General features: G+C 68.8%; 33 protein-coding genes, 2 tRNA genes and 4 pseudogenes. 27 read left to right on the forward strand and 12 right to left on the reverse strand.

The genetic code is table 11. The features are described from left to right. Positions 1–396: 396 nt before the first annotated feature. Positions 397–1,050, forward strand: coding sequence for a DUF6461 domain-containing protein (locus ACFVZW_RS25260; RefSeq protein WP_384525349.1), 654 nt, complete (start codon positions 397–399; stop codon positions 1,048–1,050). Between the two features lie 63 nt (positions 1,051–1,113). Here the strand turns inward: ACFVZW_RS25260 and ACFVZW_RS25265 are convergent, their stop codons facing one another. After that, a complete protein-coding gene (locus ACFVZW_RS25265) occupies positions 1,114–1,575 on the reverse strand; it encodes a hypothetical protein (protein WP_384525352.1) in 462 nt (153 codons plus the stop codon). Between the two features lie 160 nt (positions 1,576–1,735). On the opposite strand from ACFVZW_RS25265, the gene ACFVZW_RS25270 reads away from it, so the two are divergent. From ACFVZW_RS25270 to ACFVZW_RS25290, 5 genes are all read left to right on the forward strand, one after another. Beyond that, positions 1,736–1,957 carry a hypothetical protein gene (locus ACFVZW_RS25270; RefSeq protein WP_384525355.1) on the forward strand — a complete coding sequence of 74 codons (222 nt, stop codon included), beginning with the start codon at positions 1,736–1,738 and terminating at the stop codon, positions 1,955–1,957. 194 nt (positions 1,958–2,151) lie between these two features. Further along, a complete protein-coding gene (locus ACFVZW_RS25275; RefSeq protein WP_384525357.1) occupies positions 2,152–2,451 on the forward strand; it encodes an FG-GAP repeat domain-containing protein in 300 nt (99 codons plus the stop codon). Positions 2,452–3,078: 627 nt separating this feature from the next. Next, on the forward strand, positions 3,079–3,507 hold the full coding sequence (locus ACFVZW_RS25280; protein ID WP_384525360.1) for a hypothetical protein: 429 nt from the start codon (positions 3,079–3,081) through the stop codon (positions 3,505–3,507). Positions 3,508–3,632: 125 nt separating this feature from the next. Beyond that, positions 3,633–4,088 carry a hypothetical protein gene (locus tag ACFVZW_RS25285; RefSeq protein ID WP_384525362.1) on the forward strand — a complete coding sequence of 152 codons (456 nt, stop codon included), beginning with the start codon at positions 3,633–3,635 and terminating at the stop codon, positions 4,086–4,088. Between the two features lie 327 nt (positions 4,089–4,415). Further along, on the forward strand, positions 4,416–4,658 hold the full coding sequence (locus ACFVZW_RS25290; protein ID WP_384525365.1) for a hypothetical protein: 243 nt from the start codon (positions 4,416–4,418) through the stop codon (positions 4,656–4,658). A gap of 188 nt (positions 4,659–4,846) precedes the next feature. Here ACFVZW_RS25290 and ACFVZW_RS25295 read toward each other — a convergent pair whose 3' ends face one another. The 4 genes from ACFVZW_RS25295 to ACFVZW_RS25310 all read right to left on the reverse strand — a co-directional run bounded on the left by ACFVZW_RS25295 (position 4,847) and on the right by ACFVZW_RS25310 (position 8,177). Further along, positions 4,847–6,277: a hypothetical protein gene (locus ACFVZW_RS25295; RefSeq protein WP_384525368.1), complete on the reverse strand. Its 1,431-nt coding sequence runs from the start codon at positions 6,275–6,277 to the stop codon at positions 4,847–4,849. Between the two features lie 526 nt (positions 6,278–6,803). Then, complete coding sequence (locus ACFVZW_RS25300) at positions 6,804–7,085, reverse strand: hypothetical protein (RefSeq protein ID WP_384525371.1); 282 nt, start codon at positions 7,083–7,085, stop codon at positions 6,804–6,806. Between the two features lie 112 nt (positions 7,086–7,197). Further along, a complete protein-coding gene (locus tag ACFVZW_RS25305) occupies positions 7,198–7,974 on the reverse strand; it encodes a DUF4253 domain-containing protein (RefSeq protein ID WP_384525374.1) in 777 nt (258 codons plus the stop codon). Positions 7,975–8,103: 129 nt separating this feature from the next. Next, positions 8,104–8,177, reverse strand: a tRNA-Met gene (locus tag ACFVZW_RS25310). A 437-nt stretch (positions 8,178–8,614) separates the two neighbouring features. Here ACFVZW_RS25310 and ACFVZW_RS25315 point away from each other — a divergent pair. After that, positions 8,615–9,244: an RNA polymerase sigma factor gene (locus ACFVZW_RS25315; RefSeq protein ID WP_384525376.1), complete on the forward strand. Its 630-nt coding sequence runs from the start codon at positions 8,615–8,617 to the stop codon at positions 9,242–9,244. Then, entirely contained in the window at positions 9,241–10,242 is a 1,002-nt protein-coding gene (locus ACFVZW_RS25320; RefSeq protein WP_384525379.1) for a CU044_5270 family protein, read from the forward strand. Before ACFVZW_RS25315 ends, ACFVZW_RS25320 begins: the two co-directional genes overlap by 4 nt. A 241-nt stretch (positions 10,243–10,483) precedes the next feature. Here ACFVZW_RS25320 and ACFVZW_RS25325 read toward each other — a convergent pair whose 3' ends face one another. Continuing rightward, positions 10,484–11,218, reverse strand: coding sequence for a translation initiation factor IF-2 (locus ACFVZW_RS25325; protein ID WP_384525382.1), 735 nt, complete (start codon positions 11,216–11,218; stop codon positions 10,484–10,486). A gap of 403 nt (positions 11,219–11,621) precedes the next feature. Beyond that, positions 11,622–12,389, reverse strand: coding sequence for a transposase (locus ACFVZW_RS25330; protein ID WP_384525385.1), 768 nt, complete (start codon positions 12,387–12,389; stop codon positions 11,622–11,624). A gap of 716 nt (positions 12,390–13,105) precedes the next feature. Here ACFVZW_RS25330 and ACFVZW_RS25335 point away from each other — a divergent pair. The 5 genes and pseudogenes from ACFVZW_RS25335 to ACFVZW_RS25355 all read left to right on the forward strand — a co-directional run bounded on the left by ACFVZW_RS25335 (position 13,106) and on the right by ACFVZW_RS25355 (position 15,612). Continuing rightward, a complete protein-coding gene (locus tag ACFVZW_RS25335) occupies positions 13,106–13,489 on the forward strand; it encodes a hypothetical protein (RefSeq protein WP_384525388.1) in 384 nt (127 codons plus the stop codon). Between the two features lie 178 nt (positions 13,490–13,667). Next, positions 13,668–13,754: pseudogene (locus ACFVZW_RS25340) on the forward strand (carbonic anhydrase); the annotation flags it as partial. A 14-nt stretch (positions 13,755–13,768) separates the two neighbouring features. Next, the gene (locus tag ACFVZW_RS25345; protein ID WP_384525391.1) at positions 13,769–15,274 is read left to right on the forward strand and encodes a SulP family inorganic anion transporter; all 1,506 of its coding nucleotides are present in this window, start codon (positions 13,769–13,771) and stop codon (positions 15,272–15,274) included. A 90-nt stretch (positions 15,275–15,364) separates the two neighbouring features. Further along, positions 15,365–15,451 (forward strand): annotated as a pseudogene (locus ACFVZW_RS25350) (phosphodiesterase); the annotation flags it as partial. An 86-nt stretch (positions 15,452–15,537) separates the two neighbouring features. Next, a tRNA-Trp gene (locus ACFVZW_RS25355) sits at positions 15,538–15,612 on the forward strand. Positions 15,613–15,691: 79 nt separating this feature from the next. On the opposite strand, the pseudogene ACFVZW_RS25360 reads toward ACFVZW_RS25355, so the two are convergent. Beyond that, positions 15,692–15,898 (reverse strand): annotated as a pseudogene (locus ACFVZW_RS25360) (transposase family protein); the annotation flags it as partial. A gap of 202 nt (positions 15,899–16,100) precedes the next feature. On the opposite strand from ACFVZW_RS25360, the gene ACFVZW_RS25365 reads away from it, so the two are divergent. The 6 genes from ACFVZW_RS25365 (at position 16,101) to ACFVZW_RS25390 (ending at position 28,821) form a co-directional block, all read left to right on the forward strand. Then, entirely contained in the window at positions 16,101–17,954 is a 1,854-nt protein-coding gene (locus ACFVZW_RS25365; RefSeq protein WP_384525394.1) for an N-acetylmuramoyl-L-alanine amidase, read from the forward strand. A gap of 1,169 nt (positions 17,955–19,123) precedes the next feature. After that, positions 19,124–19,321 carry a hypothetical protein gene (locus ACFVZW_RS25370; RefSeq protein WP_384525397.1) on the forward strand — a complete coding sequence of 66 codons (198 nt, stop codon included), beginning with the start codon at positions 19,124–19,126 and terminating at the stop codon, positions 19,319–19,321. 633 nt (positions 19,322–19,954) lie between these two features. Then, positions 19,955–23,137 (forward strand): BTAD domain-containing putative transcriptional regulator, encoded by a 3,183-nt coding sequence (locus tag ACFVZW_RS25375; protein ID WP_384525400.1) that lies wholly within the window; start codon positions 19,955–19,957, stop codon positions 23,135–23,137. 270 nt (positions 23,138–23,407) lie between these two features. Then, entirely contained in the window at positions 23,408–24,217 is an 810-nt protein-coding gene (locus tag ACFVZW_RS25380) for a DUF6585 family protein (RefSeq protein WP_384525403.1), read from the forward strand. 455 nt (positions 24,218–24,672) lie between these two features. Beyond that, a complete protein-coding gene (locus ACFVZW_RS25385) occupies positions 24,673–26,685 on the forward strand; it encodes a WD40 repeat domain-containing serine/threonine protein kinase (protein ID WP_384525406.1) in 2,013 nt (670 codons plus the stop codon). Positions 26,686–26,763: 78 nt separating this feature from the next. Continuing rightward, positions 26,764–28,821, forward strand: a complete 2,058-nt coding sequence (locus tag ACFVZW_RS25390; protein WP_384525408.1) for a protein kinase — start codon at positions 26,764–26,766, stop codon at positions 28,819–28,821. Between the two features lie 512 nt (positions 28,822–29,333). On the opposite strand, the gene ACFVZW_RS25395 is transcribed toward ACFVZW_RS25390, so the two are convergent. Then, positions 29,334–30,830 (reverse strand): PQQ-binding-like beta-propeller repeat protein, encoded by a 1,497-nt coding sequence (locus tag ACFVZW_RS25395; protein ID WP_384525411.1) that lies wholly within the window; start codon positions 30,828–30,830, stop codon positions 29,334–29,336. 84 nt (positions 30,831–30,914) lie between these two features. Then, on the reverse strand, positions 30,915–31,457 hold the full coding sequence (locus ACFVZW_RS25400) for a hypothetical protein (protein ID WP_384525413.1): 543 nt from the start codon (positions 31,455–31,457) through the stop codon (positions 30,915–30,917). A 371-nt stretch (positions 31,458–31,828) separates the two neighbouring features. On the opposite strand from ACFVZW_RS25400, the gene ACFVZW_RS25405 reads away from it, so the two are divergent. The 4 genes from ACFVZW_RS25405 (at position 31,829) to ACFVZW_RS25420 (ending at position 37,419) form a co-directional block, all read left to right on the forward strand. After that, positions 31,829–32,341, forward strand: a complete 513-nt coding sequence (locus ACFVZW_RS25405) for a Tn3 family transposase (RefSeq protein WP_384525416.1) — start codon at positions 31,829–31,831, stop codon at positions 32,339–32,341. Positions 32,342–32,472: 131 nt separating this feature from the next. Then, positions 32,473–34,467: a squalene--hopene cyclase gene (shc, locus tag ACFVZW_RS25410; protein WP_384525419.1), complete on the forward strand. Its 1,995-nt coding sequence runs from the start codon at positions 32,473–32,475 to the stop codon at positions 34,465–34,467. Between the two features lie 169 nt (positions 34,468–34,636). After that, on the forward strand, positions 34,637–36,019 hold the full coding sequence (locus ACFVZW_RS25415; protein WP_384525422.1) for a cytochrome P450: 1,383 nt from the start codon (positions 34,637–34,639) through the stop codon (positions 36,017–36,019). Between the two features lie 764 nt (positions 36,020–36,783). Continuing rightward, positions 36,784–37,419 carry an HAD family hydrolase gene (locus ACFVZW_RS25420; RefSeq protein WP_384525425.1) on the forward strand — a complete coding sequence of 212 codons (636 nt, stop codon included), beginning with the start codon at positions 36,784–36,786 and terminating at the stop codon, positions 37,417–37,419. Here the strand turns inward: ACFVZW_RS25420 and ACFVZW_RS25425 are convergent. Next, positions 37,403–38,269, reverse strand: a pseudogene (locus ACFVZW_RS25425) (IS5 family transposase). The gene ACFVZW_RS25420 and the pseudogene ACFVZW_RS25425 overlap by 17 nt on opposite strands. A 207-nt stretch (positions 38,270–38,476) precedes the next feature. On the opposite strand from ACFVZW_RS25425, the gene ACFVZW_RS25430 reads away from it, so the two are divergent. From ACFVZW_RS25430 to ACFVZW_RS25445, 4 genes are all read left to right on the forward strand, one after another. Then, positions 38,477–38,938 carry a DUF4279 domain-containing protein gene (locus tag ACFVZW_RS25430; RefSeq protein ID WP_384525429.1) on the forward strand — a complete coding sequence of 154 codons (462 nt, stop codon included), beginning with the start codon at positions 38,477–38,479 and terminating at the stop codon, positions 38,936–38,938. Positions 38,939–39,371: 433 nt separating this feature from the next. Beyond that, positions 39,372–39,725, forward strand: coding sequence for a PRC-barrel domain-containing protein (locus ACFVZW_RS25435; protein ID WP_384525432.1), 354 nt, complete (start codon positions 39,372–39,374; stop codon positions 39,723–39,725). A 339-nt stretch (positions 39,726–40,064) separates the two neighbouring features. After that, on the forward strand, positions 40,065–41,060 hold the full coding sequence (locus ACFVZW_RS25440; protein WP_384525435.1) for an Acg family FMN-binding oxidoreductase: 996 nt from the start codon (positions 40,065–40,067) through the stop codon (positions 41,058–41,060). A 102-nt stretch (positions 41,061–41,162) separates the two neighbouring features. Then, complete coding sequence (locus tag ACFVZW_RS25445; protein WP_384525438.1) at positions 41,163–42,398, forward strand: PP2C family protein-serine/threonine phosphatase; 1,236 nt, start codon at positions 41,163–41,165, stop codon at positions 42,396–42,398. Positions 42,399–42,422: 24 nt separating this feature from the next. On the opposite strand, the gene ACFVZW_RS25450 is transcribed toward ACFVZW_RS25445, so the two are convergent. Then, complete coding sequence (locus tag ACFVZW_RS25450; protein ID WP_384525441.1) at positions 42,423–42,617, reverse strand: hypothetical protein; 195 nt, start codon at positions 42,615–42,617, stop codon at positions 42,423–42,425. Between the last annotated feature and the right edge of the window lie 336 nt (positions 42,618–42,953).

A 42,953-nucleotide genomic window follows, 5' to 3' on the forward strand; every position in this document is an offset into this window, starting at 1 on the left:
CGGCCCCGCACCGCGGCAAGCTCCCCAGACCTCATACAGCCAGCGAACTACCACCCACCCACCACGACAAGACCACCTAACAAAGCACTACTAGGACTTGTCCGGCCGATCATGGCGTTGGACGGGCAGCATGCCCTCCCATGGTGAACACGTGGGCTGGTCCCTGGGGACCTGACTGCCCAGGGCAACGGTGTCAGCCCGCACAACTAAGGTTGCAGCCCACTGGCCTCAAGGGGCTACACCATGGGCATTCTTGCGCCTGGCCGGAGCAGAGGCGTATCTGGTCCGTGCTGCGCAGACGCTGCCTCCGGGCTCCCCGCAGCGCTTGGCGCATTGGGGAGACCGGAAGGCTCGACTGCGGCAGGCGATGCCCATCATCAATGACGGAGGCAAAACGTGGCAGCAGGCGTGGACGCACGTTCGGTCAACTGGGCGGCGGCCTGGATGTGCGTCACTTTCACCCGAGGTCTGGGCCCCGAGGAGGTATTCGCCCGGTACGGAGCCGATCCGGCCCAGGCGCGCCTGCTCGACTGGGACGCGGCCTCGGACTTGCCCTCGGGACACTCCGATTCGGGGATGGTCTCGTTGCTGCGGGCCGGGAGGGTTGGTGAATGGGCCTTCTGCGTCGAGGAGGAAGGCAGCATCGGCCTTGAGGAACGAGCGCTAGCGGAGTTGTCTCGGGGCACTGAGACGTACAGCGTGGCGACCACCGAAGGAATCGACGTCTTCCAGCACTGGCGCGACGGCGATTGCGTCGAGTACTTCGAGCCCGGCATGGAGCACAGCCGGTCCGAACCGCTCGGCCCCTGGTGGGATCGGGTGGAATCGGCGCTCGCCGCACACGAAGGCGAGGATGCCGGGATGGCACCTGTGGTGGCCCTCGTACTCCACCACCTCGGCATCACCCTGAACGACACAGCCCTCGCCGGGCCCTGGCCCAGTCTGACGCTCGCCGAGGACGACACGCCGTCCGCACCACTGGGCGACACCTACGCGGGCGAGGGACCAGTTCCCCCCGGGACTGTCCTGGATTTCGGCCCTTCAAGGTGAATGTTCTGAATCGCGGGATCGTCCCTCGCCGCTCTGGGAACGACCAGCGCCCGGTCCGTTTGTTCACGGTGCCTCTGACAAGGCGGCCTTGACCGCTGCCACATACCGACGGTGGAGCTCATGGGGAGCCGGTCCTGGCGTGCCATCGCGGGCTGCTGTGGCCAGCGCAAGGTAGTAGGCCGCTGCGGCCGCGGATACAGACGGCAGGCCCTCGAGCTCCACCATGGTCACCTTCCTTGTGAGTTCGGTCCAGTTCTCGGCCTCCCTGTTCTGCAGGAGGTCGACCCTGTGTGCGCATTCGAGGAAGTCCGCGTAGACCTGGCGGCGGCGGTCGAGGAGGCGCGCCCGGCGTTGTTCGTCGAGGGTGGCCTGGACGGTAGATATCAGCGCGTTCGCCTGTGCCTGACCCGCAGCCTCCGCTGCCGCAGCTTGGCGGTGGCCGGCCCTCCACGCGAAGAACCCTGTCGTGACACTGCCCAAGATGGCCGATCCGGCGGCGATCAGGGCGATCCCCCACTCACTCATGCCGAGGATCCTGCCACCCGGATGCCGGCGCCCGCTGACTCGGGCGCTGGTGTGTTTTCGCCCCGATCTCTGCTGTGCGACTTCGTGGAGTGCTCATGCCTCCTCCGGCTGGCGGGGCTCAGGCGCCTGGTTGCGGGTCACCGGTGCCCAGGGGGTCACGATGAACAGGGGACGCTTCGTCGTGTCCGCGGTGTGCCCCGAGTACATCGAGTTGCAGACGCGCATCGCCGGCTGCCTGTACCACGCGTGGCTCGGGGAGCCCGTGCGCCTGTGGACGCGCACCGGGATCTACGGCCAGAACGTGTCCTACTGGCCCGCCGCCGACGAACTCTGGACCGTCAACGAGGCCCCTGGCGACCGGAACGTCTTCCACATCGACTGACCCACCCCGCCCGTCCCCGTGCGGTCCCTCACCGGCCGGGGGGGAACCTGATCGGCGACGACCGACCCGACGTACTGGCCATCCGCCCCGACGCGTCGACCGGGAGCGGAGCAGGTGACGGCAATCTGGTCCTCTACCCCGGGGCCGCCGGCGGGGTCGGAGCGCGCCAGTCCATCGGAACGAACTGGAACTCGATGCGTCTGCTGGCGGGGGTCGGGGATCTGACGGCTGATGGGCGTCCGGACGTGCTGGCCGTGGACAAGGACGGGAAGTTGTGGCTGTACGAGGGGGATGGCGACGGTCTCGGTGACCGGCATCAGGTCTCGACCGGTTGGGGGATCGTGCAGACGATGACAGGTGTCGGTGACCTCACGGGCGACGGGCTGCCCGACCTGATGGCGGTCTGGAACGACGGAACCGCCCACCTGTACCCCGGCAAGGACCGTGGCCTCGGCGCGCGGAACGCAGTGAACCTGGGCTGGAGCCCGTCCTGACAAGGGCCACCGCCACCGCGACGGCCGTAGCCATCCGGCTCCGAATCCCTAGCCAGGCCCTGGACGCGGCACCGACCGAGGCGTAAAACCACCCCGAATCGTGCGGCGGCCCCCGATGTCGTGGGCCGCCGTACCCGAGATCACGAGGAGCACCCCCTGCCCCAGCCCGCACGGGCCTCAAGGCGCGGACCGCATGCGCGAATACATCGACGCTAGGGAGAACGTGCGCACGGTGATGCGGGCCGACTTGGGCATCAACGAGGACGCCTAGCGGCTTGCGGGCGGGCTGATCGACGTTTCGGGGCTATCGTCCTTCGAACAAGATTCACATACTCGGGGGAGATTGTGTTGGGACGACGGGTCCTCAGATGCGCGGCGGTCTTGCTGTTGGCGGCGTTGCCCGGGTGCACGTCCGGGGCGGAGCAGCCGCGGAAGCCTGCGAAGTCCTCAGCCGCGAAGCCTGCGACCACGAAACGGCAGGCGGCCTCGCAACGGCCGTACGACACGATGCCGGCGCGGCCGCTGGGCAAGGCAGCGGCCACCGGTCGCGACTCGGCCTTCCTGCGCGCGGCATTTGCCTCTGGAGTGCCGGCTGGATACGAGCTTCCGCAGGTCGACCAAGTGATCGTGATCCACCGACTGGGCGACGAGACTGGGGAGCTGGCCTGGATGCCCGACGGGCGTACCTTCTGCTACGGCATGATCCGGAAAGGCTACAGCTCGTTCAACTGCGGCCGGCTTCCCGAGGAGGCTCCGGCACCCGGGCTGCTCTTCACGGTCCCGTCAGACCCCGACCGGGTATCGAGCGAGGACAACCTCGACCAGCTCCGCCACGTGAGTTTCGTGATCGCCGAGGGCGGCTCCAAGAGCTTCAACCACGTCAAGCGTGGCCAGGGCGCGGGACCGGTACATCAGGCGGTCGCGCGGTTTCCTTCCGGACGGATGGTCACCTTCCTGACGTTCGACCGCCCCGATCAGGGGGTTCTCGACCCTGAGGCGGAGATCTGCAGCAGCGACCGTGCGGTCTGCTTCCCCTCCGAGCCCGTGCCGTACTAGGGCTGTCTCTTTGGTCCTTCTAGCGCGGACATGAAGGCAGACGGGCTCGACGGAGCACTTGTTGCCATCCGGAATAGCATGGCTGCTGCGAATCCGGCAGGGCGTCCGCGAGGAGGGCAGGGCGTGTGAACGAGTCCGATGTCCAGCAGCAGGAGCCGGTCTGGCTGGTGGCGGCAAACGTTGTGGCCTGGCGTCGATACGGAGTCGGCGGCCAGGAACTACGCCCGGGAACGAAGTACTTCAAAGGCGGAGCGAAGGTCTACATAGTCGACGTGTACTGGGGTCCGGGAGGTGATCGGGTCACGGTGGTCGGACGTGAACGGCACACCAGCCGGTGGATCGTCATCGACACGGCGACGCGCCACCTCCACGGCTTCCGACCGAAACTCGTCCACACCCCGCGCCTCTTGGAGCGGCTGCGCGAGGCAGGAATCGAGCATGGCCTTGACGCGGACTACGCAGCGGACGTCTCTACGACGCTGGAACGGTACGCGCGCCAGTACCGCGCCGAGACGGCACCGAACAGTCCGCACCCGGACCGATGCCTGTGTCACGACTGCCTCACCGGCGAGTCCGGGTAGACACGGTAGTGTTACTGAACGCTGGCGGAGGGCGTGACGACCATCCTCGTGCCCGGGTTCAGGGCGACGCCTGGTCGGACTGATCGGTTGGTTCCGGGCCATCCCTGCGAAGCGGCCCCGACCGCCGCCCACGGCTCAGCATGCCGGAACACCGGCCGGTCAACCTCCTACCGGCTGCACTGGTTCCCCTACGAGATCACCCGATGCCGGAAGCTGACCCGCAGCACGGTCAGCACACGCGCGTTGTTCGGCAACTACAAGTTGCGACCGCCGTTCCCGCGACTGCGGCCTTCCCAGGACTCCGTCACGGACCTCGACCCTGGAAACATGGATCCCCGGCGCCGGGGCGCCACCGCCATCCACAACTGCAGCGTCTGCGACCGCCCACTCGGACAGGCCGGACTCCACCAGATGTGGATCTCCCTGCGCGTGGCCACTGACGTACTACCCCTGCTCGTGAACGCCTGCTCGGTGGCGTGCGTCGCCGCGCTGCCCAGGGGCGCGGACGAGTACATCCCCACGCCGCACAAGGGCGGCCGAGTCGACCAGCCACCGTCCGACTGGGACTGATCAGCCGTTCAGCGCTTCCCAGCCGTTCGGTCAAAGAGGCGAGTAGAGCCACAAGCCAGAGCTCGAGCACCTGGGCGAGGATGGCGTTGCTGATGGGACCGCCCACCCCGCCTACGGGACCGTCTGTCGTTCGAACAAGCACGACGGGAGCGTCGGCTGTTTCGGCGCTCCGGTCGCGTCGTGCCGGGTCAGTCCGCAGCGGGCCGGAGGAAGTCGGCGCCGACGGACCGGGCTGTCTCCTCGACCGCGTCGCGGTTCTTGTCTGCAGCCGTGAACAGGACCATGCCCATGCTTCCCCTATCGGCCCACACGCACATCGCCCGCGGCGTGCCGGTGGCCACCTCGGTGTACCCGAGGCACCGCATCCAGGCGCCGTGTGGACCGGCTTCGGCCCGCCAGGTGTCGTGGACGTTGCCGACCCCCTCTGTCATGGGGAGGATCCCGTCGTCGTACACGTACGACTCCCGCATCTCGTGGAAGTCTCCCGTCGTGACGGCCACCAGGTACTCGGCGGCGGCGTCCGCAGCGGCGTCTTCGGCGACGTACACGCGGGCCGTCGATTCCTTCAGCTCACCGTCGGGCACGGCACCGAACGGATCGAACTCCTCTCGCAGGTCGAAGCCCTTCAAGCCCCGGAAGGTGTCGTGGGCGACGATGTCATAGCGGGGATAGGCGAGAGAGGAGGTGTACGCCGTGACGCCGACGGCCAGCAGGAGCGCGAGTCCGGCTCCGGCGAAAACGTACTCGCGAGGAGTGACGCGCGGCACGGGCGGCAGCTCCAGCGGCCCGAACCTGTCGCCCCCGACGCCCGCTTCGTCACCCGGTACGGCCTCGGTATCGGCTGCGGCCATCCGCTCGGCAGCCCGCTCACGGGCGGCCCGCAGCTGTTTGCGGAGAGCGAGGAACGGCAGGCCCAGCAGGAGCCCTACTCCCGTTGCCACGCCGTACGGCACCGCCGGCAGGACGGTGATGCGCAGGACGATCAGCCCAGCGAGTACCACACCTGCGGCAAAGCGGTACTCGAGGCCCCGGCACAGCAGCAGGCGCGCCCAGGTCCGGCCGGTGGCGGCGAGGGCGCCCGTCGTCTCGGCAAGCACGGCGAGCCGCAGATCGCGCGGGGCTGCGGCGGCCCACTGCGCGGCCTGGGCGGCGGCAGCCTGAGGCGTGGGCGCTTCGGCGAAGGCACGGGCCGCGTCGAACGACTGAACCCGGCGCACCGAGGCACTGTTCCTGGCGTTCGTGGAAACGGAGCTTCCCGCAGCCTCGGCCCGCAGCAACTCCGGCGAGTACGGCGCGAGTTCTCGCAGACGGGCGAGGAGCACAGGGCCCCGGGCATGTCGCCCCGGCCGGTCCAGCGCGTCGGTGCGAGCACAGAGTTCCGCGTACCCGGCGAGCAGGCCTACGTCCTCCGGGAAGGTGTCCAGGCCCTCGCGGAAGACCCGCTCGGCAGCATCGTCGTGGTCGTCGTCGTCCTCGGCCGTATGAGCGCGGGCCAGCGCGAGGAGGAGCCCGGCGTCGGGCCCGTCCGCGTCAAGCGCGGTCCGCGCGGTGGCCCGCGCCTCGGCCGGCCGGCCGGCGGCGACAAGCGCGTCGACCCGCCCTCGCGCTGCGTCACGCACGTTGTCTTTGTTGTCGTTCAAGAGTCCCCACCCCTGGTGCAGCAGGCCGGACGAACGCGGCCGCGAGCGCCACTATCACCCGTACCGGAATTCCGGTCAACCAGAGATGTGCCGCTCTGACCTCATCTTTTGCCACACAACAGCATGCAATCGGACGCACCTCGGGCACCCGTTCCACTTGATCTCCGTCACTGTGGACGGCATGCAGGACCGCAGCTGGTGTACGACCGTCGGTGGCCGATCGAGACGGGCAGGTAGTGCGAGCAAGCGGCGTACGGCGGGGTATCAGACCTGTGCGCGAACATGCGGCGTGCCGGGTTTCTCCTGTCCACAAGGTCGCCCTCAGCGGCTACGGGAGAGCGTGGCGTCGCCCTCCGGGGTGATGGCGCCGTACACACGGGAGCTCGACCACCAGGTTGAGACGGTCGCGTACGGCCTTCAGGCTGTCCCAGAGGCGTCGAGGGCCCGCCCTGATGCACGGTGGGTATCTGCCAGCGGGCCAGGCATGGACCGCACTGCCTGGGGATCAGATCCAGCGGTAGGCGGAATCGTCGAGCCCGGGGAGCAGTGCGGTGTCGGCGTGCTGGTCGACTTCAGGAGCTGCGAGGTCGGCGATGGACACCGGCGGGAAGAGGGCGATGTCTTTGGTGTCCTGGTAGCGAACCCAGACCAGTTCACCGGTGCCGGCGGTGTCGTCGTGTTCCACCTGGTGCAGGCTCGCGCGCACGCGGTCGTTGATGTGGATCCGGAAGATCATGTGCAGTTTGCGCGGTGGGGTGCTTCCCGGGCGGCTGACCATGGCGTCCATCAGCCACGTGAATCGGGGCGGGCTGTCGGCCTCGCCGACATCGAGGCCCAGAGGTTCGCCCTCGCCGGATCACCAGCGGGGCCGAATATGAGAGGGCTTGGGCGAACCTGTGTCAGTCCCAGCGAAACTGCCAGGTCTCGGAACGGGTCCAGCGGTTCGCCCAGGAGGTGGTGTCGTTGCCGTCCGGGCAGTACGCGTACTGCTCGATCGCCGTCTCAGCCACCGCCAGGGGCTCCTGCGGCGGCGAGGGCACGTCCAGGATCAGCGTCCGCTTGGACACATACAGCAACTCGGCCCCGAACCGGTCGTGCCAGGTATGCAAGAAGGCCGCATGGTCCGAGTCGAACATCGGCCGTCCCCCTGGCCCGTGCTCCCAGGAAGGCGCGAACGGATACCCAGGCAACAGCCCAGGCACGGACCAGCCGTTCCGACTCTCCACCAGGCACAGCCAGTCCGGCCGGAAGTCGGTGATCCGACCGACCTTCGCTTCGGGCGACATCTCCCCAGCAAGCCGCTCCGGGTCGAAATCGGCCCGCCACTCCTCTTCCTCCTCCGCGTCTCCCGCATAGTCCAAAGCAGCCGCGAGCGCGGACGACGTGACCTCGGCAACAATCTCGCCAGGCGCCGCCACGGCACGATCATCAAAGACGTCCGGATCGGCAAGCTCGCCCGCCACCAGGTCCCGGGGAGGCAGCATGGAGAGCAGCGGATGGAACCCCGTGCTCTCCCGGACGGCCAGCAGCCTCCGCCACAGAGACTCGGCCCCGTGCGCGGGGATCCGGCGGCCCAGCACGCGGGCACCGGAGCGGGCGCGGGCCTCTTCCACGCCAGGCCCCCGCACAGCGAAACCGGCCGTCCGAAGGATGGTGATGATTCGGTCGCTGTCCATGGGGCGGGGTCTTCCTCCGTGGCACGGCCGACAGGCTGAGGTCCGGCAAGGGGCGGCGTCTCATGCGTCGCCGTCGGGCAGAAGGCGGTCGGGCCCACCGCACCATGTGCGACGGGCCCGACTCCATCGTGGCCGAGGCGGGATTCGAACCCGCGACCTCTGGGTTATGAGCCCAGCGAGCTACCGACCTGCTCCACCCGGCGACGTCCACCGTAGAACACCAAGACACCCCCGAGCGAAGGGATTTCCCCCATCGCCCGCTCTCGTCTGCGCCTGGGGAGCGGGCACGCGATCACCACCCCACTGGCCCACGTCCTGGCCGGTGCGGACCGATTCCGTCTACCGCTGGAGGGCGTCGTGCATGACACGCCCGCGCCGTAACCCCGCGCCGCGTGAGCGGCCTTCCGCCTCCCGACCTGCCCACCCTGCGGGCGTAGCCGAAAGCAACCACCCCGACGGCACAGCCTGATTCGAGCGTCGTCATTCCGAACGGGGTTCTCACGACCACGCCCGTGAACGGAGTACTTGTCCCGCGAACTTGACGGCGTGGAAACGCGAGGTGCCCTCAGCCGAGCCCGGCTCCGGCGGAGGGAGTGGAACCGATCTGGTTGTGCGGACACTTGTTGGTGTGGAGTCCCCATTGAATGAACGGGTCCGGTCTGGTGATCGGGCGGCGTTCGCCGAGATCTTTGACGAGCATGCGCGCGTCGTCTACGCCCACGCCGTCCGAACGACGGGCGACTGGGCCGCCGCCGAGGACGTCATGTCACTCACCTTTCTGGAGGCCTGGCGGTTACGCGACAAGCTGCGCGAGGAAGTCAGAAGCGTCCGGGCGTGGCTGTTGGGCATCGCGACCAACGTGATGCGTAACACCGCCCGGGCGGCACGCCGGCACCGGGAGGCGATGTCCCGTCTGCCACCCCCAGAAGTGTTGGCCGACTTCTCGGACGACGTGGTCGGGCACATGGCCGATGCTCAGCGGCTGGCTGCCGCTGCCCGAGCGCTGCAACGTCTGAAGCGGACCGAACGCGAGGTCTTCGCCTTGGTCGTCTGGTCCGATCTGGGGTATGCGGCGGCCGCTGAGGCGTTGGGGATTCCCGTGGGCACCGTACGCTCCCGGCTCTCCCGGGCGAGAGAGAAGCTGCGCAGGCTCGTCGAGGAGGAAGTGACAGCAGGTGAGCAGGCCGTGGAACCGCGGTCCGGCACCGGACACCTATCGAATAGCGGGGTGGCGGCAGCCCGCGCGTCCCACGGGAGGGGTACACGATGAATCCGGAGCAGCGGGAACGGTCCGAGCGTGAGCAGGCGAGCCGGGTACTGCCGCCGACTCCCTACCCGGAACCGGCGCCCGGACGAATGGACGCCCGACGTCAACACCTCTTGAGCGAGGTCGACCGGCATGCGCGATCCCACTCCCCCCGTCCGGCACTGCGGCTGAGGCGGCGCATGGTTCTCGTGCTGGGCACGGCAGTGGCCGCCGGCACGACAGTCGTTGCCCTCAACCTCGGCTCCGGAACCAACGTTGCTCCACACAACGTGCCGCCGGCCTCGGCGGCGTCGGTCCAGCTGCTGGAGAGGGCTGCCCTGGTCGCCGACACGACGCCGCAGACGAAGGTGAGTCCCGGGCAGTACGTGTACGTCAAGACGGTCGGCCATACGTCGGTGCTGTCCGAGATCAAAGCCGGCCAAATGGAGCTTCTGCGCGAAGACGAGGGAATGGAGCAGTGGACATCGGTGGACGGCAGTGCGCGCACGCTGCAGCGCAAGGGCGGCAACGACAGTCTGCTGCCGGGCACCCCGGGCGAAGGCAATCTGAACTCACCGACGTACAACTTCCTGGCTGCCCTGCCGACCGACCCCGACGCCCTGTTGAAGCGGATCCGCGACGACGCCGAGATGAATCACGGAGCCGGATCGGACTCGACGACGGGCCCGGACCAGGAGGCCTTCGTCACGATCGGCGACCTGCTGCGCAACGGGGTGACTCCTCCTGCGACCACTGCCGCTCTCTACCGCTCCGCCGCGCTCATCCCCGGCGTCGAGGTCGTCCCCGACGCCGTGGACGCCGCCGGGCGCCATGGGGTCGCCGTCGCCCGAGTGCACGACGGCGAACGCACCGAGTGGATCTTCGACAAGAGCACGGCCCGTCTCCTCGGCGAGCGCACCGTCCTCCTGGAGGACAACGCCTGGGGCAAGGCCGGCACCGTCGTGACCTCCGTCGCCCTCATCAGCAGTGGAATCGTCGACGAGGCCGGACAGACGCCGTAGGGCTCAACCGCATGCAGTACACCGAGGGCAACACTCACTCAGGATCGAGCATCAGGACGAACCGCGATCGAGAACTCGACCTACTCGATCACGGCCCCCTCGGCCCCGCGGAGCTCGCTGGGCAGCGTGCCGCAGCCGTGGAGCCCGGTGGTCTCTCCGGCGAGGCGGCGGGCCCGTCGGAGAGCGCGTGGACCGGGCACATCGCTCCCCTCGGCGCTTTCTCCGGAGGCAGGGACCCCGCTCAGTGCGGTGGCGGCTGCGGGTTCAGGGCATTGCCGACGGAGCAGCCGCCTTCTCCGGGCATCCGCTGGATCCGGGGCGGCACCCACACCTCGGTGGCGCCGGGGCCCACGCGTGCGAGAAGGCAGTCCTGTGGGTCGAAGCCGTTGCCCTTGACCGACAGGAGAACGCCGACCCGTCCGCCGTCCGCCTTCACCTCGGTGCGGATCGCCGGATGCAGGTCGAGGGCGGCGAGCGTACGGCGCACCTCGGCCTCGTCCACCCGGCCGCCCTCCGGCACCCGGGGAAGTTTCGCGCGGAGCTCCTCGTACGGCAGCCGGGGCGGTTCGGGCGGCGGGGCGAAGGTCAGCCGAGGGCCATCCGGGCAGTCCACGTCACGGGGATCCTCACCCCACTCCGACTTGGGCGACACCCGGACCTCGAAACAGCGCCGGACGGCGACCTCCTGAGGGTCGAACCATTCGTTGTACGCCGTGCCGGACGTGCGGACGACCACGTCGATGCCGTCCCCCTCGTGTGTCGAGGTACCCGTCACCCGCAGTACCTCCACTCCGTCGATACCGGAAGCGGAGCGCCCGACCTCCTCCGCCGTGCGCGGACGCTGGCCGTAGAGCCGCTCACCCGCTTTCCTGGCCACCTCCCGTGCGGCGTCCGTCGCCTCGCCCTCGGAGTTCTGGACCACCCCGCAGCCGGCGGTGAACAGCAACAGCAAGGCGAGCAGCAGCAGTCGGCGCATGCGTCCACCCTTCCGGCGCCGCGCGCGGGCGGGCACCCGCTCGCGTACTCAGACCGGCATGGGTGATCGTACTCAGCCAGTACGACGATCAGACGTGGGCGCCCCCGTGAGGTTCCGGCGGCGGGCATGCACCTCGATCTCGACCTCATGCTGTAGCCGACGGCGGGCGCGTTGCTCCGTGCGGACGCCGCTTCCGGGAAGGCGTCCCTTGCCCCGTCGCCGTTGGATTCGTCGCCGCCACCCGGCGTACAGGCCGACAACAGCAGGCCCCGTACAACGCTATATGCGATCCCGGCAGTCCCTGACGCCGTGCTCCGTGTCTGCCGCACCCGCCCCTAAGGGCTGTCCCGTAAATGATCTCCGGGTCGCTCGGACATACTTGGCCGCCGTGTGGCCCGCCGGTCTATCCGGCGAGGGTGAGGTTGTGCAGTCGGGCGATGCCGAGCATAGCGTGGTGGACGCCGTCGCCTTTGAGACGGCAGTCGCGCAGGATCTTCCAGGTCTTCATGCGGGCGAAGACGTGCTCGACGCGGGCACGGACCTGCTTGTGGGACTTGTTGTGGGCCTGCTTCCAGTCCGAAAGCTCTTCGCCCTTGCGTCGGCGGTGGGGCATGACGAGCCCGGTGCCGGGATAGCCGCCGTCGGCGATCGTCAGCGTGTTGCCGACGGCGGCCTTGGCGCCGGATTCCTCCCACGCCTTGCAGTCGTTGCGGTTCCCGGGCAAGGGCCGGCCGACCACGACGACCAGCCGGGTGTCGGCGTCGATGACGACCTGGTGGTTGGTGGAGTACCGATAGTTCCTCGACTGCTCGGCCACGATGTGGTCGCGGGTGGGGACCAGGGTGCCGTCCACGATGAGCACGGAGTCCTTGGCGAACCGCTTGCGGGGCTGGAGCGCGAGCATCGGTCCGAGGTGGTCGATGATCCGGTCCGCCGCCGACTTGGACACCCCGAACAGCGGGGCGAGCTGCCGCATCGTCAGGTTCGTGCGCCAGTACGCCGCGACCAGCAGGGCCCGGTCCTCCAACGGAAGACTCCACGGCCGGCCCTTGCGGACCGCGTCCGCACCCTCGCGCCGCAGAACCGTCACCAGCTTCCCGAAAGCACGCGGACTCAGCCCGGAGAACGGGGCTATCCAGGACGGTTCCGACGCCGTGATCACGCAAGGCACCGCAGGATCATCGCACCTACGGTCGGCAGCCTTGGAGGCCAGCCTGGCCTCAGAACTCAAACCAGAGGTCGATGTTCGGGTGGACCCGTTCGCGCAGGCAGTTTGAGTGTGAATAGGCCTGCTGCCGCACGGCACCGCCTCGCACCGGGTCAACCGCACCGAACCTGAGCTCGGTCGCTGCCCCGTCCTCGCCGAGATCGATGACCTGATAGCAGAAGCAGCAAGTGGGGTTCGGGTTCAACGATGCCCTCTCATGTCGCCGAGACAACAGCGTCGGCCGCGCTGTCCTGCAGACCCTACGTCGAACAGGACGCCGATAACGGGACAGCCCCTAGGGCTCGCCGACTGCCGCAGTTCGTGCCCCCCCTCGACCCAGCGACCTGAGTCGGAGATTCTTGGGCGCCCGGCTTCCGAAACGCTTCTGCAGAGGCGCGCGGGCGTCCCGCCGGTCATGCGAGGGAGAACCGCTCCCGCTCCCTGCACAGGGCATGAAGGACGCGTGAAGGCGGCGCCCGACCTGACGGACTCCACGGATGCGGACCCGTTCCGACGCCGCCGTTCGCGTCAACATCAGGCTGATTCCATTCGAAAACCGTCGTCTGGCAAGGGTGTTGCAGGGTGCTCTTCACATGGGCGCATTACTCTTCGTTGACTCGCCCTTGAGCTTGCTTTGGTGAATTCCGACGATGGTGTGACCGGAGGGAGGAGCTTTCTCGGTGCCGTCCGTCCGCACGTCCGTGGCCCTGCGCGCGACCCTCCTTCTCGTCCTCGCCCTCGTCTGCGGCACCTGCGTCCTGCCCACCCCCGCCGGGCCCGTGCCCCAGCTCCAGCAGTCCCGCCTCCTGGCAGTCGCGCCGGCCGCGGCGTACGAGTCCGCGCACGCCGGGGGCGGCGAGGCCGACGCCCCTGGGGGCTCCGCCCTCCACCGCGACCGGCGGCGGGCCGTCACCGCGCCCGCAGGCCCTTCCGGCCCGCCGTCGCTCGTCACCCGCACCGCCCCGCTGACGGACCCGCCGGCCGGCCGCACCGGCGGCCCGGACACCCGGCCGAGACCGCTCGCCGCCCACGGCTCCCCCGCCCTCCAGGTGTTCCTCTGCTGACAGACGGCATCACCCTGCGCCGACCTGTCAGCCCGACGCGCCCCCCGGCGCGCCAGGAGGAACATTCATGCAGCCCGTCATCGACAACGCCCGCCGATTGGGACAGCCCCCTGAGGAGTTCGCCCCACACGCCGCGGCCCAGCCCCCGTCCGTCACCGACGCCGTCCACGGTCAACTGCTCCGCCTGCGCGGCTGGTACTACGAGGTGCACACCGGCGCCGTCCTGGAGTACCGCTCCGGGGCCGACGCCTTCGAGGCGCTGTGAGGAGGGGCGTCCGGATGCCGCGCTCCTTCCCCTTCCTGCGGCAGGACTTCGCCGCCTCGCTCGTCGTCTTCCTCGTTGCGCTCCCGCTCTGCCTCGGCGTCGCCGTCGCCTCGGGCGTCCCCGCCGAACTGGGCCTCATCACCGGCATCGTCGGCGGTGTCGTCACCGGCCTGATGCGGGGCAGCAGCCTTCAGGTCTCCGGGCCGGCCGCCGGCCTCACCGTGCTCGTCCTGGAGGCGGTCCGAACCTTCGGCCTCGCCGCGCTCGGAGTCATCGTGCTGGCGGCCGGAGCACTGCAGATCGCCATGGGCCTCCTCCGCTGGGGCCGCTGGTTCCGTGCGATCTCCCTCTCCGTCGTCGAGGGCATGCTCGCGGGCATCGGCCTGGTCATCATCGCCGGGCAGCTCTACGCCGCGGCGGGGTTTCCCGCCCCGGACTCCGGTCTCGACAAGCTCACCGGCCTGCCGGGCGCCCTGGTCGGCGCCCTGGGCAGCCGCACGGCCCTCGTGTCGCTCGCCGTCGGCGCCGGTACCGTCCTCCTCATCGTCGGCTGGCGGCGGACGCCGCGCAGGGTCCGGGCGGTGCCCGGCGCCCTGGTGGCAGTTCTTCTGGCCGCCCTCGCGACCGCCGTGTTCGGCCTTCAGGTGGAGACCGTGCGTGTGAGCGGCGTGCTGGAGGCCGTCCGCCTGCCGGGCGCCGAAGCCCTCTCGTCCCTCGCCGACCCGGCCCTGCTCGGCACTATCCTCGCGTTCGCGCTGATCGCCTCCGCCGAGTCGCTGTTCAGTGCGGCGGCGGTCGACCGGCTCCACTCGGGACCGCGCACCGACTATGACAGGGAACTCGTGGCACAGGGCGCGGGCAACGCCCTGTGCGGACTGCTCGGCGCCCTGCCGCTCACCGCGGTCATCGTGCGCAGCTCGGCCAATGTCGAGGCCGGCGCCCGGACGAAGGCGTCCCGGGTCCTCCACGGTGTCTGGCTGCTGCTCTTCGTGGCCCTTCTGCCCGCCGTACTCGCGTACATCCCGCTGGCCGCGCTGGCCGGGATCCTCGTGCACGCCGGCTGGAAGCTCATCCCGTTCAAGGGTGTCCTGACGCTCTGGCGCCGTCACCGGGGTGAGGCGCTCGTCCTCGTGGCGACGGCGACGGCGATCATCGTGGTCGGCATGTTCGAGGGTGTGCTGATCGGGCTCGTCCTGTCGGTCGCGAAGGCTGCCTGGGATGCCTCGCACCTGCGGATCGAGCACAGCGACGACGGACGCGGCGCGGTCCGTGTACGGCTCCAGGGGACGGTCACCTTCCTGCGGCTGCCCCAGATACTCGACAGCCTGGAAGCCCTGCCCAGCGACCGACGGGTGGTCCTGGACCTCTCCGGGGTCCACCACCTCGACCACGCCTGCCGGGCGGCGCTGGAGACGTGGGCCGAACGGCACAGCGGCGCCGATGCCGAGGCCGTCCGCGCCGACACGTCCCCGGACCGTCACGAGGGCGCCGCCGCGGGCTCGGTGAGCACGCCGCGCTGAAACCGGAAGGCCTACGGGGGGACGACGCGCGTTGCGTCGCCCCCCGTTCACGGTGGGTCATGCGAGAGGTCCCAGCAACGGCGTTCGACGTACCAGCCGCCGGTCGAACTCCACCATCCCCTGCCTGACTCCGGAATGCTCCAACAGCCGGGGGAACCGGCCGCCCTGTTGGAGGCACTGAGCGGTGCGCCTTGGCTGTACTGGCCTGTTGGCGATATCCGGTGGCGAACCGGGCCGCCGCCGTGCCAGGCTCATCCCACCGAAGGGGCGTAGCTCAGCCCGGCCAGAGCAACGGACTCCAAACCCGTACGCCGCAGGTTCGAATCCTGCCGCCCCTGCGCGAACAGCGAAGCGGCCAGGTGCTTGTCGGGCTTGGCCGCTCGCTCATGAGCCGGCGGGCTGCATGGATGAACCGTGTCTACGACGATGCGCGATCGCGAGCAGCGGCCGCAGCCGCTGGATCACCCGGCAGACCGTCGCGGTCGAGACGCCGAACAGCGGCGCGAGCTGCCGCATGGTGAGGTCGGTGCGGTAGTAGACGGCCACCAGCAGCACCCGGCCGGCCCGTGCCAGGCACCACGGCCGGCCGGGGCCCGGCCCATCGCCGCCCCGCTCTCGGACCACCACCCCGTCCTGATCGTCGACTGCTCCGGTGCGGTGACGGGCCCGCGTCTATTGGGCGTGTCGGTCGGACCAGGAGGCTGTCACCCAAAGGATTGTGGCGGCCGCAGGACCGGCCTCGAAGACAAACTCCGACCGCCGAAGCGAAATGGGACGTGGTGTGGCCAGAAGACGAACGGCGCGACGGGGTCTCGGCGCAGCGGGTGTGGCGGTAGCCCTCATCTGGGGCTGCGCCGCCGCTGGGATCGCCCGGCCCTCCGAAGGGACACCGGGTGGCTTCGAGCGGGAGGCCGAGCAGGCAGCAGCGGAGTTCGGTGTGCCGAAGGAAGTGCTTCTCGGCGTCAGCTACGAGTCCTCCTGGTGGGAGGGCAACCATGGCCGCCCGAGCACCAAGGGCGGCTACGGCCCGATGCACCTGACAGACACGACGTCCGGGAAGACGTACGCCCACCGCCCGGGCGAAGGGCCGGTGGATGCCACGGGCACCGACGACCCTTCCGAGCACACCTTGCAGGCTGCCGCCGCAATGATCGGCATCGCACCCCAGACACTCAAGAGCGACGAACTGCAGAACCTCCGAGGGGGCGCCGCTCTCCTCGCCTCGTACCAACGGCAGATCACCCGTGAGATCTCGCCGGATCCAGGCAGCTGGTACGGGGCTGTGGCACGGTACAGTCAGGCCGCCGACACCGCGACGGCCGGACAGTTCGCCGATGGCGTGTTCACGGTGATCCGCACCGGTCAACAGCGGGTGCGCGAGGACGGCCAGACGGTGTCGCTGTCGAAGACGCCGGACGTCCGTCCGTCGAAGTCACAACTCGCCTCCCTGAGGTTGCGGACGCTTCCCGCAGCGGCGGTGCCGGAGTGCCCCGGCGAGCTGAACTGCCGGTTCGTTCCCGCTGCTGCCTCGAACTACCAGGTGGCTACACGGAACTCCCATGGCATCGACGTCGACTTCATCGTCATCCATGACATCGAAGGGCCCTACGATGCGGGAATCAGCTGGTTTCAGGACCCGTCCAGCGGGGTTTCCGCGCATTACGTGATGAAGGCCGACGGCAGTGAGGCAACCCAGATGGTTGCCACCAAGGACATTGCTTTCCACGCCGGGAACTACTGGGTCAATCTGCACGGCGTCGGTATCGAACTGGAGGGGTACGCCGCCCAGGGTCCCACCTGGTTCACCCCGGCCCAGTACAAGGCGACTGCCGCGCTGGTGGTCTACCTCGCGCGGCGCTTCGACGTCCCACTGGACCGCAAGCACATCATCGGACACGACAACGTCCTCCCACCGAGGCCGGCCCGCGCGCCGGACGCACACTGGGACCCCGGCCCCTACTGGGACTGGGAGAAGTTCATGGCTCTGCTCAATGCCGATGCCCCCCAGAAGCGCGGGGCGGAGGGAGGAGCCGGAGGGGAGAGCATCGGGATCGGACAGGCGGTCATGATCGCCCCGGAATACGGCAAGAACCCGCAGACAGTTACGGTGTGCGATCCGAACTGCCGTACCCAGACCCAGCCTTCGAACTTCCTCTACGTCCGCGCGGCGCCCGGCGACGACGCCCCGCTCGTATCCGATCGCGCCCTCCATCCGGACGGAGCGGCGGGAACCAACCGCATCGACGACTGGGGAGCCACCGCGATGTGGGGGCAGGAGTTCGTCGTCGCCGACGTGCGAGGGGACTGGACGGCCATCTGGTTCAGTGGGCAGAAGGGATGGATCCACAACCCGGCAGGCATCCACACCCGCCCCGCCCCGAACGCGCGGATCGTCCGTCCCGCGAGTGGGGCAGAGTCTGCCTCCGTCTACACAACGGCCTACCCTCGCGTCGACGAGTACCCCCAGGGAGTGGCTGCGTCGGAACAGACGCGGTTCGACATGTACGCGTTCCCCCAGGGGCAGGCGTACGTGGCCGCTCGCACACCGGTAGGCGCCGACGACTTCTTCCCTGCCACACCCACGCGCCCGGAGGTCGTGGTCACTGGTGACCAGAAGTACGACGTGATCCAGTACAACCGCCGCCTGGCTACCGTGAACCATGCGGAAACGCGCCGCTGACACCCGGGCAGGGCGGGTGAACATGGCGCGCTCGGCGCATGCGAGCGGATCTTGCCGGGGGCGCGGGGCCGGCGGCTGGGTGGTGTGGTTCATGCCGCCAAGGAGAGGCTGTTCGGCTGTGGATACGGCCCGGCTGAGCTCCACCCTTGGGTAACGGCGCCCTGGTCGTCGCGGGTGTCGGGCCGCTACGTTCCCCTGGACCTGATGATGGAGGGGAGGGCCAAGGGATGGGCGAGCGGGGTGCGTCACGGGGGCTTCGGGTGTTGATGTGGTTGGTGGCGCCGCCCCGGGTCACCGTCCGGATCGGCCTCAGGGTTGACGCCGTTCGGCAGTCGCCGCCGTCCCTGACCCAATGCAGTCGGGCCTTTTGGACTGATCACCGCAAACGTTCATCCTGAGCTCTGCTCCACCTGGGGCGGTCGGTGGGCCGGCCGTACTGCGTCCCATCACGGGGGAGCGGGCCAGGGCGTGTCTTTCCGATCACCGGAAGGCGGGTTCAGACAAGAAAGGGAAGTGTCCCGCACTGCCACTGGCCAAGCCAGAAGGCCACGGCGGACGGCGCGCCATGCCCCTCCGTGGACCCGCCGTGGAGCAGGTACTCGGTCGGGGCGATGTAGCCCTCGCCGGGGGCGAGGGCTCCAGCGGATCAACTGTTCAGTGGCGGCATGCGTCCGGTAGTCGTTGGTGTGGGGGTAGCGGTACGCGAAGTCGCACGACGTGGCGGTCCGGGGCCTGCTGGTCGTGGACGGCTACCAAGCCTGGTGGGGCTCGGCCGGAAATCCAGATCGGCTGGACGGGTGACCGGATCGCCTCGTACCAGGTCTGCGACTGGACACTGCCACTACCCGCCGACGCCCTGCTCGGCCGCGGCCGCGTCGGCGACGGTCACATCGCCTTCCGTACTCTGACCGACCAGGTCACCGAGCCAGCTGCAGCGGCTGGATTGATGTCGAGATCCTCAACGAACGGATCTCGAGCACGCCCGGCGAGGAGACGCTGACCATTCTCGCCCACGTGGTCGCCCCGCGAAGTCGCCCACCACGCTCGCAGGCGAACTCGTAAAGATCCTGAGCCGGCGTCTCGTTCACGATCAGCGTGAAGCGCGTTCCCTCGGGGAGCGCGACGACCGGTACATCTACGTACCGCCCCAGCGGCAGAAGTGGGCCAACGTGCAGTGGGGCCTGAACGCGGACTCCATCGTCCTGTCGTCCGGGAAGAACCCCGAGATCGAGAAGGAGGAGGCGCCCGGCATCGTCATCACCCGGGACGTGGACTCGGACCCGATCCGCATCTGGACCAAGGTCAATGCCAGCGCCATGCCCGTCATGCACGACCCGCGGGCCCACCTCGTGGCGAAGGTGCTGTGATGAAGCGCCGCCTGCACGCCGCCGTACACCTGACGCACCCGGAGACCCACGAACCGGTGGTCCTCCTGCCGGGCGACGAACCCGAGGACGTGGTCGCGGCGCTGATCACGACCCCGACGCCTGGGAGGACGGCCCCGAGCCGGGCGGTGATCTCACGCCATCGTCGAGCTGTTTGCGTAATTCGTACAGGGCGTCAGGGGTTGCGGCTCGGACGAAACGGTCCAGCAGGCGGTCGGTGTGGGCGTCGTCACCGGCGCGCACGGCATCGATGATGCTTGCTATGACGTCGCACACGAGAGGCAGCAGCGGATCAGCCGGTGTATCCCCGCAGGCACCTGGCTCAGGGGTGTTCATCCTTGCTCCCGCGCATGGGACCACTGCTCTTGGTTGTGTTCGCGCATGCCCCGGAGTCCCTCATCTCTTCGCCGGTCCGGCGCGGCGCTGACGCCGGATCTGTCGGGTCGGTCGCTGCTCGTGCGCGTCGGGCGCTGGAGGCGCGGCTCCCTGGCTGCACGGCTCTCACGGGCCTGACAGACTCTGTCGTGGCACGCTGCTCTTCTGATGACGTCCTGTTGAAGCAATGGGGCTTCTGCGGCGGGTAGGCACTGGACGCACGGGGCATGGGGATTCGGCGTGAGCGTGAATTCATCGGGTATGGGTACTGCCGATGACGGGGGTGATCTGCAGATCGATCTGCTCGGGTCGGTCCGGGCCCGTCGCGGTGGCGCGTCGCTGGTGCTGGGCCCGGTGCGACGGCAGGCGGTGCTCGCCGCTCTGGTCCTGCGCTCGCCCGACTCTGTGACCTACCAGCAGCTCCTGGACGACGTCTGGGGGGCCGCTCCTCCGGGCACGGGACACCGAGTCTTGCCGAGCTATGTCTACGCGCTGCGCAAGACTCTGGACGAGCCGGGCACTGACGGGGGTCGGTCAGTGATCCGTGGGCAGCGCGGCGGCTATCGCCTCGTGCCCAGCGGGGTCCGGACCGACACTGCCGTGCTCGCCAGGGAGGCTGGGAGCGCCCAGCGGGCGAAGGCCGCCGGCGACCTGGATGCCGCACTCGATCACGGCAGCAGGGCCCTCGGTCTGTTCCGTGGGGAGCCTCTGACCGGTCTGCCAGGTCCGCTCGCTGTTGCCGAACGGCAACGGCTGGTCCGGCAACGGCGCACGCTACTGCAGGACCGGGCAGAGTGTCTGGTGTGGCTCGGCGACTACCCGGCTGCCTTGGACACTCTCCTGTCGGCGCCCCTCTCACAGCCGCACGATGAGCCGCTCGCCGCCCTGCGGATGCGTGCCTTGTACGGCAGCGACCGCCAGGCCGAGGCGCTCTCGGTCTACTCCGAGACGCGCCGCCGGCTCATCGACGAGCTGGGCGTGGAACCCGGCGAGGAGCTGCGCCGCGTACACCAGGCCGTCCTGCGCCGGGACGATCTACCGTTGCTCGGCCGAACCGTCCGCCCGCGCCCAGCCGCAGCCTTCGCGCCCGAGCGAACCGGGCCCGAGGACCCTTCGCCCGGGCGCTCGGCATCCGGTGGCCGAGACGGCCTCCCCAGCGGAACCGACCAGCTTCACGATCCCGCCGGGTCCGATCGCACTGACCTCCCCGACCGGTCCCGTCCTTGGCGCCGTCGCAACGAACTTCCCGGCGACATCGCCTGCCTGGTCGGGCGCGAAAAGGAGCTCGCCCTCCTCACCACCCCCGTGTCGCCGGACGCAGTCTCCGTGATGGCGGTCGACGGTACAGCAGGCGTAGGCAAGACCGCCTTGGTGGTGCGTGCCGCCTGGACACTGGTCGACGCCCACCCCGACGGGTGTCTCTTCGTCGACCTGCATGCGCACGGCGCCGCCCACGAGGACGTCACCCCGCAGCGGGCCCTGCGCCGGATGCTCCGTGCGGCTCGCGGCGAGGACGATGCACTCACGGATCTTGCGAACGGGCCTCACGGACCCAACGACGCCGGAGATGCCACAGACAACCTGGCAGATCTCGTCACAGCATGGCGCGCCGCCACCAGTGGCCTGCGGCTGCTGCTGGTCGTGGACAACGCGCGCAGTGCCGAGCAGGTGCGTCCGCTGCTGCCGGCCGGACCGGGCAGCCGGGTCATCGTCGTGGGCCGCCAGCGTCTGCCCGGCCTCGACGCCGACCTGCGGCTCACGGTGGAGCCGCTGGGTACGGGCGCTGCCGTCGGACTGCTCCGCGAGCTCGTCGGGGAGTCCCGGGCCGACGACGAGCCTGATGCGGCGCGTGACCTTGCCCGGCGGTGTGGCGGCCTGCCCCTGGCCCTGCGGATCGCCAGTGCCCGGCTGCAAAGCCGCCCGTCCTGGACCCTGGCCTTTCTCGTCGGCCGGATGTCCGACGACGCGCACGGCCTCGCGGAGCTGCGGGCCGAGGATCGCAGCGTGGAGGCCGCCTTCCGGGTCTCGTACGACCAGCTCGGCCCGGAACTGCGGCGTGGCTTCCGCGCGTTGGGCACGAACCCCACCGCCCGCTTCGACCGGCTCACGCTCGCCGCCATGCTGGGCGGCTCTCGCGAGGAGGCCGAGGGTGTCCTGGAGGATCTGGTCGACGCCAGCCTGTTGCAGCAGCCGCATCCTGGCCGATACCGGCTGCACGATCTCGTCAAGGCGCATGCGCGGCGCGTGGCCGGTGAGGCCCCCGGAGAGGCCGCCGCAGACCGCGACGCCGTTTTGCGCCTTTACACCGCGGCGGGCCGCATGGCCAGCGACTGGGGGCCCGGCGGCTTCCCCGCACTCACCACCGGTTCGGCCGACCCCAGTTCGACCGCCGCCTCGCCCTTCGCCGGATGGCGGGAGGCCTCGGCGTGGCTGAGCTCGATGGGTGGCGAGCTCGTCGACGTCGTGGCCTTCGCAGCCGCCGGCGGCCACGCCGACCACGCGTGTCTGCTGGCAGAAGCCCTCGTCGACCACCTGGCCGGACAAGGTCACCACCACGAATGCCGTACTGCCCTGGAACTCGCCCTGGCGTGCGCGGACGCGGCCGCTGATCGACGGATGCCCGCGGCGCTGCTCAACTGCATGGGCCTCCTCGACGTCTACCAGGGACGATTCCGGCAGGCAGGAACATCGTTCGCCGAAGCCCTGCAATACGGCCGCGCGCGGGGCGACCTGCGAGAAGAGGCACGCGCAATCGCCGGGACAGCCATCGTGCTGGGGCAGCTGGGAAACATCGAGGAGGCGCTTTCGGGCCTGGACAGGGCGGTAGAGCTGGCGGCCGGCCTCGCCGACGACTGGCTGACCGGGGTGTCCCACTGCAACATCGGCTCCATCCATCACCGGCAAGGGCGGCACGAACAGGCGCTCTGGCACTACAACACCGCCCTGGCACTCGCCGAGAAGAACGGCCGCCCCAGGACGATCAGCAGCACCCTGTGCTTCGTGGCCGAGATCGAGCTGGCGCTCGGCCGGTACGAGGTGGCCACGAACATGCTGAGGCGGGCCGCCGGGCTGGCCGGTGAGGTCGAGGACCTGCCACTGCTCGCGGCGACCCTGTCACGGCTTGCCACCGCGGAGCACACCCGAGGCGACCTGCGCTCGGCCGTCGATCTCCACCACAAGGCACTGTCGACGCTCACCCCACACACGAGCACATGGCTGGAGATGGGGGTCCGCATCCGGCTCGGCAGCACCTACGCGGCAACGGGCCGTCACACCGACGCACAGCAGGAGTTCCAGGCTGCCCTTTCCCTGCCCGGAGCCGACGACCACACCCGCGAATACGAGATGGCACGAGACGGACTGGAAGCCACAGGCATGCGTCCGGCGACCCCGCCGGCCAGGGCGCAAAGGGAGGCCGGGTAAGAAGCGTCCTCGTGCGCAGGTCAACGAGGGCCGAGATGACGGTCGTGAAGAACTCTTGGATCAGCGCGAGACGGGCCCGCGCGGGTAGATCCCAGTGCCGCGTCTGGTGGCCGAGGCATGCCGTCGAGGGAGTGACCACGGGTTTCATGCTCCCTGCAGCACGATTTCAGCGCCGGAGCATGGGAGTGCCCCAGAGTGAAGCCCGAGTGCGGAGTTGTGGACCCACCACATCACCGTGGCGACGATGGGATTCCCGGGATTAGGGACAACATGACCGGATCAGGCACGGCTGCATGGCTCGGCGCGAAGCAGGCCACTTATGTGGCCAGACGCCCCCCGTGGACGGGGTACGTACTGGGGGGCATCATCCTCCTCGGCGGAGGCACACCGCTGCTGATCACGATGGCCGTCGCATTCGGCGCTTCGATACCGTTGTTGACCTTCTCACTCATGTACGTGGTGTTCGGATGGGCACTGATCGACAAGATCAAGCTGGCCCGGCGCGGCAAGAACGCGCGGCTCGACCTCTTCCAGCACGGCGCGGTAGTGACCACCCACGACGGCGACGCCCACACCTTCAGCTGGGACTCCGTCCAGGTCCACCAGGACGTACTCCACTCCCGGAAGAACGGCGTCACCGAATCCAGCCACGTATACACGCTGATCGGTGAGGACGGCGTGGCCCTCACCATCGGCGACACCCGCAGGACGTCGACCTCACGCTACGCGGGCATCGTCACCCACGTACAGGGAGCGGAGTTCACCGATCCCAAACAATGGGGACCGGCCATCGTGCAGGCGGTCAGCGAAACCCAACTGCGCCGCGCCCTGGAAGACGTGGCGCACGGGCAGGACCTCATCTTCAACACGATCAGGCTGAGTCTGAACGGGATGGAATACAAAGGGCAGACCCTACCGTGGACCCGCATACGCGAAATGCGGCCCGTCAACGGCCGCCTCCACGTCAAGGAGGACCGCCGACGGCTCCTCGCGATGGACGTCCCGGTGTCATCGATACCGAACTTCCCGGTGTTCTACACCGTCGCCACAAGACTGCACGAAGCCACACGACAGCCCTAAAGCCTCGCCTGGGAAAGTGCATTCACGACGATTACCGATGGCAGGCAGATGGGCGTCGTCGACCAGGCCCTGAGCAACTCCCCGGCGAAGCCAACGATATTGTCCACGGCAGGTGTCGGGTGAACGCAGATGATCCCCGACGACCAGCACGAAATGAAGGGGCGAGCGAAGAAGGACGGAAATAGTGTATTTCGGCGGCACGCATCGGCTCAGGGCGATGGCAACGTCCGTTGATCGTGTGTCGATGCAGGTCAGGGGTGTGGCATTGCCGATCTGGTTGATGGCGAAGAGGATGGCCATGCCGCTCTCGTGGTCCACCGGGCTGGTGTCCTCAGGGCCGGTCCGATCGTGATCAGGCTCTCAGGAATAGGTCGGCGTCCCACCTCTCTCGTGTATCCGAGCATGGTTGAAATTCCGTGTGTGATCACACAGATATCTGGGAGAATCGCGTAGTCATGGTGGAGCCTCTGGCCTCTTCGGATCCTCGGCGCATCGGCCCGTACCAGTTCGAAGGGCGACTCGGCGCGGGGGGAATGGGGCAGGTCTTTCTCGGAACATCGGCAGCCGGACGCAGGGTCGCAGTGAAAGTCATCCGGCCGGAGCTCGCGGCCACCCCTCAGTTCCGCGCTCGATTCGCCCGCGAGGTCGAGGCGGCACGGCGGGTGGGCGGATTCCACACCGCCCAGATCGTGGACGCCGATCCTGAGGCCGCATCGCCCTGGCTGGCCGCCGAGTACATCCCGGGCCCCACGCTCCAGCAGGTCATCGCCTCAGATGGCCCTCTCCCTCCAGATGCCGTGCTCCGCCTTGGCGCCGGAATCGCTGAGGGCTTGACCGCGGTCCACAACTGCGGTCTTGTGCACCGGGACTTGAAGCCCGGCAACGTCATAATCGCCGCCGACGGCCCGCGCATCATCGACTTCGGGATCGCGCATGCCCCCGACGCCGCTCCGATGACGCACACGGGCACCATTATCGGCACCTACGCGTACATGTCGCCAGAGCAGATCCGTGCCCCCGCCCAGGTGACCCCCGCCAGTGACGTCTTCTCACTGGGCTCGGTGCTCGCCTTTGCTGCTACCGGCCGGGGCCCGTTCGACGCGTCGACCGTCCTGGCGATCATCCACCGGGTCACGAGCGAGGCACCCGTACTCACCGGCATCGCTGTGGGCAGCGCGCTGCACGCCCTGGTCTGCCACTGCCTCGCCAAGGACCCCACCGGGCGCCCGCCGACCTCCGAGGTCCTGCGCCGGTTGGCTGTCACAGCCCCCGCCGCGCCTCCTGTGCCGGCCATGCCCCCGGCGATACCCCCGCTTCCGGCGACAACTCCCGTCGACGGCCGTCCGATCCGGCGCCGCTCCGTGCTGTTCGGCGGGCTGGCCGCCGCGACGGCCGTGGTCGCCGTGCCCACCGCATTCGTGCTGTGGCCGAAGGACGCACCACCCGCCGAGCCGAAGGGCAAGCCGAAGGCGAGCAAGAGCCCCGAGCGGGACATCACCAGGCCCGTCGGCGAACTCAAGGGCCACGAAGGGAACATCGAGAGCATGGCGCTCAGCCGGGATGGAAGGTTCCTCGCCACGGGCGGCTACGACACGACGCTGAAGCTGTGGGACCTCACCGCGCGCCGCGAGAAGACAACCTTCGAAGGCCACACCAATGCCGTCTGGGCGGTGGCCTTCAGCCCCGACGGCACCACCCTGTACTCCGGCGCCCTCATGGAGCTGCTCGCCTGGGACGCGAACAGCGGGGCCGCGAAGAAGAAGCTAGCTGCCTATAAGAGTGAGGACGACTTCGTCCACTGCCTGGCCGTGAGTCCGGACGGCAAGACCCTCGCCGTCGGCGTCGGCGGCCGGATCGAGCTGATGGACCCGAGCACGGGCCGGGTCCGCGAGACGCTTGACGGGAAGGCGGGGAGCATCGCCTTCAGCCCGGACGGCAAGACCTTCGCCGGCGTCGCCGCCGCAGCCAACGAGAGCGGCATCCGATTGTGGAACACCGCGAACGGCCGCTTGCTGAAGACCCTGCGCGACGGTGAGGACGAGAACTACTCCGAGGTGTCGTTCAGCACCGACGGTAAGACTCTCATCGCGAACGGCCCCGGCGTCCTGCTGTGGGACGTCGTCTCCGGAAGACTCACCAGGAAGCTCACCGACCAGCACGGGCACCTGGACAGCGCGGCATACCGGCCCGCCGACGCCGGGACTTCAGGCAAGGCGATCGTCGTGGGGGGCGGCCGCTTCGTAGAGACCGAGAAGACCGACACCGTCGGCCGCACGGTCAGCGTCTGGGACGTGGACAGCGGGAATCTCGCCACCACCTTGGTCGTGGGCGATCCGAAGACCCCGATGCGGGCCTACATCGGCCACCTTGCCTTCACCCCGGACGGCAAGACTCTGGCGGGTGTGTGCACCCCGGCGGCCGGCGAGGACGGGATCGAGCCGTCGATCCAGCTGTGGAAGCTGCCGTGAGCGGCAGCACCGGAGAGACCACTCAAGCCACCGCCTCCCTCTGCCCCCCTCTGATCTTCCTCGCACCGGACGGAACACATGGACGCACTCAGGCCCGACGATCCGCAGTGGGTCGGCCCCTACCGCTTGGACGGACGGCTCGGGGAGGGAGGTATGGGATCGGTCTTTCTCGGCACGTCGCCGGGTGGCCGGAAGGTCGCGGTCAAGCTGATCAAGCAAGAGCTCTCGGCGACCCCGCAGTTCCGGGAGCGGTTCGCCCGCGAGGTGGAAGCGGCGCGGCGGGTGGGCGGCTTCCACACCGCGCAGGTGGTCGACGCCGATCCCGGGGCCGCGTCCCCGTGGCTGGTCACGGCGTTCATCCCGGGACCGACGCTGTATGAAGTCGTCGCCAAGGGCGGACCGCTGGATGCCACTGCCGTGCGGCGGCTCGGTGCGGGGCTCGCTGAAGGGCTCGGCGCGATCCACAAGTGCGGCCTTGTGCACCGGGACTTGAAACCGGGCAACGTGATCATCGCCGACGACGGGCCGCGCGTCATCGACTTCGGTATCGCCCGCGCCGTGGACGCCAGCTCGCTCACCGCGACGGGCACCGTCATCGGAACCTACTCGTACATGTCGCCGGAGCAGATCCGCGCCGACCGGGCGGGAACGGCGAGCGATGTGTTCTCGCTCGGCTCGGTACTCGCGTTCGCCGCAACAGGGCGCGGGCCGTTCGACGCGCCCACGCTGATCGAAATCGTCCAGCGCATCCTGGACGAGGCGCCCGCGCTCGACGGCATCGACGACGGTGCGCTGCGGGAGCTGCTCGCCGCGTGCCTGGCCAAGGCCGCCGAGGCGCGGCCGGCCGTCGATGAGCTGCCCGGGCTTTTCGCAACGCGTGCAGCCGCAGGCGGGGGTTGGGCTGTGGGGCCGCGGCCGGTTGGAGCCGGCCCGGTAGACCCTCGTATCCCCATGCCTCTAGCGGATGCGCCCACGGCTGCCGTGCCCCCACAGGTGACCCAGTCACCGACCGTCACCGCAGCCCCCCGTACTCCGCCACCGGAGTTCGGGCCGGTGAGCACCACCAAGGATGCGGGCGACAGGACCCGCCCGGGCGGGCTGTCGCGGCGTGCGCTCCTGTTCGCCGGGCTCGGCACGGCGGCAGCCGCCGCGACGGTCGGGGTGCCGATTCTTCTGCGCAACGACGACAAGGCAGGCGGCTCCTCCGACGCCGGTGACAAGCCCGCCCCCCTGCCGGGCACTTCGAAGCCGGACGAAACCCAAGAGGTCATTCCCCTCAAGGGCCTCGAAGGCGGGCGGACGCTCGCCTTCAGCAAGGATGGCCAGCAGCTGTACGGCGCCGACCAGAGCACCATCTGGCGCTGGAATCCGAGCACCGGGGCAGGCGACCCGGTCCACATCGGCGCCCAAAGGTACCGGCAGGAAGTGGTGTTCAGTCGGGATCTCAGCTTCCTGGTCAGAGCGGAGGAGGGCAGGGTCCGCATCTGGGACACGACCACCGGCAAGATTGTGCACACGTTCACGCTGTCCACCGAGAGCGGCACGAGCCAGGAGGGCTGGCCCACGGGCCTGGCGATCAGCACGGACGGTAAGAGGCTGGCCGCGAGCACCGGGGAGAGCCTGCATCTCTGGGAGCTGCCGTCCGGCAAGCACACGAGCCTCTCCACGAACGAACCCGGCGGCCCCGTGGCGTTCCGCGGCGACGGTGAGATGCTGGTCAGCGGTGGGAACTCCCTGGAGACCCTGACCCCCGCGGGCAAGGTCACCGGCACGGTCAAGGGCAGCAGCAACGCCAAGGTCGCCGTGTTCAGCCCGGACGGGAGCCTCCTCGCCTACGGGAACAACGGCGGCCGTATCGTGCTGTGGAACACCGAATCCCGCTCGGAGGTCATCCGGCTCAAGGACTGGGCCACAGCCCTCGCGTTCCATCCGGAGGGACGCCTCCTGGTCAGCGGCGCCGGCACGACCGTCAACGTATGGGACACGGTCGCGGGGAAAGAAGTCGGCAGCTACGAGTGCCCCAACCAGGTCGAGGCGGTGGCCGTCAGCCCGGACGGCAAGACCGTGGCGATCGGCCTCAGCATGGCGATCACCCCTGAAGCCAAGACCTCGGTCCTGCTCTGGCAGATGCCCTGACGTAGCCGGGAATCGGACTCAGAAGTAGAGGAGCACTGCGACGTAGTAGGTGTCGTCCTCGACAACCGCTGGCGGCATGTAGTCGTTGACTGACGCATAGTCAACGAAATCAGTGGGGATGGCCAGTGTCTGACCGGCGAGGCAGTAGATCGAATCCTCCCAGACCCACACGCCGTCGGAGCTCAAGGACGAGCCGCCGGGAATCCGGTGGTCGTGTTCCCGAACAGGTGCGACCCGGCTCCATCACAAGCCCCTCCCCTTCCACCACCCCGACCAGTCCATCGGTGAGCTCGCATGCTCGTCCATGACCATCATGCCGTTGACCGGGCCCAGGATCTGACGATTCTTCCTACGCACAGGTGCTCAGCGGCGGTGCTCTGCAGAGCACCGCCGCCCACGCCCGCTACGGCGGCGGGGGGCGCACCACGGGCGAGAGATCAACTGCATACGTCGGGTGATCCAGCGGGTCATCGACAACGTCGGCACGCCCACCCAAGCCGAACGCGTCAAGGTCAGGGAGCGAAGGAGAGCATGCGGGGCTCGTGCCGGGCGTCGTCGCCGGTCAGGCCGGCGGGCGCGATCACCAGCCGGTCACCCACGTAGGCGTTCTCGCCGACGACCCCCATCCCGAACTCGAGCCTCGAGGTGGAGGCGGGGAGCCGCAGCACGTCCTTGATCGTGTCCACGCCGCCGGGACCGACCCGGAAGACCCGCCCGGGCTTGGCACTCGTGCCCACCTGGTAGACGACCCCCGTCCTGCCCGGGCCGACGCGAAGGGGGTAGTAGCCGTACGAGGTCCCCTCGTCCTTCACGCCCCAGACCAGTTTCCCAGTGCCGAGGTCGTAGGCGCCGACGCGGTCGGTGCCGCCCAGGAGCACGAGGCCCCCGCCGACAACGGCCTCCCGGCACGACTGGGCGTTGGCTCTGGTATCCACGGAGTCGCCGCAGTGCTTGAACCCCTTCGCCCGGGGGTCGATGGTCCTGCGGACCTTGCCGTCAGGTCCGAGGGCGACGACCCGCCAGTCCTCGGCGTGGCTCTCCCGATGCGCGGTGGTGATCACGGCCGGTGCGACGGAGAGCACCTGGCCGACTCTGCGGCCCGGCTCCGTCCGGTAGCGCCAGCGGACCTTGCCCGAGGCAGGGTCGATCTCCCGGACCTGGTCGTACGCCTTCTCCAGTGAGGTGATCGCGCAGTCGGCGAGTACCAGGAGTCGGGTGCCGCCGGCCACCCTGCCGGGGTAGCACTTCCCGGGGTTCTCCATGGGGATGTCGTACAGCTTCTTCCCGTCGGCGACGCTGTACCCCGCGGCCTTCATGCTCTGGACGATCGCGACGGTGCCACCGCTGATCGCGCTGTCCACGATGATCGTGTTGTCCCCCGCGCCGGTCTCGGTCAGCTTCTTGTGCCAGCCCGCCTTTCCGGTGCGCAGGTCGATCATCTGGAGCTGGTTGCACCGGGTCCCGGTCCAGGCCTCGACGTTCTGCAGGACGATGACGACCTTGCCGTCGGGGGTCGCGTTGACCGGGGTCTCGCAGACGGGGGTCGGGAGGTCAACGTTCCACAGCTGAGCGCCGTCGCTGAGCCGGTGGGCGACGACCCTCTCGTAGACGGCCTGGACGACGGTGTCTCCGACGATCCAGAGGTCCTCGGTCGGAATGTTCCGGCGGGGCAGGTCGGTGCGGTCGTCGACGATCCAGGCGCTCGCCTCGCCGGCCATGCGGCGCTGCGCGATCTCCGCGGTGGTGGGGATGCGGGTGGGCGACGGGGTGGGGCGGGCACTCGTCTTCGGCGGCGCCGTGGCCGACGGGGCGCCGCTCGCCGAACCGGCACCGTCCTGCCCGGCGCTGTTCGATCCCGCACGGTCCGGTCCCGAGCGCTCGCCGACGGCATACAAGCCGCCGGCGAGCAGCAGCAGGGCGAGGGCCACGGCGACCACCGGCCACCGCCGACGGCGCGGGCGGGGCGGCGGCGGGCCGTAGCCCTCGGGCGCGTACGGATTGTCCGGCACAGGCCAAGCCGGCGGGCGATGCCTGTACCAGGGCTCGTGTGACTGCGACATCCGGTTCCCCCTACGACGATGCGAGCGGCCGCGTTACTTCCAGACGGCGATCGGGTGGCCCTTGCCGGAGTCAGGCAGCCACTCGACTTGGGTCGGACCCGTCCCGCCCTCATCGGTGAGGTAGACGCCGCACGATTCGTAACTCTCGCCCTTCGGGGCGCTGTCGAAATCCTTCTTGTCTGTGTCATCGACGGTGCACGCCTTGAACTCTGGTGCCGCCTCCATGGTGACGTTGCCGTCCGCGTCAATGGTTGAGGAAGGGAATCCGGGCCCGATGCTCAGATACGTGAGTCGCCCCTCATCGCCCACAACGTCGAGGTCGGGCCACTTGGCAGCCCCGTCTGCAGCCTTGGTGACGCGGTAGTGGACGTAGTACGGCGTCCGGCTGGCATACCGATCGGGGTTCTGCAGTTCCGACAGGTCGTCGGCACTACCCTGCTCCACCCTCAGGACGGTCACTTCGAGATCTTCGCTGGTGGCCTTCCCGCCATACGGGAGCTCCTGTTCGGAGGCGCAGGAGGTGAGGACGATAGCGGCAAGGGCGATCAGGGCAGTGTGCTTCGATCGGATCTTCAAGGTGTTCCCTGTGGGTGAGGTCCGGCCCGGCACTTTGCATGCGCCGGGTCCCAGCGAAGCCTTGCAACACAGCCCCGGTACTACGTCGCCAACTCTGCCCTGAGCCACTGCAAGGCCAGTGAAATCCCAATGAATCCAGTTGCACAGCCCGGCGCGGCACCTTCCCCCTCAGCAGTGATGCCGATCTCGAATCGACTCTGACCGGAGCGTGAATCCCCGAGCTGCACCGGCGGACGCTGGAGGAGCTGACACAGGCCCGCGCCTCGATCACATCGATGGAGAAGATGATGCGCTCCATCGAGTCGCGGCACACGCAGGACCGTACGGCCGGGAGCGGGAACTCCCGGCCGTGCCCATGGAGAACACAACTCATGGTCAAGTACGCCAACGCGCTCCGGCTCGGCGCGGCGGTGGCCGAGCAGGTCCTGCGGCGCTTCACCCGCGGAGGCCCCCAGGTGGTCGAGAACTGGAACCCGGCGAACACCGTGCTCCACTACGGCAAGGACGGCGCCCTGACTGGCCCGGACAAGGAGCACGCCGAGACCTCGATGCTCGCCCTGCGCCTGCTCCAGTCCGCGCTCGTCCACGTCAACACCCTGCTGGTGCGGCAGGTCCTGGCCGAGCCGGAGCGGGCGAAGAAAGCTCAGCGACGAGGACCGGCGCGGCCTGACCGCGCTGTTCTGGTCCAACGTCAACCCGTACGGCACCTTCCGCCTGGACATGGGCAAGCGCCTGGACCTGGGGCCCGCTGCTGCCGTGCCCCGGCCCCGCACACCGGCGGACACCGCCGACCGATCAGCGGCCATGACCCAGATGCGCCAGAAGCCCGCTACGGGATGATCTTGGTGCCTCGGCGGCTCGCTAGGACTCGGTGTCTGGCGTGAGGATGCGGGCCGGAAGGACGTTTGGAGTAGTGATCTGCGCGACGTAGCCGGGATCTGCTTCGCGTCGTTGGAGCGGTGAGAGCACCAGGAGCAGCCGCTCCTGGTCTGCACCGACTGCGAGGACCTACCCGATGCGCCTATCCGGCCGCGCTCCGCACAAGGCGGACACTGGGACCGATGCCGCCGACATTCGTCCGACAGCACGACGGTTGGCTGAACGAGCGGCCTCGCTGGCCGTTCGGGATCTGCTGTCCCGCCAACATGCGGAGGGCTGGTGGAAGGGCGACCTGGAGTGCAGTGTGACGAGTGACGCCGAAGACCTGCTGCTCCGGCAGTTCCTCGGGATCCTGGATGAGAAGACCACTCAAGCCGCCTGCCTCTTCATTCGCGGTGAGCAACGAGAGGACGGCACCTGGTCCACCTTCCATGGGGGGCCGGGTGATCTCTCCACCACCATCGAGGCGTATGTAGCCCTGCGGCTTGCCGGAGATGCTCCCGGCGAGCCGCACATGGCCAAAGCGGCCGCGTGGATTCGCGCGCAAGGCGGCCTCGCTGCCGGCCGGGTCTTCACCCGTATCTGGCTCGCGCTGTTCGGCTGGTGGAAGTGGGAGGACCTGCCGACGCTCCCACCCGAAATGATCTTCATGCCTCGGTGGTTCCCGTTCAATATCTACCGCTTCGCTTGCTGGGCCAGGCAGGCCATCGTGCCGCTCACCGTCGTCTCCGCGAAGCGCCCCGTACAGCCCGCACCGTTCGGCCTTGACGAGCTGCATTCCGAGGCGGGCGTGCCTGGCCCCACCAGAGAGCGTCCTCCCGCGAGAGGGTGGGAAGGCTTCTTCCTGCGCCTGGACAGGGTGCTGCACGCATATCACAAGGTGGCACCGCGTCGGCTGCGTGAAGCCGCCATGAACAGGGCGGAACGATGGATTGTCGAGCGGCAGGAGGACGACGGCTGTTGGGGCGGTATCCAGGTGGATGCCACATACTCGTTGGTGGCCCTGTGCCTGCTCGGCTATGAGCTGGACCATCCGGTCGTGCGCGCGGGCCTGGCATCGCTGGACGCCTTTGCCGTCTGGCGCGAAGACGGCTCCCGCATGATCGAAGTCAGTCAGTCGCCGGTGTGGGACACGAGTCTGGCTGTCAGCGCTCTCGCCGACACGGGCGTGCGCCCCGACCACCCGGCCCTGGTCAAAGCCGCTGATTGGATGCTCGGAAAACAGCACCGTGAGCCCGGAGACTGGGCCGTCCGCAGGCCCGGCCTCGAACCGGGCGGCTGGGCCTTTCAGTTCCACAATGACAACAACCCGGACCTCGACGACACCGCCGAAGTCATCCTCGCTCTGCGACGCGTCGAGCACCCCGACCCGGTACGGGTCGACGCGGCGATCGGGCGTGGCGTGCGCTGGAGCCTGGGCATGCAGTCCAAGAACGGTGGCTGGGGCGCCTTCGACGCCGACAACACCAGCTCAATCGTCCGTCGGCTGCCGTTCTGCGACTTCGGTGAGGTCACCGACCCCCCGTCCGCCGACGTCACCGCCCACATTGTGGAAATGCTCGCCCTCACAGGCCACTTCGCTGACCCGCGCACCCGGCGCGGTGTCGAATGGCTCCTGACCGAGCAGGAGGCGTCCGGCGCCTGGTTCGGACGCTGGGGGGTCAACTACGTCTACGGAACAGGCTCGGTGGTCCCCGCGCTGATGGCTGCGGGGCTGCCCACAGCGCACCCCGCAATCCGGCGCGCCGTTACCTGGCTGTCGTCCTCGCAGAACGACGACGGGGGCTGGGGTGAAGACCCGCGCGCCTACCGGGACGAACGGTGGGCCGGGCGTGGCACATCCACCGCTTCGCAGACTGCGTGGGCGCTGCTTGCCCTGCTGGCGGCCGGCGAGCGGCAGAGCGAGAGCGTCGAGCAGGGAATCGGTTGGCTCGCCCAGACGCAGCGCGAAGACGGCACGTGGGACGAGCCATACTTTACGGGCACCGGTTTCCCCTGGGACTGCTCGATGAAATACCACCTCTACCGCCAGGTCTTTCCTCTCATGGCGCTCGGCCGCTACCTGCACAAGAGCGGGCTGGGGCACCCCTTTGACGCGACCGTGGGCCTCCCGTCGGCACGGCAGGGGTGATCGACGCTGGGGAGAGATCAGACGACGCGACCTCGTGCCCGTTGGCGCCGGCCGCGTATGCGGTGGGGCTGAGCGGGATGCCGTGGGCGATCTGACCGCGCTGCAGGGGGGAGGGCGGACCTGTCGTCTCCTGGTCGCAACCGTTCGGGAGTCGGCTCGTTGGCTGAGAGTGCCCACTGCTCCGTATCTTCCTGTCGCCGGCCCGCGTGGACTGCCGCTGCTGGGTAACCTGCCCGCTTTCGGCCGAGACCCGTTGGCGTTCCTGGAGCGTCTGCGCGACGACTTCGGTGACGTGGTGACGTGGTCGCTCGGCCCGATGCGGATCATCTCCCTTTCGCACCCCGAGCACATCGCACAGCTGCTCGAGGCCGACGAACGGTGCTACAAGACATCGGATACCGGCTGGGGATTCAGGCAGTTGCTCGGCGACGGCGTCGCCCGCAGCAACGGAGCTGACTGGCGCCGCAAACGAGCCCTCGTCCAGCCGGCCGTCCGCCCCCGACAGGTACGCGCCTACGCCACGACGATGGTCGACAGCGCTGTGGCGCTTACGGACCGCTGGCAGGACGGGAGCCGGATCGATGTGCTGCGGGAGATGTCTCTGCTCACGCAGCGGATCGTCGTGCGTACCCTGTTCGGCAACGACGTCGGGGACCAGGCCCGAGCACTCGGCGACGCGATGGCAGTGGCCGGGCGGGAGATCGGCGCCGAACTGCGGGGCATCGGGCTCTTCCTGCCGCCTTGGGCGCGCACGCCCGCCCGGCGACGTCTGCTTCACGCCGTCGCGGCGCTCGATACCGAGATCGATCGCCTCATCCGCGCCCGGCAAGCCGCTCAGGGCGTGGCCGGCGAAGGCAGCGATCTGTTGAGCAGACTCCTCACAGCGCGGGACGAGGAAGGCCGGCCGCTCACCCCCAGGGGGGTGCGGGACGAAGCGGTGACCCTGTGGTTCGCCGGCCACGAGACCACGTCCAGCGCGCTGACGTGGTCCTGGTACCTCCTGTCGGCATCCCCCTGCGCCCGGGAACGGCTCACCGCGGAGCTCGACCGCGTACTGGTGGGACGTCCGCCGACCATTGACGACTATGAGCAGCTGACCTGGACCCAACAAATCGTCAAGGAAGCGCTGCGGCTCTATCCGCCCGGCTGGATGGTCCCTCCCCGAGTGGCGCGGGACGGCGCTGTCCTCGGAGGGAGACCGGTTCCGGCCGGAACCATGGTCTGGTGCAGTCCGTGGGTCACCCATCGAGACCCCCGCTGGTTCCCCGACCCCACGGCCTTCCGGCCTGAACGCTGGGACACCGACCCCCTACACGCGTTGCCTCAACACGCCTGGTTTCCGTTCGGAGGCGGCACGCGCAGCTGTCTCGGCGCCCGGTTCGCCCTGGTCGAGGCAACATTGGCGATCGCGGCACTGGCCCAGCGATTTCACATCGACGTTGACCCAGGCGAGGTGACTCCCTCGGCCGGCCTGCAGCTCCAGCCAGCCACACCACTGCGGGCCACCTTGCGAGCACTTCCCGCTGACCGGCCCGGCGTGCTACGGGTGTGAGTAGTCGAGGCTCAGGAAGTACGGCCGAGATTGATCATGCTCTCTGAAGCAGGTTCGGAGAGGCTGGCGGTGTCCTTCGGCTGCTGTTCCCGTTGGTTCGGGTCGACGCATGTTCGGTTTGGACACCCCCGTTGGGCCGGTGCAGTCCGCGGCCCCCGATTCCGCGCTCTGGCGTCGGGGCCGCGTCAGCTCCCCCCGAGCATACGAAGGTCTTGATCTCCCCGAGCGGTCAGGGCCTTTGTGCCGCCGGGCTTTGTTCCGTGCGGCCCGGGCAGCCTGGGAGAGCGGCGCCGGGGGCGGTTGGGCAACGGGTGACCGGCGAGGCGCTCAGCGCCCCAAGATCATCCCGTGGCGGGTTTCTGGCGACCAGGCCCGCGTTGCCCTGCTCGAAGTCGGCCTCTCCCATCGGTGACCCGGGCGGCGACAACGGCATTGAACCCGGTGTGACCACGACATTCGGCTCACGCCCGTCATCGGCGTACAGCGCAGCGGGAGCGTAACGGCCACCCGTCAGGCCAGGGCCGCCGAACGGAGCACCGCCACCTGGGCCCGCCGTAACGCGGCCGACCTGCGCCGCCTCGCAGGCCAGATCACCGCAGATGGGAGCTGGTGAGCAGGAATCCCCTGATTGGTGACCAGGGCAAGGGGCGACCCGGAGCAGCTCGTTAGGGCGTGTATCGGAAGTACGTAGGATCGCCTTGACCAGGTGTTTCGCGTGACGGTGGCATCCTTGGCCGGTGTACTCATCTGATCACGTAGGCGCTGTGTTCTTCGATGTCGACGGCACTCTCGTCCCGGGGACCAGTTCGTCGGTCTTCCTGGCCGACTTCCTTGGCCATCGGGACGAGTTGGCCAAGGCCGAGGACGACTACGCCTCTGGCGCCCTGGACAATTGGCAAGTCTCCGAGCTGGATGCGGCGGGCTGGGCAGGCGTGCCCGTAAAGCGGATCTCTGGCTGGCTCGACGGGCTTCCTTTGGTCTTGGGCATTGCGGAGACTGTGGCCTGGTGCCGACGGAACGGGCTGGTTCCTGTGCTGGCTACCTTGGCCTGGTCCCCGGTCGGCAGCTACCTGGCCGACCGCTTCGGCTTCCATTCGTTCAGCGGACCTCGGCTGGAGATCACCGATCGCCGGTTCACGGGACGTGTGGCCCGCCACTTCGACGAGCATGACAAACGAGACTTCGCCCTTGCGCAGGCGCAAGAGCTGGGGCTGGCCCCCCACTCATGCGGAGCTGTCGGAGACAGCCGATCCGACCTGCCGCTGTTTGCATCTGTCGGGTTGAGCGTGGCATTCAATGCCTCGGCGGGTGCGCGGGCAGTAGCGACAGACACGGTGGATGACGACGACCTGCGAAGTGTGCTTCCCGTTTTGAGCCGCCTGGTCACAGCCACTCGTTGATGGCCGCGATGAGGACGGTTGCCTCGTAGCGGACGGCGAGCTTGTCGCACCTCGTGGCCACGGCGCGGTTCCTTTTGAGGCGATTGATGCCGCACTCGACCGCGTGCCGGGCCTTGTAGTCCTCGGGGTCGAACTTCGGAGGACGGCCGCCGCGGGAGCCGAGCTTCTTTCGGTTGCGGGCTTGGTCGGCCTTGTTCGGGATGGTGCAGCGGATGCCGCGTCTGCGCAGGTAGGAGCGGTTCTTCCGGGAGGCGTATGCCTTGCCGGCGCGCACCCGGTCGGGCCGGGTCCGCGGCCGGCCCCGAACCCATGCGGGCGACGCGGATCTTGTTCAGGACCGGCTCGAACTGCGGGGAGTCGCCGCGCTGCCCAGCGGTGATCACGATCGCCATGGGTTTCTGCCCCTGCTCGACGGCCAGGTGCAGCTTGGTGGTCAGACCGCCGCGCGAGCGTCCGAGGCCGTGGTCGTCCGGCTCGGTGACGACGCCGCCGGGCGGCTCGGCCTGCAGGTCCCCGTTTTCCTCGCCCCGGCGGCGTGCTGGTGGGCCCGGCAGACGGTGGAGTCGACGTTGATGTCCCAGGTGATGAGTTCCTTGACCTCGGCTTGGGCCGGGAGCTGGGCGAGGATCCGCCGCCAGGTGCCGTCCCGCTGCCAGCGACGGAACAGGTCGTACACCCGGGTCCATGGCCCGTAACTCGGGAACATTCCGCCACGGCACACCGGTGTGGGTACGGAACCGTATGCCGTCTATCAGCTGCCGCCTGGTCCGTATCGGCGGCGCCCCGGCTTCTTGCCCCTGGGCAACAGCGGCTCCAGCCGGGCCACGCGCTGCTCCTCGCCCAAAGTCAGAGGTCAGGGTTGTTGCAGGCGCGGGCGGGCTGTCCTGGGCGGGGAATGTCGCGACCAGGACGCAGGCGTGGCCGACAGGGTCGGCAGCGGCGCAGGTCGAGGGTGCCGATGGGAACGGCTGTCACGGGCCGGATTCCTGGGGGTGTCGGCGTACACGTGAATGAGCTCAGCGCGGGCCAGGGAAATGTGCACGGATACTCTTCCGGGATGCCTCTTGATCAGTACGTCTACTTCGCTCTGTCCAGTGAGCGCACTACCGCGCAGGAGATGACGACACTGCTGGGTATCCAGCCCGATGAGACGAAGGTGCGCGGAAGCCGCATCGTCCAGCCTGCGATACCTGTGTGCCACCGATGGAAGGTCGTGTGTCGGGAGCCAGGTCTGCGCGTCGATGAGCAGATCGCCCATGTGCTGGACCGGCTCCGGCCGCACACGGACCGCATCGCCGGTCTTGCGAGGCGGCTGGGTGAAGAACCTGGGGCGGGAAGAGCCGCAAAGCTTCAGGTAGTGCGCTACTTCAGAGAGGCAGACGAACCCAGCAAGGACAGCCACTTGCGCACCGAGGAGAAGCCAAACCTCTTCGGCTGGTCCCTCCATCAAGAGGTGCTGGACTTCCTCGCCGCCACTGGAGCCTTCCTGGACGTCGACGAGTACGACCTGACGGGCTGAGCACGTTCACTTGTACCGCCCTGTGCAGATGGGTGTGTACACCGACAGGGGGCGGGACCAGCTCGGTGGCGCTGGCCCGAGGTCCCGGCGGATCCCCAGGACGACACCCCAACGGCCGGAGACGAACAGCAGGTCGGCCGAACGTGGTGTCATGCAGCGTGACCGCCTCTGAGTGGCCACCCACCACAACCGCCACCACCTCGCCGATGTGCCCGTCGATGGGTCGCTCAGAGGTCACCCACAGCCCCGCCGTGGCGGGACCGCATCTGCGGCCAGGGAATCCTTCCTTGCCGAAGAGGACCACGGGGTCTCGACCCGGCTACTCGATGGAAGGGCAGGCAGCCGGGTGGGACTTCCGCACTTCCGTTTCGCCTCTGGTGAAGCCCGGCAGATTCTCAACGAACTGTCACTTCTCACCCCCCAAGGCAAAACTGTGAGCGAATCCAATATCTGGTTCTACCAACCCGCCGCGGGATACCAGCAGGGGACCGACCTCATCGGCTACAAGGTCGAGGCCACCGACGGCGCCATCGGAAAGATCAGCAAGCATTCCGAGGAGGTCGGCGCCTCCTATCTCGTCGTCGACACCGGAGTATGGATCTTCGGCAAGCATGTTCTGCTTCCTGCCGGAACGATCAAGTTGATCGACAACACCGAGGAGACGGTCTACGTCGACCGGACGAAGGACCAGATCAAGGACGCCCCCGAGTTCGACGAGATGAAGCACACCGGCAATCCCAGCTACCTGGAGCAGTTCGCCCGCTACTACCGGCAGCCACACATGTAGCACTGACCCTGGTTCAGGCCGAAGCACTGCGGCTGGCACGGTCACGCCAGGTCAGCACTGCGACAATGCAAAGAGGGGCGCGAAGAGCCGTCCGAACGCCGGGGGTGCACATGTCCCACGTGCCCATGGCCTCCTTTGACCTTCCAATCGGTGATTTCCCGCCCGGCGGGCGACGAAGTGGTCCGCCGACGCCGAGCTCGTCGGTGTCCTTCGGCTCGGGCAAGCGCTCGGCAACCCCAGGCGGAGACGCCGATCTCGCGATGCCCTCTCCTTCTCCCACGGCCGCGATCGCTGTTCCAGTTCGCACCGGCGGCGGTCCCTCACAGACAGGACGGAGTCGTGTCCACCACAGAATTTGATGCGGCGGTCGTGACGTCGCTGGTCGAGGACGCTGTGTTGGCGCCCTCGATGCACAACGCACAGCCCTGGAAGTTCGTCCACCGCACCGGCAGCCGCTCCATCGCGATGTACGGTGACCCCGACCGCACGCTGCCATACGGCGACCCCGACCACCGTGCACTGCACCTCGGATGTGGCGCAGCCCCGTTCAACCTGCGCGTGGCCGCCGCCCACAGCGGGCGGGCCGCCACCGTTCGGCTGTTTCCCGCCCCAGAGGACCCGTGGTTCCTGGCCGACACCATGCTCGACGAGCCCGCTCCCGAGCCCTCGGAACGTGACCTCGCGGACCTCCATCCCGCGGTACGGCGGCGTCACACCAGCCGCTTCCCCTTCTCCGACGAACAGATTCCCAAGCCGATACTCGACGGGCTTTGCTCCGCCGCTCTCCTGGAAGGCTGCAGACTGATTACTCCGGGCGCCTGGCACGCCAGCGCCGTGATGGAAGTCGTGCACGACGCCGAGCTCCTCGAGGCCGCTGACGAGGCAGTGCGCGAGGAGATCGCCACCTGGACACGCACTGGCAGGACCGATGAGGGACCTGACGACCAAGGCATCCCGGCGGACGCCCTCGGTCCACGGCAGTACGGCGTGGACTCCCCCGTGCGGGACTTCGACCCCACCCGCCGGGTCCCCGACCGCGCCGTAGCAGTCTTCGAGAAGCACCCGCACATCGCGCTGCTCGGCACGGTGAACGACACTCCGGCGGACTGGCTACGCGCAGGGCAAGCCATGCAGCGCATGCTCCTGCAGGCCATCCTCGACGGTCTCGCAACCTCGCTGATGTCGCAGCCCCTCGAATGGCCCGAGCTCCGGTCCTCCGTACGCGACCCGAGTTCCGCGATCGGCTTCGTCCACATGGTGTTCCGTCTCGGCTACGGCCCCCAGGGCGCGGCAACACCTCGCAGGCCCGTGGGCGAAGTCCTCAGCATCGAGTGACGGCGTCGGCGAGTCGCCGTCCTGCTCACCGTCACCACATGGCATGTCTATTCCCGGGACCGTTTCGACAGGAGCCCGAGCAGCGGAAGTGAGGGGAAGCCCGTGGGACCGAGCATTGACTACAGGGCGTTGTTCGCGGCCACGCCCAGCCCCTATCTGGTGCTGGGCCCTGACCTGGTGATCGTCGACGTCAACGACGCGTACCTGCATGCCACTGGCCGGAGCAGGTCGGACCTGGTCGGCCAGTACATCTTTGATGCCTTCCCGGACAATCCGGCGGACGCTACCGCCGATGGGGTGCGGAATCTGGGCGCCTCGCTGCACCGGGCCCTGCAGTCGAAGCAGCCGGACACGATGGCGGTGCAGAAGTACGACATCCCCGTCGCTTCCCGGCCTGGAGTGTTCGAGGAGCGGTGGTGGTCGCCGATCAACACCCCCGTGCTCGGGCCGGACGGGCAGGTGGCGTGGATCATCCACCGAGTGGAGGACGTGACCGAATTCGTCCGCTCCCGCCCGGCCCGCCCGGCAGGCGGACCGCTGGGCAGACGAGAGGTGATGGAGGCCGAGCTGTATGCACGGGCGCGGGAGCTGCAGCGGCTGAACGAGGAACTGCGCCACGCGCATGCCCGAGAGCGGCAGGTCGCCGTCGCCTTGCAGGAGGCCATGCTGCACTCGCCCGACCTGGACCGGCACCGGAATGTCGCGGTGCGCTATCTTCCCGCGGTCGGGTCACTGAACGTGTGCGGCGACTGGTACGACGTCGTGGATCTCGCCGACGGCTCGTTCGGTGTCGCGGTCGGCGACGTCGTCGGCCACGGCCTGGAGGCCGCCGCCGTCATGGGCATGCTCCGCAGCGCGCTGAGCGCCGCCGTCCGGGCCCTGACCGAGCCGGCCAAGTCTCTGGAGGTCCTCGGCCTGTACGCCCGATCGGTCGAAGGCGCGCTGGCCACCACCGCCGTCCAGGCCGTGATCGACACCCGCCAGCAGCGGATCGCCTACAGCAGCGCCGGACACCCGCCACCCGTCCTGGTGCACCCCGACGGCACCTGCGACCTGCTGGACCAGGCCACCGATCCCCCGCTGGGCGCCCGCCCCGAACATGTCCCCCGCCCCCAGGCCACCCTGCCCTATACCCCCGGTGACATCCTCGTCCTTTACACGGATGGGCTCATCGAACGCCGCGACCAGGACATCGACGCCGGCCTCCACCGCCTCACCGACGCCCTCGCCCGTCACGCCCGCATGAGCCCCGACCGCGTCGCCGACGCCCTGCTGGCCCAACTCGGCGTGGCCGGCGGCGCCCGCGACGACATCGCCCTGATCATCGTGCACCTATGACGGCTCGTGCCTTGGCCGCCCGGGTCACTCCCGAAGGTCCTGATGCAGCCGCTGTCGCAGAGTGAACATCGCCCCGGCATCCGCAACGCGAGCGAAATGATCGAGCAGCACCTCCACGCGGGCGTTGTCGCCATCCCGCACCGCCGATACGATCGCCTCTATCACCTGGCGTAACTCAAGAGGCGCAACCGGCTCACCCGGCTCAACGGAATCCACCATTCCCGCCCGCTACCCGCCACACGCTCCGCAACCCTCACTGGATCAAGTGAGATCGCGGGTCAAGACGTGTATCTCGCCAAAGGCCCTTCCTCACCGGGGACTTCGGCCGAGGAGCTCAGCTCCAACTGGGCAGTCGGTCGGTCGGAAGCCATCGGCGCACAGCGTTCACGGCGAGGGAAGGTTTGTGCGTCTGCCGACTGCGCGAGCTCGACCCCTCGTACACAGCTTGCCTGCTCAGCAGGGGTGGCCGGGGAGCTCGTGGCTGCGGGCGCGGCCGCGCGGGCGCGGCGCAGCTCGTCGGCCTCGTCGCGGACGGCGTCGAGCCGGACTTCGAGC

Source organism: Streptomyces sp. NPDC059567, from assembly GCF_042735655.1.
In the GTDB taxonomy this organism is placed as follows: domain Bacteria; phylum Actinomycetota; class Actinomycetes; order Streptomycetales; family Streptomycetaceae; genus Streptomyces.

Excerpts from the sequence above, each read along its gene's own strand:
- ACFVZW_RS25265 (WP_384525352.1), bottom strand. The coding sequence starts at position 1,575 with ATGAGTGAGTGGGGGATCGCCCTGATCGCCGCCGGATCGGCCATCTTG.
- ACFVZW_RS25270 (WP_384525355.1), top strand. The coding sequence starts at position 1,736 with ATGAACAGGGGACGCTTCGTCGTGTCCGCGGTGTGCCCCGAGTACATC.
- ACFVZW_RS25275 (WP_384525357.1), top strand. The coding sequence starts at position 2,152 with ATGCGTCTGCTGGCGGGGGTCGGGGATCTGACGGCTGATGGGCGTCCG.
- ACFVZW_RS25290 (WP_384525365.1), top strand. The coding sequence starts at position 4,416 with ATGGATCCCCGGCGCCGGGGCGCCACCGCCATCCACAACTGCAGCGTC.
- ACFVZW_RS25300 (WP_384525371.1), bottom strand. The coding sequence starts at position 7,085 with ATGGACGCCATGGTCAGCCGCCCGGGAAGCACCCCACCGCGCAAACTG.
- ACFVZW_RS25305 (WP_384525374.1), bottom strand. The coding sequence starts at position 7,974 with ATGGACAGCGACCGAATCATCACCATCCTTCGGACGGCCGGTTTCGCT.
- ACFVZW_RS25320 (WP_384525379.1), top strand. The coding sequence starts at position 9,241 with ATGAATCCGGAGCAGCGGGAACGGTCCGAGCGTGAGCAGGCGAGCCGG.
- ACFVZW_RS25325 (WP_384525382.1), bottom strand. The coding sequence starts at position 11,218 with ATGCGCCGACTGCTGCTGCTCGCCTTGCTGTTGCTGTTCACCGCCGGC.
- ACFVZW_RS25345 (WP_384525391.1), top strand. The coding sequence starts at position 13,769 with ATGCCGCGCTCCTTCCCCTTCCTGCGGCAGGACTTCGCCGCCTCGCTC.
- ACFVZW_RS25380 (WP_384525403.1), top strand. The coding sequence starts at position 23,408 with ATGACCGGATCAGGCACGGCTGCATGGCTCGGCGCGAAGCAGGCCACT.
- ACFVZW_RS25385 (WP_384525406.1), top strand. The coding sequence starts at position 24,673 with ATGGTGGAGCCTCTGGCCTCTTCGGATCCTCGGCGCATCGGCCCGTAC.
- ACFVZW_RS25390 (WP_384525408.1), top strand. The coding sequence starts at position 26,764 with ATGGACGCACTCAGGCCCGACGATCCGCAGTGGGTCGGCCCCTACCGC.
- ACFVZW_RS25405 (WP_384525416.1), top strand. The coding sequence starts at position 31,829 with ATGGTCAAGTACGCCAACGCGCTCCGGCTCGGCGCGGCGGTGGCCGAG.
- shc (WP_384525419.1), top strand. The coding sequence starts at position 32,473 with ATGCGCCTATCCGGCCGCGCTCCGCACAAGGCGGACACTGGGACCGAT.
- ACFVZW_RS25430 (WP_384525429.1), top strand. The coding sequence starts at position 38,477 with ATGCCTCTTGATCAGTACGTCTACTTCGCTCTGTCCAGTGAGCGCACT.
- ACFVZW_RS25450 (WP_384525441.1), bottom strand. The coding sequence starts at position 42,617 with ATGGTGGATTCCGTTGAGCCGGGTGAGCCGGTTGCGCCTCTTGAGTTA.